The 57,671-nt window shown below is 60.3% G+C and carries 51 protein-coding genes and 3 pseudogenes (2 of these 54 cut by a window edge); 26 read left to right on the top strand and 28 right to left on the bottom strand.

The features are described 5' to 3' along the window. Both PspS34_RS05460 and PspS34_RS05455 read left to right on the top strand, forming a co-directional pair. On the top strand, positions 1-433 hold the 3' portion of the coding sequence (locus tag PspS34_RS05460) for a putative RNA methyltransferase (protein ID WP_057716182.1). 377 nt of this gene lie to the left of the window's left edge; 433 of the gene's 810 nt are visible here — the last part of the coding sequence; its start codon lies beyond the left edge, outside the window; its stop codon occupies positions 431-433. 81 nt (positions 434-514) lie between these two features. Next, the gene (locus PspS34_RS05455; RefSeq protein WP_057716183.1) at positions 515-892 is read left to right on the top strand and encodes a hypothetical protein; all 378 of its coding nucleotides are present in this window, start codon (positions 515-517) and stop codon (positions 890-892) included. A 138-nt stretch (positions 893-1,030) separates the two neighbouring features. Here PspS34_RS05455 and PspS34_RS05450 read toward each other — a convergent pair whose 3' ends face one another. Then, positions 1,031-1,240: a cold-shock protein gene (locus PspS34_RS05450; protein ID WP_007954750.1), complete on the bottom strand. Its 210-nt coding sequence runs from the start codon at positions 1,238-1,240 to the stop codon at positions 1,031-1,033. A 236-nt stretch (positions 1,241-1,476) separates the two neighbouring features. Here PspS34_RS05450 and plsB point away from each other — a divergent pair, with 236 nt between their 5' ends. The 7 genes and pseudogenes from plsB to PspS34_RS05415 all read left to right on the top strand — a co-directional run bounded on the left by plsB (position 1,477) and on the right by PspS34_RS05415 (position 8,139). Then, positions 1,477-3,969: a glycerol-3-phosphate 1-O-acyltransferase PlsB gene (gene plsB / locus PspS34_RS05445; RefSeq protein ID WP_150812893.1), complete on the top strand. Its 2,493-nt coding sequence runs from the start codon at positions 1,477-1,479 to the stop codon at positions 3,967-3,969. A gap of 153 nt (positions 3,970-4,122) precedes the next feature. After that, a complete protein-coding gene (locus PspS34_RS05440) occupies positions 4,123-4,758 on the top strand; it encodes a hypothetical protein (RefSeq protein WP_150812892.1) in 636 nt (211 codons plus the stop codon). Positions 4,759-4,851: 93 nt separating this feature from the next. Then, positions 4,852-5,250: a YbaY family lipoprotein gene (locus tag PspS34_RS05435; protein ID WP_150812891.1), complete on the top strand. Its 399-nt coding sequence runs from the start codon at positions 4,852-4,854 to the stop codon at positions 5,248-5,250. A 25-nt stretch (positions 5,251-5,275) separates the two neighbouring features. Further along, positions 5,276-5,961 (top strand): annotated as a pseudogene (locus PspS34_RS05430) (DUF4197 domain-containing protein). A gap of 262 nt (positions 5,962-6,223) precedes the next feature. Further along, positions 6,224-6,574, top strand: a complete 351-nt coding sequence (locus PspS34_RS05425; protein WP_159389528.1) for a YbaY family lipoprotein — start codon at positions 6,224-6,226, stop codon at positions 6,572-6,574. Positions 6,575-7,024: 450 nt separating this feature from the next. Next, positions 7,025-7,422: pseudogene (locus PspS34_RS05420) on the top strand (YbaY family lipoprotein). Positions 7,423-7,449: 27 nt separating this feature from the next. After that, entirely contained in the window at positions 7,450-8,139 is a 690-nt protein-coding gene (locus tag PspS34_RS05415; protein ID WP_150812889.1) for a DUF4197 domain-containing protein, read from the top strand. 45 nt (positions 8,140-8,184) lie between these two features. Here PspS34_RS05415 and PspS34_RS05410 read toward each other — a convergent pair whose 3' ends face one another. The 4 genes from PspS34_RS05410 to PspS34_RS05395 form a co-directional block, all read right to left on the bottom strand. Then, a complete protein-coding gene (locus PspS34_RS05410) occupies positions 8,185-9,531 on the bottom strand; it encodes a Fic family protein (protein WP_154861819.1) in 1,347 nt (448 codons plus the stop codon). A gap of 143 nt (positions 9,532-9,674) precedes the next feature. After that, on the bottom strand, positions 9,675-9,956 hold the full coding sequence (locus tag PspS34_RS05405) for a DUF6124 family protein (protein WP_154861820.1): 282 nt from the start codon (positions 9,954-9,956) through the stop codon (positions 9,675-9,677). A 1,136-nt stretch (positions 9,957-11,092) separates the two neighbouring features. Continuing rightward, complete coding sequence (locus tag PspS34_RS05400) at positions 11,093-14,158, bottom strand: efflux RND transporter permease subunit (protein ID WP_154861821.1); 3,066 nt, start codon at positions 14,156-14,158, stop codon at positions 11,093-11,095. A 6-nt stretch (positions 14,159-14,164) separates the two neighbouring features. Further along, complete coding sequence (locus PspS34_RS05395) at positions 14,165-15,265, bottom strand: efflux RND transporter periplasmic adaptor subunit (RefSeq protein WP_057716190.1); 1,101 nt, start codon at positions 15,263-15,265, stop codon at positions 14,165-14,167. Between the two features lie 93 nt (positions 15,266-15,358). On the opposite strand from PspS34_RS05395, the gene PspS34_RS05390 reads away from it, so the two are divergent. Further along, positions 15,359-15,997: a TetR/AcrR family transcriptional regulator gene (locus PspS34_RS05390; protein WP_154861822.1), complete on the top strand. Its 639-nt coding sequence runs from the start codon at positions 15,359-15,361 to the stop codon at positions 15,995-15,997. A 132-nt stretch (positions 15,998-16,129) separates the two neighbouring features. Here PspS34_RS05390 and PspS34_RS05385 read toward each other — a convergent pair whose 3' ends face one another. Continuing rightward, a complete protein-coding gene (locus tag PspS34_RS05385) occupies positions 16,130-16,909 on the bottom strand; it encodes a class I SAM-dependent methyltransferase (protein WP_174245535.1) in 780 nt (259 codons plus the stop codon). 96 nt (positions 16,910-17,005) lie between these two features. On the opposite strand from PspS34_RS05385, the gene PspS34_RS05380 reads away from it, so the two are divergent. Next, on the top strand, positions 17,006-17,626 hold the full coding sequence (locus PspS34_RS05380; RefSeq protein WP_154861823.1) for an energy transducer TonB: 621 nt from the start codon (positions 17,006-17,008) through the stop codon (positions 17,624-17,626). Positions 17,627-17,648: 22 nt separating this feature from the next. Here the strand turns inward: PspS34_RS05380 and PspS34_RS05375 are convergent, their stop codons facing one another. From PspS34_RS05375 to ppc, 6 genes are all read right to left on the bottom strand, one after another. Continuing rightward, on the bottom strand, positions 17,649-18,470 hold the full coding sequence (locus PspS34_RS05375; protein ID WP_154861824.1) for an isocitrate lyase/phosphoenolpyruvate mutase family protein: 822 nt from the start codon (positions 18,468-18,470) through the stop codon (positions 17,649-17,651). Between the two features lie 34 nt (positions 18,471-18,504). Continuing rightward, entirely contained in the window at positions 18,505-19,365 is an 861-nt protein-coding gene (locus PspS34_RS05370; RefSeq protein ID WP_154861825.1) for a DUF72 domain-containing protein, read from the bottom strand. Next, positions 19,365-19,670, bottom strand: a complete 306-nt coding sequence (locus tag PspS34_RS05365; RefSeq protein ID WP_057716196.1) for a hypothetical protein — start codon at positions 19,668-19,670, stop codon at positions 19,365-19,367. The genes PspS34_RS05370 and PspS34_RS05365 overlap by 1 nt, the downstream gene beginning before the upstream one ends. Positions 19,671-19,925: 255 nt before the next feature. Then, the gene (gene tsaB / locus PspS34_RS05360) at positions 19,926-20,600 is read right to left on the bottom strand and encodes a tRNA (adenosine(37)-N6)-threonylcarbamoyltransferase complex dimerization subunit type 1 TsaB (RefSeq protein ID WP_150812880.1); all 675 of its coding nucleotides are present in this window, start codon (positions 20,598-20,600) and stop codon (positions 19,926-19,928) included. Between the two features lie 94 nt (positions 20,601-20,694). Then, positions 20,695-21,342 carry an adenylate kinase gene (gene adk, locus PspS34_RS05355; protein ID WP_057716198.1) on the bottom strand — a complete coding sequence of 216 codons (648 nt, stop codon included), beginning with the start codon at positions 21,340-21,342 and terminating at the stop codon, positions 20,695-20,697. Positions 21,343-21,630: 288 nt separating this feature from the next. Then, positions 21,631-24,261 (bottom strand): phosphoenolpyruvate carboxylase, encoded by a 2,631-nt coding sequence (gene ppc, locus PspS34_RS05350; protein ID WP_150812879.1) that lies wholly within the window; start codon positions 24,259-24,261, stop codon positions 21,631-21,633. A 201-nt stretch (positions 24,262-24,462) separates the two neighbouring features. Between ppc and PspS34_RS05345 the strand changes: the two genes are divergently transcribed. The 3 genes from PspS34_RS05345 (at position 24,463) to PspS34_RS05335 (ending at position 26,393) form a co-directional block, all read left to right on the top strand. Then, a complete protein-coding gene (locus tag PspS34_RS05345) occupies positions 24,463-24,807 on the top strand; it encodes a hypothetical protein (protein ID WP_056721034.1) in 345 nt (114 codons plus the stop codon). Between the two features lie 329 nt (positions 24,808-25,136). Further along, a complete protein-coding gene (locus PspS34_RS05340) occupies positions 25,137-25,550 on the top strand; it encodes a DUF4398 domain-containing protein (protein ID WP_057716200.1) in 414 nt (137 codons plus the stop codon). A gap of 45 nt (positions 25,551-25,595) precedes the next feature. Continuing rightward, positions 25,596-26,393, top strand: coding sequence for an OmpA family protein (locus PspS34_RS05335; protein ID WP_150812878.1), 798 nt, complete (start codon positions 25,596-25,598; stop codon positions 26,391-26,393). A gap of 136 nt (positions 26,394-26,529) precedes the next feature. On the opposite strand, the gene PspS34_RS05330 is transcribed toward PspS34_RS05335, so the two are convergent. From PspS34_RS05330 to PspS34_RS05260, 15 genes and pseudogenes are all read right to left on the bottom strand, one after another. Further along, positions 26,530-26,859, bottom strand: a complete 330-nt coding sequence (locus tag PspS34_RS05330) for a hypothetical protein (RefSeq protein ID WP_102669805.1) — start codon at positions 26,857-26,859, stop codon at positions 26,530-26,532. Beyond that, positions 26,856-27,770 (bottom strand): alpha/beta hydrolase, encoded by a 915-nt coding sequence (locus PspS34_RS05325; RefSeq protein WP_154861826.1) that lies wholly within the window; start codon positions 27,768-27,770, stop codon positions 26,856-26,858. The genes PspS34_RS05330 and PspS34_RS05325 overlap by 4 nt, the downstream gene beginning before the upstream one ends. A gap of 148 nt (positions 27,771-27,918) precedes the next feature. After that, positions 27,919-29,196: a flavohemoglobin expression-modulating QEGLA motif protein gene (locus tag PspS34_RS05320; RefSeq protein ID WP_057716204.1), complete on the bottom strand. Its 1,278-nt coding sequence runs from the start codon at positions 29,194-29,196 to the stop codon at positions 27,919-27,921. 32 nt (positions 29,197-29,228) lie between these two features. Next, the gene (locus PspS34_RS05315; protein ID WP_154861827.1) at positions 29,229-29,783 is read right to left on the bottom strand and encodes a hypothetical protein; all 555 of its coding nucleotides are present in this window, start codon (positions 29,781-29,783) and stop codon (positions 29,229-29,231) included. Between the two features lie 142 nt (positions 29,784-29,925). Next, positions 29,926-30,642: a TetR family transcriptional regulator gene (locus PspS34_RS05310; RefSeq protein WP_174245502.1), complete on the bottom strand. Its 717-nt coding sequence runs from the start codon at positions 30,640-30,642 to the stop codon at positions 29,926-29,928. 98 nt (positions 30,643-30,740) lie between these two features. Then, positions 30,741-32,243, bottom strand: a complete 1,503-nt coding sequence (gene lysS / locus PspS34_RS05305) for a lysine--tRNA ligase (protein ID WP_057716207.1) — start codon at positions 32,241-32,243, stop codon at positions 30,741-30,743. 114 nt (positions 32,244-32,357) lie between these two features. Then, a protein-coding gene (gene prfB / locus PspS34_RS05300) for a peptide chain release factor 2 (protein WP_109790603.1) occupies positions 32,358-33,453 on the bottom strand; the annotation gives its coding sequence in 2 pieces (ribosomal slippage) (positions 32,358-33,380 and positions 33,382-33,453; 1,095 coding nt in all). 156 nt (positions 33,454-33,609) lie between these two features. Beyond that, positions 33,610-34,663, bottom strand: a pseudogene (locus tag PspS34_RS05295) (PleD family two-component system response regulator). A gap of 48 nt (positions 34,664-34,711) precedes the next feature. Continuing rightward, positions 34,712-35,722 carry a chemotaxis response regulator protein-glutamate methylesterase gene (locus tag PspS34_RS05290; protein WP_150812875.1) on the bottom strand — a complete coding sequence of 337 codons (1,011 nt, stop codon included), beginning with the start codon at positions 35,720-35,722 and terminating at the stop codon, positions 34,712-34,714. After that, positions 35,719-37,998 carry a hybrid sensor histidine kinase/response regulator gene (locus tag PspS34_RS05285; RefSeq protein ID WP_159389527.1) on the bottom strand — a complete coding sequence of 760 codons (2,280 nt, stop codon included), beginning with the start codon at positions 37,996-37,998 and terminating at the stop codon, positions 35,719-35,721. The genes PspS34_RS05290 and PspS34_RS05285 overlap by 4 nt, the downstream gene beginning before the upstream one ends. Continuing rightward, entirely contained in the window at positions 37,995-38,675 is a 681-nt protein-coding gene (locus PspS34_RS05280) for a chemotaxis protein CheW (protein WP_090453333.1), read from the bottom strand. The genes PspS34_RS05285 and PspS34_RS05280 overlap by 4 nt, the downstream gene beginning before the upstream one ends. After that, on the bottom strand, positions 38,672-39,943 hold the full coding sequence (locus tag PspS34_RS05275) for a protein-glutamate O-methyltransferase CheR (protein WP_154861829.1): 1,272 nt from the start codon (positions 39,941-39,943) through the stop codon (positions 38,672-38,674). Before PspS34_RS05275 ends, PspS34_RS05280 begins: the two co-directional genes overlap by 4 nt. Beyond that, entirely contained in the window at positions 39,940-40,476 is a 537-nt protein-coding gene (locus tag PspS34_RS05270; protein WP_150812872.1) for a chemotaxis protein CheW, read from the bottom strand. The genes PspS34_RS05275 and PspS34_RS05270 overlap by 4 nt, the downstream gene beginning before the upstream one ends. After that, complete coding sequence (locus PspS34_RS05265) at positions 40,476-42,098, bottom strand: methyl-accepting chemotaxis protein (RefSeq protein WP_150812974.1); 1,623 nt, start codon at positions 42,096-42,098, stop codon at positions 40,476-40,478. Before PspS34_RS05265 ends, PspS34_RS05270 begins: the two co-directional genes overlap by 1 nt. A gap of 287 nt (positions 42,099-42,385) precedes the next feature. After that, a complete protein-coding gene (locus PspS34_RS05260) occupies positions 42,386-43,078 on the bottom strand; it encodes a tellurite resistance TerB family protein (RefSeq protein WP_154861831.1) in 693 nt (230 codons plus the stop codon). 194 nt (positions 43,079-43,272) lie between these two features. Between PspS34_RS05260 and PspS34_RS05255 the strand changes: the two genes are divergently transcribed. The 8 genes from PspS34_RS05255 to PspS34_RS05220 all read left to right on the top strand — a co-directional run bounded on the left by PspS34_RS05255 (position 43,273) and on the right by PspS34_RS05220 (position 52,547). After that, complete coding sequence (locus tag PspS34_RS05255) at positions 43,273-44,187, top strand: LysR family transcriptional regulator (protein ID WP_057716216.1); 915 nt, start codon at positions 43,273-43,275, stop codon at positions 44,185-44,187. A 146-nt stretch (positions 44,188-44,333) separates the two neighbouring features. Next, positions 44,334-45,791 carry a gamma-aminobutyraldehyde dehydrogenase gene (locus PspS34_RS05250; protein WP_223473733.1) on the top strand — a complete coding sequence of 486 codons (1,458 nt, stop codon included), beginning with the start codon at positions 44,334-44,336 and terminating at the stop codon, positions 45,789-45,791. An 83-nt stretch (positions 45,792-45,874) separates the two neighbouring features. Next, entirely contained in the window at positions 45,875-47,026 is a 1,152-nt protein-coding gene (gene ydcS, locus PspS34_RS05245) for a putative ABC transporter substrate-binding protein YdcS (protein WP_057716218.1), read from the top strand. A gap of 185 nt (positions 47,027-47,211) precedes the next feature. Then, entirely contained in the window at positions 47,212-48,249 is a 1,038-nt protein-coding gene (locus tag PspS34_RS05240; protein ID WP_154861833.1) for an ABC transporter ATP-binding protein, read from the top strand. 1 nt (position 48,250) lies between these two features. Then, positions 48,251-49,198 carry an ABC transporter permease gene (locus tag PspS34_RS05235; protein WP_154861834.1) on the top strand — a complete coding sequence of 316 codons (948 nt, stop codon included), beginning with the start codon at positions 48,251-48,253 and terminating at the stop codon, positions 49,196-49,198. Next, positions 49,188-49,997, top strand: a complete 810-nt coding sequence (locus PspS34_RS05230) for an ABC transporter permease (RefSeq protein ID WP_057716221.1) — start codon at positions 49,188-49,190, stop codon at positions 49,995-49,997. Before PspS34_RS05235 ends, PspS34_RS05230 begins: the two co-directional genes overlap by 11 nt. Before the next feature lie 179 nt (positions 49,998-50,176). Continuing rightward, complete coding sequence (locus tag PspS34_RS05225) at positions 50,177-51,601, top strand: gamma-aminobutyraldehyde dehydrogenase (RefSeq protein WP_150815320.1); 1,425 nt, start codon at positions 50,177-50,179, stop codon at positions 51,599-51,601. Between the two features lie 439 nt (positions 51,602-52,040). Next, the gene (locus PspS34_RS05220; protein ID WP_150815321.1) at positions 52,041-52,547 is read left to right on the top strand and encodes a Bro-N domain-containing protein; all 507 of its coding nucleotides are present in this window, start codon (positions 52,041-52,043) and stop codon (positions 52,545-52,547) included. A gap of 150 nt (positions 52,548-52,697) precedes the next feature. Here the strand turns inward: PspS34_RS05220 and PspS34_RS05215 are convergent, their stop codons facing one another. After that, positions 52,698-52,883, bottom strand: a complete 186-nt coding sequence (locus tag PspS34_RS05215) for a hypothetical protein (protein ID WP_046041279.1) — start codon at positions 52,881-52,883, stop codon at positions 52,698-52,700. Positions 52,884-53,299: 416 nt separating this feature from the next. Between PspS34_RS05215 and PspS34_RS05210 the strand changes: the two genes are divergently transcribed. The 4 genes from PspS34_RS05210 to PspS34_RS05195 all read left to right on the top strand — a co-directional run. Continuing rightward, on the top strand, positions 53,300-54,928 hold the full coding sequence (locus tag PspS34_RS05210; RefSeq protein WP_150815323.1) for a glucan biosynthesis protein D: 1,629 nt from the start codon (positions 53,300-53,302) through the stop codon (positions 54,926-54,928). Between the two features lie 277 nt (positions 54,929-55,205). Then, a complete protein-coding gene (locus tag PspS34_RS05205; RefSeq protein ID WP_154861835.1) occupies positions 55,206-56,120 on the top strand; it encodes a glutamate/aspartate ABC transporter substrate-binding protein in 915 nt (304 codons plus the stop codon). Between the two features lie 194 nt (positions 56,121-56,314). After that, the gene (locus tag PspS34_RS05200) at positions 56,315-57,061 is read left to right on the top strand and encodes an amino acid ABC transporter permease (protein ID WP_057716225.1); all 747 of its coding nucleotides are present in this window, start codon (positions 56,315-56,317) and stop codon (positions 57,059-57,061) included. After that, positions 57,061-57,671, top strand: partial view of an ABC transporter permease subunit gene (locus PspS34_RS05195; protein ID WP_057716226.1) — the 5' portion only. The gene runs 61 nt beyond the window's last position; 611 of the gene's 672 nt are visible here — the first part of the coding sequence; it begins with the start codon at positions 57,061-57,063; its stop codon lies beyond the right edge, outside the window. The genes PspS34_RS05200 and PspS34_RS05195 overlap by 1 nt, the downstream gene beginning before the upstream one ends.

The raw sequence follows: 57,671 nt of genomic DNA, 5'->3' as shown, positions 1-57,671 counted from the left end.
GCAGCTGACCTGGTTGATCGCCAGCATGGCGCGGGTGCCGTTGGCTTCCGGCAGTTGCCAGTTCCTGGCCAGCGTCTTCAGCCCGCTGGATTGGGAAGAAGCCAAACGCCTGCTCAGTGTTGGCGGTGGCCTGATGAAAGTCGGGCCGACCAGCGGCCACCTGATGGAACTGCGTGAGCGGCTGTACGACGAAGTCCGTGAATACACTGACGACAAGCACCTGGCCCTGGTGCCGGAAGGCATGGCGCTGGCCCACAGCGAAACCCTGGAATTCAAACTGACGCTGGAAAGCGGTCAGGACCGGGCGAACCTGCTGGCCATGACGCCCCACGGCTGGCGCGCCAGTGCCGAGCGCCGTGCTGCCGTTATCGAGCAGGCCGAGCCGTTCGAGGTCACCGTATCGATGCGCTACGATTATTTCGTACTTCAATAACCTTAATTTTTGGTCTCGGGCAAATGCTCAAGACCGGCTAAATCCGCGAATGGATTTTTCAGACCCGCAGTGAGGACATCCATGCGCCAACCCGATATCGAGATTTACCTGAAAGACGCCGACGTCGACCACAAAGCCATTGCCGCCTGGCTCGGTGCGGCATTGGGTCCGTGCACCGATTGGGTCCAGAAGGGCCAGACCTACAAGTGCAAGGCTGGCAACGTGCCAGTGACCTGGCTGCCAAAAGCGGTCGGCAAATGGAACAGCCTGTATCTGGAAAGCGACCAGACCCCATGGGACGACGACATCGCCTGCGCCCGCGCCGCGTTTGCCGCGCTCAACGTGGAAGTGCGTTGTGCACCGGGCACCTGGGTCGAGGAAGAAGGTGAAGAGACGGCGGACCGCTGGATCCGCATCAGCGCCGATGGTGAAGAAGAAATCACCTGGAAAACTGCTTAACAACAAGCGGCACCGACCAAATGTGGGAGCGGGCTTGCTCGCGAAAGCGGTACATCAGTCGACATCAGCTTTGACTGACACACCGCTTTCGCGAGCAAGCCCGCTCCCACAGTAGTTTTGCGTGATCTGAAGAGTGGATTACAACCCCACCACATCCTCAGCCTGCAACCCCTTCTGCCCTTCCACCACCGCATATTCAACCTGCTGGCCTTCGGTCAGCGAACGGTGGCCTTCACCGCGAATCGCGCGGTAATGCACGAACACATCCACCCCGTCCTCGCGCTGAATGAAGCCGTAGCCCTTGGCGTCGTTGAACCACTTCACGTTGCCGGTTTCGCGTGTTGCCATTTGTTCATACTCCCTTTTTATTATTGGTCGGGCTTTTCGCAGGAAAGCCTCGGGAACGTCAGCCTGCGCATACCGGTCCCATGAGGGCAACGGCGACAGAGCGCCGAGTATATGACAGACGTTAAAACTCTCAACAGGAGTTTACTTCCACGCTTTTTTGCCGATTTTCGACGAATCCGGCACACTATCGACCGCCCGAGCAAACGCTTGGTTTTTTCCACTCACGCAGAAGCCGTATGACCCGCTCCCCGTTCCGCCGTCTTGTGTTTGGCACCCTGCGCCGACTGTTGTACCTCTGGGTTCGCTCCGAGACGATCAACCAGTCGTCGTTCACCCTTGACCTCGACCGCAGTCGTCCGGTGTTCTACGTCCTGCAAAACCCTTCGCTGACCGACCTTGCCGTGGTCGACACCGAATGCAGCAAGGCCGGTCTGCCGCGTCCGGTGCTGCCGGTTTCGGTGGGCAATCTGCTGGAACCTGCCGCGTTCTTCTACCTGACGCCGGACCCGGACTGGCTCGGCCGCCAGGACAAGCGCGGAGCGCCGCCGACACTGACCCGCCTGGTCAGCGCCCTGAGCCAGAACGCCGCCGAAGATGCGCAGATCATTCCGGTCAGCGTGTTCTGGGGGCAGTCGCCGGACAGCGAAAACAGCCCATGGAAGCTCCTGTTCGCCGACAGCTGGGCCGTTACCGGGCGTCTGCGTCGGTTACTGAGCGTCATCGTCCTGGGACGCAAGACCCGCGTGCAGTTCTCCGCGCCGATCCACCTGCGCGAACTGATCGAGCACGACAAGGGTCACGAGCGCACCGTACGCATGGCCCAGCGCATCCTGCGGGTTCACTTTCGCAACCTGAAGGCTGCGGTGATCGGCCCGGACATTTCCCACCGCCGCAACCTGGTCAAAGGCCTGCTGAACCAGCCACAGGTCAAACAAGCGATCCTCGACGAAGCCGAGCGCGAGAACATCTCGCCAGAGAAAGCCAAAGCTCAAGCGTTACGCTACGGCAACGAAATCGCCTCGGACTACACCTACACTGCGATCCGTTTTATGGAAGTGGTGCTGAGCTGGTTCTGGAACAAGATCTACGACGGCATCAAGGTCAACCACATCGAAGGCGTGCAGAAGGTCGCCCAGGGTCACGAAGTGATCTACGTGCCGTGCCATCGCAGCCACATCGACTATCTTCTGCTGTCCTATCTATTGTTCCGCAACGGCCTGACCCCGCCGCACATTGCCGCGGGCATCAACCTGAACATGCCGGTGATCGGCGGCCTGCTGCGTCGCGGCGGTGCGTTCTTCATGCGCCGCACGTTCAAGGGCAACCCGCTGTACACCTCGGTGTTCAACGAATACCTGCACACCCTGTTCACCAAGGGCTTCCCGGTGGAGTATTTCGTCGAGGGTGGCCGCTCGCGCACCGGGCGCATGCTGCAACCAAAAACCGGAATGCTGGCGATCACCCTGCGCAGCTTCCTGCGTTCGTCGCGCATGCCCATCGTCTTCGTGCCGGTGTACATCGGCTATGAGCGTGTGCTGGAAGGCCGGACCTACCTCGGCGAACTGCGCGGTGCGGCCAAGAAAAAAGAGTCGATCTTCGATATTTTCAAAGTCATTGGCGCACTCAAGCAGCGCTTCGGCCAGGTGGCGGTGAACTTCGGTGAGCCGATCAAACTGGCGGAATTCCTCGACAGCGAACAGCCGGACTGGCGCAAACAGGAACTCGGCCCGCAGTTCAGACCGGCCTGGCTCAACGAAACCACCAACCGCCTCGGCGAGAAAGTCGCACAGCATCTCAACGAAGCGGCGGCGATCAACCCGGTCAACCTGGTGGCGCTGGCGCTGCTGTCGACCACCCGACTGGCGCTGGATGACCGGGCCATGGCGCGTGTGCTGGATCTGTACCTGGCGCTGCTACGCAAGGTCCCCTATTCGCCACACACCACCTTGCCGGAAGGCGATGGCCGGGCGTTGATCGAGCATGTGAAGGACATGGACCTGCTGTCCGAGCAAAGCGATGCCCTGGGCAAGATTCTCTATCTGGACGAACAAAACGCCGTCCTGATGACCTACTACCGCAACAACGTACTGCACATCTTCGCGCTGCCGGCGTTGCTGGCGAGCTTCTTCCAGAGCGCCTCGCGCATGAGTCGCGAACAGATCCTGCGCTATACCCGCGCGTTGTATCCCTACCTGCAAGCGGAGCTGTTCATTCGCTGGTCACTGGACGAACTGGATGCGGTGATCGATCAATGGCTGGAGGCGTTCGTCGAGCAAGGCCTGCTGCGCTTCGAGAACGACGTGTACTTGCGCCCGGCGCCAAGCTCGCGGCATTTCGTGCTGCTGACCTTGCTGTCGAAAAGCATCGCCCAGACCTTGCAGCGCTTCTACATGACCGTATCCCTGCTGCTCAACAGCGGCCAGAACAGCATCAGCGCCGAAGAACTGGAAGACCTGTGCACGGTCATGGCCCAACGCCTGTCGATCCTGCATGGCCTGAACGCCCCGGAATTCTTCGACAAGAGCCTGTTTCGCCACTTCATCCAGACCATGCTCGACCTTGAGGTGCTCAAGCGCGATGAAGCGGGCAAGCTGAGTTATCACGAACTGCTCGGTGAACTGGCTGAAGGCGCGGCCAAGCGGGTGTTGCCGGCGGAGATTCGCTTGTCGATCCGGCAGGTGGCGTTGCATCGCAGTGAAGATGCAGCCGACCTTGTCGAGCGGGTATGACCCATTAATATGTCAGAAGCAAGGACGCTTGCTGACACTTCCCGTCATCAATTCGCTTTCATCTAGCGAACGCCTCCTACATAACGCTCGAATACCCGGGAGATATGCTCAGCGCTCGTCATTTCCGACGAGTCCATTGATAAGGAAATCATCATGCCCCAACATACAATCAATACCTTCCTGCACTTTCCTCCAGACTTTGAACTACCGGAGGCCTGCGAAATAAGCATTCGAGTACAAGACATTACCAACAGGGATGCGCCCAGACTTCACAGCCGGTGGGGGAGCAACCAACTTCCATCGACGCGTCCGCTCAGCTTCCCGGTTATGGTCGATTCTGAGTTGAACAAAATCGGAAGCCGCTTCTCCATCAATGTAAAAATCTCCCATCAAGGGACCGCACTGCTCCTGGATCTGGAGCAGAATTTCTGGTGGGCGGGAGGCGATCACGATACGGACATTCACTTGAGCCCTGTGGGCTACATCGCTGTGGAAAAGTCCTGGATGCCCCGAATTGGTTACCCTGCTGACTCAAAGCTGTTTGTTAAATTGATTGAAATGACTACCGATGACCAGGCTGAGATCACTATTAGTGAGGGTGTAGGCCTGACCGCGCAAATCACCCCCATCTACGTGAAATATGACCCGTCCATGATCAAGCCAGGCCAACTTTACGCACTGACCGGCTCATTCGAGAGCCATGGTCAGCACCGACTGTCGCTGGGTCTTAAACCGGCGAAATTGATACTAATGCCTGAAATTGTTCAGCCCCCGGTTTTCGGTGGCTGAATTCAACGTACAGATCGACGCTTAGCGAAAACGCCGCTTACGTCATCCCACAGGCGCCAGTACTCTACTGGCGCTTTCTACACGGAAATACTTTTGAAAAAATTGACTCTGCTCGCCTCGCTTGCCTTGCTGACAGCCTGCCAAACGCCTTCGCCCGCGCCTGAAATATCACTCGATGGTGAAGTTTTTTACTTGCAACGCATTGCGCTGCCACCCACTGCCACGCTGAGTGTCAGCTTGCAGGATGTATCGGTGGCCGACGCGCCAGCCTTGGTCCTTGACGAACAGAAGGGCCAGATCACAGGACAGGTGCCTCTGCCATTCCATCTGAGTTACGATCCCGCCCAGGTCAAGCCGGGTCATCGCTACTCGGTGAGCGCGCGCATCGAAGTTGACGGCAAGTTGCTGTTCATCACCACCGAACACCACGCCGTACAGCTTGATGGCAGTGATCCACAGCCACTGAAAATCCGCGTCGACGCCGTTCGCTAATTCATTTTTTAACAGGGAAGCTGCCATGTTCCGCCCTAACCTTCGCTTTGCCGGCCTGTGCGCAGGCCTGATGATTTCCGCGAGCGCACTCGCACTGTCTTCAGCGACCTGTCGCAGAAAGACGCCACCGGCGATCTCAAGGACGCCCTGACCCAGGGTGCGCAACTGGCCGTAAAACAACTCGGCACCCCGGGCGGCTTCAGCAACAACCCGGACGTGAAAATCGAACTGCCGGGCAAACTGGGCAAAGTCGCGAGCAAGATGAAACAGTTCGGCATGGGTGATCAGGTCGATGAGCTGGAAGCCAGCATGAACAAGGCGGCGGAAACCGCAGTCACCCAAGCCCAGCCAATCCTCGTCGATGCCGTGAAGAAAATGACCGTGGAAGACGCCAGGGGTATCCTTAGCGGCGGCAACGATTCGGCCACCCAATACCTGAACAAGACCAGTCGCGAACAGATCTGCGCCAAATTCCTGCCCATCGTCAAGCAAGCCACCGACAAGGTTGGCCTGGCCCAGCAGTACAACTCGTTCGCCGGACAAGCGGCGACCATGGGCGTAGTGGATGCGAAAAACGCCAACGTCGAAAACTACGTCACCGAGCAAGCGTTGAATGGCTTGTTCGAGATGATCGGCAAACAGGAAGAAACCATCCGCCAGAACCCGGCGGCTGCGACCAGTTTGGCGAAGAAGATATTTGGGACGTTGTAATTTTTAACTGACGGCAACGCCAGAGCCCCCCCTGAACCTGTGAAGGCCAGCGGCTTTTTTTTGCGTTACATCGCAGTGAAGATGCGGCGGAGTTGGTAACGCCACTATGCCCCTCGAGTATTTGGCAGAAGTAAGAAAGTTCCTCCCAGATCAAACCCACTCTTCGTCCCGGATTGCAGGAATTACCCTACATAAAAATTTTGGTATCGACTCTATGGTTAGCACTCGTCAATACCGACGATTCTTTGAAAAGGAAGTCAATATGAATAGCGAAAAAGAAATTACCGGCAACGTGATTTATCTCGAAAAAGTTGGCCTTCTGCCTGGCTCGACCCTCCATGTCAGCTTAGTGGATGTCACTCAGCCAAATGCTCTAAAAACACTGGCTACAGAGATCTATTCCAATGTGAATCAAAATGGCATGGACTACACATTGAGTTGCGAGCTTGCAAAACTGCAGTACGGGCACACCTACTCCATCAGTGCAAGCATCCTCTATGAAGACCAAGTGGTCTTCACCTCCACGGAACATGCCCCGCTGGATTTGAGCGCGGAGTTTTTGTGGGTCAAAGATGTGGTGGTGAGCATCGTTAGTGTTTCGCCAGGCGCATAACCGGCAGTTTTGCTGAAATTGTCGTTGGCGCCTCCAGGTGCCAACGACACCACGTGTCCAACACGGCCTGAGTTGGACACGCCGGTCATTGGACAATTGATGCGGCGAAAACAGCAATAGCACCTGAAACCTGACATTTTCCTTATAATTGACGGAAAGCATGGCTATTTCCGTTTTATTCACACTACAAACCAATTGCCCAAGAAGATACCGACATCTTCTTGAGTCCCGTGGACTGCATTGCAGTCGAAAAAAACTGGATGCCCGGAATTGGTTAACCCGCCAATTCAAAGTTGTCTGTGACGCTGGCTGAAAAGACTATCGACGAAAACGGCCTGGCAACACCCAACATCCGGACTTGAAGTATCGCTGGATGGTAAAGTTTTTATCTGCAAACTGGCGAATGTCGGCGCCGATCTTTTTTAAACGCCAATGACAAGGATCCGCCTCATGAAAAAACTCTCCCTACTCGGACTTGCTGTCTTGCTAAGCGCCTGTCAATCCATGCAATCTGCTCCGAAGGCCAGCCTCGACGGCGAAGTCTTTTACTTGCAACGCAGCGCCCTGCCCCCCACCGCCATCCTGAGCGTGAGCTTGCAGGACGTGTCCCTGGCCGACGCGCCGGCAGTGGTCATCGACGAACAGAAGTCTCAGGTCAAAGGCCAGGTGCCCCTGCCATTCCATCTGAGTTACGATCCGGCCAGGTCAAACCGGGTCATCGCTACTCCGTCAGCGCGCGCATTGAAGTTGACGGCAAGTTGCTGTTCATCACCACTGAACATCATGCCGTGCAACTCGATGGCAAAGACCCGCAGCTCCTGAAAATCCGCGTCGACGCAGTCCGCTAAATTCATTCTTCGAACAAGGAAGCTCTCATGCTCCGCCCTACCCTTCGCTTTGCCGGCCTGTGCGCAGGCCTGATGATTTCCGCGAGCGCACTCGCGCTGTCCCTCAGCGACCTGTCGCAAAAAGACGCCACCGGCGGTCTCAAGGACGCCCTGACCCAAGGCGCGCAACTGGCCGTAAAACAACTTGGCACCCCAGGCGGGTTCAGCAACAACCCTGACGTAAAAATCGAACTGCCGGGCAAACTGGGCAAGGTCGCCAGCAAAATGAAGCAGTTCGGCATGGGTGATCAGGTCGATGAACTGGAAGCCAGCATGAACAAAGCGGCGGAAACCGCCGTGACCCAGGCCCAGCCGATCCTGGTCGATGCCGTTAAGAAAATGACCGTGGAAGATGCCAAGGGCATCCTCAGCGGCGGCAATGACTCGGCCACCCAATACCTGAACAAGACCAGCCGCGAACAGATCCGCGCCAGGTTCCTGCCCATCGTCAAGCAAGCCACCGACAAGGTTGGCCTGGCCCAGCAGTACAACTCCTTCGCCGGGCAAGCGGCGACCATGGGCGTAGTGGATGCGAAAAACGCCAACGTCGAAAACTACGTCACCGAGCAGGCGCTGAATGGCTTGTTCGAGATGATCGGCAAACAGGAAGAAACCATCCGCCAGAACCCGGCGGCTGCAGCGACCAGTTTGGCGAAGAAAGTGTTTGGCACGCTCTGAGCCGCTACACAAAACCTGTGGGAGCAGTCTTGCTCCCACAAAGGTTCAGGCCGCTGATACGGGTCTTAGAAAGAACACCCACTCGCGCCCCATCTTGCGTTTCTCGAACAACTTCAACGCGACCAGCCCATTTAGCGTGGCTGATGCCGTGTTGTAAGAGCAACCGAGATTTTCCTTCACATTGACCGCCGTGAACTCCTTGGCCATTCCGCTCCTGGCTACCTGAAACAATGCCCGCTGTTTCTCGGTGAGCTGGTCGAGAAAACCACTTTCACGCAACCAGCAATCAAATTGCTCAGCATCGTCCAGACTTTTCCGATAAGTCCCGGTAAAACTGCCCACAGCCCGCAACACCACCGAACACTGGAAATCGATGAAGTACGTCAGATCCAGCTCATCCGCTTCGGTATTCAAATACGACCGCCCGTACTTCAACGGCGCATTGCGCAACAAAACACTGATGGCGATGTAGCGAAACGCCGAGTAGTCATTTTTGAACATGAACCAGTAAAACAACGCACGCGCTACCCGACCGTTGCCGTCGCGAAAAGGATGCTCGTAACCCAAGACAAAATGCAGCGCGATGGCTTTGATCAATGGATGAAGGTAGTCCGCTTGATGAGGGTTGTTGTGGGGTTGATTGATCCACTTCGCCAGCCCCTGCAAACGTGACACGAGCCCTGTTGCAGGTGGTGGCGAATGCACGGTGTTGCCCTCGCCATCCTGGACTACGACGTCATCGTTGGTCCTGAATGCTCCAGGCGAGTACTGCGAATCGTCGATACCCTCGACGCCAACTCGATGCATGGCCGCAATCAGCTCAACGCTCAGTGGCTCGTAACGCTGCTCCCAGGCGAAGTTCATCATCTTGAAGTTACCGATGACCATTCGTTCATCCGGTGTGCGCGGCGAACGATGGCGCTTGAGCATGTCCTTGGCCACCCGCGTCGTGGTGGCCGCACCTTCAAGCTGGCTGCTGCTGATGGCCTCGTCTTCGATCAGATCATTGAGCAAATAGCTGAAATGAGCGCGCTCGCCAATCTGGCCGGTCATGTATTCCAGCACTGCGGTTGTCGCCTGACGATCCACTACGGAAATGGCTTTTTGCGCCTGCGGCGTCAGCATGAACTTCAGCCAGCAGGCCGGTTCACCCAAAGGCAAAAGGCTCGAATACTGTGCAGTCCGCGCTTTCTTGACCAAGGCCCAGCACAGGTTCGAATCCAGCCCGGGCGCCCAGCGGTAGCGCAATGAATCGAACGGCAGGTAACGCCCCTGATCGTCCAGGGGCTTGAGCAAGGCGAGGTACTCCGAAAGGCGTTCCTTGTGGGGCGATCGCAACAGCCGATCAAACACCGGATCGGACCGGCCTCTCAATGTGGGTGGATTTTTCATGGCGCTGTCTCAAACATGCGTGAAACTTGGCTCTGAGTACAACACCTGAGCTTTTTAGCCTCAATATCAGACGGGTCCGAGATCAATGTAGGAACAATGAAGGCCCGCTGGTTGGTACAGGTTCAGCGGGCTTTTTCCTTTGACTATTGCTGCGGATCCAGCTGATCGAGGACGCGATTCACTGATAGCTGCGCCAGGACGATCATCTGCTGAATGCCGAGTGCCAGATTGCAGGTGGGGCCGGTCAGGATGGACGACAGTTCGGTCGCCATCACGTTGGCTGAGGCGAGGGTTTCGTAGGCGTGGACCAGCAGGGTTTCGGAATCGACGTCTGGGCGGATGGTGAAAATTGGGCAGGGGCGACTTGAAGCGCCGATATGTTCTGCGGTTTCTGAAGCCGGGGGGTTTGGGCTGGGTTTGATCATTGTGAAGCTCCTAACGAAAGTTGGAGCAGCCAGCATCACTTGCAGATGATGGGTGGCAGCTGTGTGCAGGTCTGCAAGACCGAGTCGTTAGGCAACCTCGGCAGATCCGAAGATCTCCCGCACACAGCCACCATAAATCGGTGGTCGCTAAAAAAGCGCCACGATTATAGGTGCGCCAGTGGGCGCCTAACAAACTATTGGCGGGCTTGCAGTCCCGGTCGCTGAATTGACAGCGACGAGCAAAGGCTAGAGATCGGGCTTCCGACGAGCAAGCTGAAAGTCTTGTGGGAATGGTCTGAATGAATGGCTTGGGCGATAAACAGCGTTGACTGTAAGTCCGTCATCGCGAACAGGCTGGCTCCTACAGTTGGGCTGGGTGACATCTGCAAGGAATGGGTTGGCTGGTAGGCCGCCTTCGCGAGCAAGCCCGCTCCCACAATTGGGCTGGGTACATCTGTGAGGAATTGGTTGGCTGGCGGGCCGTCTTCGCGAGCAAGCCCGCTCCCACAGTTGGGCTGGGTACATCTGTGAGGAATAGGTTGGCTGGCAGGCCGCCTTCGCGAGCAAGCCCGCTCCCACAGTTGGGCCGGGTACATCTGTGAGGAATTGGTTGGCTGGCGGGCCGTCTTCGCGAGCAAGCCCGCTCCCACAATTGGGCTGGGTACATCTGTGAGGAATTGGTTGGCTGGCGGGCCGTCATCGCGAGCAAGCTCGCTCCTACAGTTGGGCTGGGGACATCTTCAAGGAATTGGTTGGCTGGCAGGCCGCCTTCGCGAGCAAGCCCGCTCCCACAATTTGGTCTGCGCACGGACCAGACAACTAGGCCGGCCGGTAGGCCGCCTCGGTTGCTTTTGATCTGCCCGCCCCCTCGGGAGGCTGAGTGGAGGTGTTCATCCGGGGATTGGCGCGCAGCGCCGTTCGACGCAGTCGAACTCATTGCATGTAGGTCGAAGCGAAGCCGACCGGAGGGCAATGCCCCCGGATGAATACCGGAGCGAAGGAACCCCGAGCCTAAGCGAGGGGCCGTACGTAAGGGGCGAGACCTTTTGGTTCCTTTTGGGGCGTTTGCCAAAAGGGACTCGCCGTAAGGGCGAAACCGCCAGTGGCCGTTACCGAAGAAATGGATATGTACCCGGTCAAACGGACTCCTTCCTGACCCGAAACCAGGCCGCATACAACGCCGGCAAAAACAGCAGCGTCAACGCCGTAGCAACAATCAACCCCCCCATGATCGCCACCGCCATCGGCCCGAAAAACACACTGCGCGACAGAGGAATCATCGCCAACACCGCCGCCAGCGCCGTCAGCACGATCGGCCGGAACCGCCGCACCGTCGCCTCGATGATCGCCTGCCAAGGCTTGAGCCCCGCCGCAATATCCTGCTCGATCTGATCCACCAGAATCACCGAGTTACGCATGATCATCCCGGACAAGGCGATAGTCCCCAACATGGCCACGAAACCAAAGGGCTGGCGGAACACCAACAGAAACAGCGTCACCCCGATCAACCCCAGCGGCGCCGTCAGGAACACCATCGCCGTGCGCGAAAAACTTCGCAGCTGCAGCATCAGCAAGGTCAACACCACCACGATGAACAACGGCACACCGGCCTTCACCGAGTTCTGTCCGCGCGCCGAGTCTTCCACCGTGCCGCCGACATCCAACAAGTACCCGTCGGGCAGTTCAGCGCGAATCGGATCGAGGGTCGGCATGATCTGCTGCACCAGCGTCGCCGGTTGCTCCTTGCCATAGATGTCGGCGCGAACCGTCACGTTGGGCAGGCGGTTGCGGTGCCAGATGATGCCCTCCTCGAAGCCGTATTCCAGGGTCGCGATCTGCGACAGCGCGACGCTGCGACCGTTATCGGTCGGCACCGCCAGGCTCGGCAGCAATGACAACTCGGTGCGCTCATGCACGGTGCCGCGCAACAGGATCTCGATCAACTCGTTGTCTTCACGGTACTGGCTGACACTGGAACCGGTCAGGGAGCTTTGCAGGAACCTCGACAGGTTGGCCGTGCTCACGCCCAGCGCCCGCGCACGGTCCTGATCGATGTTCAGGTACACCACCTTGCTCGGTTCTTCCCAATCCAGGTGGACGTTGACCACATGCGGGTTCTCGCGAACCTTGGCCGCGACCTTGCGCGCCAGCGCCCGCACCTCCTCGATGTGCTCCCCGGTCACGCGGAACTGCACCGGATAGCCAACCGGCGGACCGTTTTCCAGGCGCGTGACCCGCGAACGCAGAGCGGGAAATTGCTCGTTAAGGGTTGAGATCAACCAGGTGCGCAGGGCTTCCCGTTCTTCGATGGTTTTTGCCAGGACGACAAACTGGGCGAAGCTCGCAGCCGGCAGTTGCTGATCCAGCGGCAGGTAGAATCGTGGCGAACCGGTGCCGACGTAGGCCACGTAATTGTCGATCCCGGCCTTGTCCTTGAGCAGCGCTTCAAGGCGTTTGACCTCGTCGGCGGTATTGCTCAGCGAAGCGCCTTCGGCCAGTTTCAGATCGACCATCAACTCCAGGCGCCCCGATGCCGGGAAGAACTGCTGCGGCACAAACTTGAACAGCACGATGGAAGCGATGAACAACAGCACGGTCGCCAGGATCACGGTTTTGCGCCAGCGCACGCACCATTCCACCAGACGCCGGACGCGCTGATAAAACGGCGTGGCATAGGGATCGGGCTGGCCGGCACCGTGTTTGGCGGCATGAATCTTCGCCAGGTCCGGCAGGAGTTTTTCCCCGAGGTACGGCACGAAGACCACCGCGGCCACCCACGACGCCAACAGCGCGATGGTGACCACCTCGAAGATCGAGCGGGTGTATTCGCCAGTGCCCGATTGCGCCGTGGCAATCGGCAGGAAGCCGGCCGCGGTGATCAGCGTACCGGTGAGCATCGGGAACGCGGTACTGGTCCAGGCATAACTCGCCGCTTTGACCCGGTCGAAGCCCTGCTCCATTTTGATCGCCATCATTTCCACGGCAATGATCGCGTCGTCCACCAGCAAACCCAGGGCCAGTACCAGCGCGCCGAGGGAGATCTTGTGCAGGCCGATGCCCAGGTAATACATGCACGCGAACGTCATCGCCAGCACCAGCGGAATCGCCAGCGCCACCACCATACCAGTGCGCACGCCAAGGGAGAAGAAGCTCACCAGCAACACAATGGCCAGCGCCTCGACCAACACTTGCAGGAACTCACCAACACCGGTTTTCACCGCCGCCGGTTGGTCGGAGACTTTGCGCAACTCCATGCCGGCCGGGAGGTTTTTCTGTATGCGGGCGAACTCGATTTCCAGCGCCTTGCCCAGTACCAGGATGTCACCGCCGTTCTTCATTGCCACCGCCAGGCCGATGGCGTCTTGCGCCATGAAGCGCATGCGCGGCGCCGGTGGATCGTTGAAACCACGGCGCACGTCAGCCACGTCGGAGATGCGGAAGGTGCGATCACCGACCCGGATCGGGAAGTTCTTGATCTCGTCGACCGTTTGAAAATTCCCCGTCACCCGTAGCTGCAAGCGCTCGCTGCTGGTTTCGAAGAAACCTGCCGTCGACACCGCGTTCTGTTCTTCAAGGGCTTGCTGGACGACCGCCAGCGGCAAGCCGAGGGTGGCGAGCTTGACGTTGGAGAGTTCGATCCAGATTTTCTCGTCCTGCAACCCCAGCAGCTCGACCTTGCCCACATCCTTGACCCGTTGCAGCTGGATCTGGATGCGGTCGGCGTAATCCTTGAGCACGGCGTAGTCGAAGCCCTCGCCGCTCAGGGCGTAAATATTGCCGAAAGTGGTGCCGAATTCATCGTTGAAAAACGGTCCCTGAATCCCCGGCGGCAGGGTATGACGGATGTCGTTGATCTTCTTGCGCACCTGATACCAGAGCTCCGGGATCTCCACCGAGTGCATGGAGTCGCGCGCAATGAAGGTCACCTGGGATTCGCCGGGGCGGGAGAACGACACGATGCGTTCGTATTCGCCGGTTTCCATCAGTTTCTTTTCGATGCGTTCGGTGACCTGGCGCGAGACTTCCTCGGCGGTCGCCCCCGGCCAGTTGGTGCGAATCACCATGGCCTTGAAGGTGAACGGCGGGTCCTCACTCTGGCCGAGCTTGGTGTAGGAAAGTGCGCCGACGATGGCCAGCAACAGCATCAGGAACAGGACGATCTGGCGATTACGCAGCGCCCATTCGGAAACGTTGAAGCGCATCGGGGCTTACTCCTTGTCCGCCAGATTGACCACGCGATTGGAGCGATCCACCGGGCGCACCTGCTGCCCTTCGAGAAGCACATGAACACCGGCGGCCACCACCCAGTCGCTGGCGCTGAGCCCTTCAAGCACCGGTACGGTTTTCTCGCCGAAGGCACCGACCCGCACCGGGGTCCTTTGCAAGGTGTTATTGGCGCGGACGACCCAGACATAGGTCACGCCGTTTTCCGCCGTCAGCGCAGACAGCGGAACGGACAGTGGAACCACGTCGGCGGCCTGCACGAACACTCGGGCGCTCTGGCCCAGTTCGACAGGCACAGTGCCGGTCTTGAAGGCGATACGCGCCGCGAAGGTACGCGACTTGGGATCGGCTGACGGCGACAATTCACGGATGCGCCCGGCGAGACGCTGGTCGGGCTGGGTCCAGAGTTCCACCGACACCGGTTCACCGACCTTGAAGCGGCCGAAGTTCTGCTCCGGCAGGCTGATCAAGACCTCACGCTCGCCATCGGTTGCCAGTGTGAACACCGTTTGCCCGGCTGCCACGACTTGCCCGACTTCCACCAGGCGCTTGGCCACGACGCCGTCCTGCGGCGCACGCAACACGGCGTAGCTGGCCTGGTTATTGGAAACGTTGAATTCGGCTTTGATTTGCTTGAGGCGCGCTTCACCGGAACGGTAGAGGTTTTCGGCGTTGTCGTATTGCGAACGACTGACCAGTTGGCGCTCCATCAGGGTCTTGTAGCGATCACGCTCGGATCGCACCAGGTTCAGATTGGCTTCGGCGGCTGCGACCTGGGCGCGAGTGGCCTCCAGTTGCAGGCGCACGTCCTGGGGATCGAGCTCCGCCAAGGGTTGATCGGCCTTGACCCGCTGCCCCTCCTCGACCAGTCGTCGGCTGACTTTGCCGCCGATGCGGAACGCCAGATCCGGTTCATACCGCGCGCGAACTTCACCGGGATAGCTTTCCATGGCCTGCGCCGAAGGCTCTGGCTGGACCACCATGGCCGGACGCACGCTGACTTGCGGCGCTTCTTCATGACCACACGCAGACAATAAAAAAGCCAGGGTGACTGGCAACGCGAGGGACAAGGCATAGCGGAACATGGTGAAGGACCTTTCGCTAATGGTGCTTTGAATAATTATACTGAGCAGTATGTTATTAATAGCAAACTCACCAGTCCAGTAATAAAAACGAATATGCCAAACAATCTTTCAGCACCCAATGGCCCAGGCAGACCCAAGGACCTGGTCAAGCGCCAGGCAATTCTCGATGCAGCGAAAGTGCTGTTTCTGAGTAAGGGTTATGCCAATACCAGCATGGATGCCGTCGCGGCCGAGGCCGGCGTGTCGAAGCTGACGGTCTATAGCCACTTCAACGACAAGGAGACGCTGTTCTCCTCCGCCGTGATGGCCAAGTGCGAGGAACAGTTGCCACCGCTGTTCTTCGAACTGCCGGAAGGCGTGGCCGTGGAAACCGTGCTGCTGAACATCGCGCGCGGTTTTCATCAACTGATCAACAGTGATGAATCAGTGAACCTGCACCGGCTGATGATGACCCTGGGCAGCCAGGACCCGAAACTCGCGCAAATTTTCTTTGAGGCCGGCCCAGAGCGCATGCTGCATGGCATGGAGCGCCTGCTGAGCAAGATCGATGAAAGTGGTGTGCTGCGCATCGACAAGCCGCACAACGCGGCCGAGCACTTCTTCTGCCTGCTCAAGGGCGCCGGGAATTTCCGTTTGCTGTATGGCTGCGGCGAGCCACCGGTTGGCGAAGAGGCGGAGAGCCATGTGCGGGAGGTGGTGGGGTTGTTTATGCGGGCTTATCGGCCTGATTGAGGCAGATGAACTTGCAGCGTTTATACTGACGCTTTCGCGAGCAAGCCCGCTCCCACAGGTGACCTGGTTCCGTCAGACAGTACGCGGTCGAATGTGGGAGCGGGCTTGCTCGCGAAAGCAGGCGCTGCGGTCTTAAGGCTTGAGCGCCTTCTTCGGATAGATGTCATACCGACTGGACTTGCCATCCAGCGCATGACTCGGCTTCGGCCCTTCAATGCAAGGCGCCTTGCGCGGGCGCTTGACCACCACCCTGTGGCTGGCCAGGGCCAGCGCGGCTTCGAGCAATGCCGGCGCATCCGGATCATCGCCCACCAGCGGCCGGAACAGGCGCATTTCCTTCTTCACCAGCGCGGTTTTCTCGCGGTGCGGGAACATCGGGTCGAGGTAGATCACCTGGGGCGGTTCGCCCTCCCAGTTGCGCATGACCTCGATCGAATTGCCCTTGAGCAAGCGCATGCGCGCCACGATCGGGGCCACGTCGAAATCTTCCGCGCCACGGGCCAGGCCGTCTTCCAGCAAGGCACCGATCAGCGGCTGACGCTCGATCAGGCTCATCTCGCAACCGAGGCTGGCCAGCACGAACGCATCCTTGCCCAGCCCCGCCGTGGCATCCAGCACCCGTGGGCGCACGCCTTGGGCGACGCCAACAGCCTTGGCGATCATCTGCCCGCTGCCGCCGCCGTACAGTCGGCGATGGGCCGCACCACCCTCGACGAAGTCCACCCGCACCGGCCCCGGCGCATCCGGCCCCAGCTGTTGCAGCTGCAAGCCCATGTCACCCACCTGCAAGGCAAATTCGCCGTCCGCTACTTGCATTGGCAAGCCCAGGCGCTCGGCCCATTGCTCGGCTTGTGGCTCGAAAGCCGCGTCGAGGGCCTGAACATGGATGCGGCAGGCCGCAGGTTGATCAATCATCGGAAAACACGCTCAAAAAATTAATGATCGGCAAAAACTGCCGATAACAAAACTATCGAGCATTTTGCCAGAGCTGAGCGTCTACCGAGAGAAATGTCAGACATTCAACCCACAATCACAGGTTTTATCTCGCCCTACGGCGACTACAACCTGCGAAACACCCAGGCACTGAGCGGCGTCAGCCACATCTGGCAGGATTTCTTTGCCCGAGCGCTGGCCGAACAGTCGGGTGAAGTGCTACCTGAGTCTCTGAATTTTCCACCGGTCGATCTCGAAAGCCCAGTCGAACCCACGGTCGGCAGCGACCTGCTGGCCCACATCGTGTCCCAGCGTGAATGCGACGTGAAGGACAACATAATCCGCCCGCCCGAGCCGCTGTTCCTGCCGATTGCCGAATTCGAAATGGACCTGGCGGACAAGCCGTTCCCACCGTTCCCGGCGGACGAAATCGTCGCCCAGCAAAAACAGCAGGACTTCGAAAGCGGCTGGGTTCGCCCGATCGTATTGAACGCCGGTCAACCGCTGCCAGAAGCTGGCCCTGCCCTGCAACCGCGTCCGCTGCACCTGCCCATCGCCGAGTTCGAACTCGAGCTGCTCGACAAGCCGTTCCCGCCGTTCTCGCCAGAAGAACGGGTGGAGCAGCAGAAACAACTCGATTTCGACAATGGCTGGGCGCGCCCGATCATCCTGCAGAACCTGCGCATCGCCGCCTGATCCTCAGCCGCGCCCTCTTCCCTCAACCTTTGAAAAACTGATTCGCCTTCTGATACGGCATCGACCGGGACGTGAAACCGAACGTGCCTGAGGTCTGGATTTCTTCGGCGGCGCGGAAGAATTCGCCATAGGCCGCCAAGGCCAGCGCCGAACCGACGCTGATACGTTTGACGCCCATTTCACCCAACTGCGCGACCGTCAGCTTCAAGCCGCCCGACATCAACACATTCACCGGTTTTGGTGCCACGGCGCGCACCACCGCCAGCACATCCTCGGCACTGCGCAAGCCCGGTGCGTAGAGCACATCGGCACCGGCCTCGGCGAATGCCTGCAAACGGCGGATGGTGTCGGCCAGATCGGGATTGCCGTGCAGAAAGTTTTCCGCCCGGGCAGTCAACGTAAAGTGGAACGGCAGACTGCGAGCGGCAGCCACAGCAGCTTCGATGCGCGCCACGGCGTGTTCAAAACAGTAGATCGGGCCTTCTTCGCGGCCGGTGGCATCTTCGATCGAACCGCCGACCGCTCCGACCTCTGCCGCGCGCAAGATACTTTTGGCGCAATCAGCCGGGTTGTCGGCAAAACCGTTTTCCAGGTCGACGGCAACCGGCAGGTCGGTGGCGGCGACAATCGCCTGAACGTTCATCAGGGTATCGTCGAGGGTCAATCCGCCATCGGCACGCCCCTGGGAAAAGGCATAACCGGCACTGGTAGTCGCCAGCGCCTCGAAGCCGAGGCTGGCAAGCATTTTTGCCGAACCGGCATCCCACGGATTGGGAATCACAAATGCCCCGGGGCGTTCGTGAAGGGCTTTGAACGCCTGGGCTCGAAGGGTTTGCGCATCCATTGGGCAGGCTCCTGAAGAGGGGAAAGAATCCGCCTCAGAGCAGGCCAAGTTGCTCGGCGACGGGTTCTCTGTATAGCTCAGGCAGCGCTGGCAAGCCAGGCAAACGCAGCATCAGCCGGGCGTGAAAACGCTGCGCCAGTTTCGCGGCCAGCAGGTTGTCGGCCGTGTGCAGGAAGATGTACGGCGTACGACCTTCTTCGATCCATAACGCGATTTTCTCGACCCATGGTTCCAGGAACGTATCGTTGGCCTCAAGCGTCGGATGGCCGATAAAACGCACCTGCGGAAATTGCGTGAATGCCGCCGGCCGCGGTGGCACACGGGGTTTCTTCGACTGGGCGTGGAGCACCGAAGGCTCGGTCGAGGTGCAACTGAACAGCGCACGGGGATCGAGACAGATGCGTTCGACACCGCGATCCAGCAACAGCCGGTTGAGCATTCGTTCGCTGTCACCCTTGGCGAAAAACTCGTCATGCCGCACTTCAACGGCCAGTGGTCGCTGCAGGGCATCGATAAACCCGGCCAGCTCAGGCAAACGTTGGGGCGTGAAGCTTTTCGACAACTGCAACCACAACGGCGACCCCCGTTCACCCAGAGGGCCGAGCAATTGCAGAAAGGTTTCGGCGGCGGTCAGTTGCTCGCGCAGATCGCCACCGTGGCTGATCTCACCGGGAAACTTGGCAGTGAAACGAAAATGTTCGGGCATGGTTTCGGCCCAACGCTGCACGGTGCTGGCAGCCGGGCTCCCGTAGAAGGTCGTGTTGCCTTCCACGGCATTGAAAACCTGGCAATAGAGATCAAGAAAGTCGGCGGATTTGGCGTCCGGCGGATACAGGTAGTCGCGCCAGGCGTTTTCGCTCCAGGATGGGCAACCGAGGTAATACGGCAGCACCATCAGATGTACAGGTCGAGACCCAGCACATCCGCTTCCCAATCGACGAAACCGGCGGTGCTCAGGTAGCTGGCCAGGGCTGTCGCTACGCTTTTGCTCATGGCACGGTGGTAAATCATGTCTTGCTGACGGGCGGGAAGATTGCTCAGTTTTTGCGCAGAGGCTTTAGCGGCGCGGGCAGCCAATTGCTCTTCAGTCGGGAATTCCAGCTCGCCTTCGATATCAATGGCGTCGTCTTCCACCACGCGGCCTTTGCGGGGTTTGCGCTTGATGGGGTAGGACTGAGAGGAAACGCCGTCTATACGCATAAGTGCATACTCGGAATCAGTGATGGCAGTTTAGTGGCGCAAAATCCACTTCGCAAACCGCCGAGTGATAACTAGAACACATAAAAGGCAAAAGGTTTAAAAGCTGGGGTTAGAAAATGACGATTGGCAGAACTGGTGCAGAACACTAACCCTGTGGGAGCGGGCTTGCTCGCGAAGACGGTGTGCCAGACAACAGAAATGTTGAATGTTATACCGCCTTCGCGAGCAAGCCCGCTCCCACAGGTACTGCGTGAATCAACGCGCCTTGGGCGTCGCCACTTTATCGCGCAGATACACCGGCTGCGCCTCATCGGCCACGATCGCCTCGCCGCGCGCCCAGGCAAATCGCGCCAGTGTCAGCAAGTCTTGCGCGTGGGGCAACATGCCCGCGTCCTGCCCGCTCAGGCTGACGGCGATACGCTCGCCATAGCCCCAACCGGTGCCTGCGCCGAACCATTCGCCGCCGACATCGGCCGGCAATGCAGCGGACTCCGGCGGCAGTACCGCTTCCGCCCCCACCAGGCGCATCTCCCCGGCCGTTTCGCGGTAGCAACCCCAATACACTTCATCCATACGCGCATCGATGGCGGCGGCGACCTGAGTGGCGCCGTGTTCGCGCAGCGCACGTTGCGCCAGCACGGCCAGGTTCGACACCGGCAGCACCGGGCGATCCAGGGCAAACGCCAGGCCTTGCACCACGCCGATGGCGATGCGCACACCGGTGAAGGCGCCCGGGCCACGGCCGAAGGCAATGGCATCGACCGCTTGCAGCGTGGTGCCCGCATCGGCCAGCAATTGCTTGATCATCGGCAACAGCTTCTGCGCGTGCAGGCGCGGGATCACCTCGTAATGGCTCGTGACCTTGCCGTCATGCAGCAAGGCAACGGAGCAAGCTTCAGTCGCGGTGTCCAGGGCCAGCAAGGTGCTCATCGATGTATCCACAAGAGAGATCGGAAAAAAGTGCGTCAGTATAAACAACTACGGCCCGCAAGCGGGCCGTGGATGATGCAGCGGGTCAGACTTTTCAGCTCAGGGCTGCAAGCACCTTGGCGGTGATCGCTTCAACCGAGCCAACGCCTTCGATGTGGCTGTACTTCGGCTTGCCATTGGCAGCCGACAGCTTCTGGTAGAAGTCCACCAGCGGCTTGGTCTGGGAGTGGTAGACCGACAGGCGATGACGCACGGTTTCTTCGGTGTCGTCCTTGCGCTGTACCAGCTCTTCACCGGTGACGTCGTCAATACCAGCCACTTTCGGCGGGTTGTAGACGATGTGGTACACGCGGCCGCTGGCCTCGTGAACACGGCGACCGGCGATACGCTGGACGATTTCTTCGTCTTCAACGGCGATTTCAACCACGGCATCGAGCTCGACGCCTGCAGTCACCAGGGCTTCAGCCTGGGGAATGGTGCGCGGGAAGCCATCGAACAGGAAACCGTTGGCGCAGTCGGACTGGGCGATGCGGTCCTTGACCAGTGCGATGATCAGGTCATCGGACACCAGGCCACCGGCATCCATGATGCTCTTGGCCTTGATGCCCAGCTCGGTGCCGGCCTTGACCGCTGCACGCAACATGTCGCCGGTGGAGATTTGTGGAATGCCGAATTTTTCGGTGATGAACTGTGCCTGAGTACCTTTACCGGCCCCGGGAGCTCCCAGCAGAATGACGCGCATCGATGTGCTCCTCAATTTTTTATATGGATAACGTCAGATTCGCCTCGTGGGGCCAATCTCAAAAATAGGGTCGTGACCGCCCAAACGGTCAAAGGCTGATCAAGATACACAGCAGGCTGCGCCCACACAAGACGCCAAAAGTCGGAGAAACCGCTGCCTCCTGCGACCATTGCGCACAGTTTCCCAAGTCGCAACCCCGTCATTAACTGTCGCCTGGCAGCACTTTTGCACCCGTCAAACGGCGGCATCCGGCTCACCTGCCGGATGCCTGACCCCATGGCAAAGACCTTAGCCGGTGTTGCGCAAACCGGCGGCAATCCCCGCCACAGACACCAGCAAGGCCTGTTCTACCGGGCTGCCCTGCGCCACGTCCTGCACTCTTGAACGGGCCAGCAACTCGGCCTGCAATAGATGAAGCGGGTCGAGGTAGGTGTTGCGCAAGCGGATGAACTCAAGGGTCGCTGGGCTATGTGCCAGTAGCTGCGACTGCCCGGTCAGGCCGAGAACGATGGTGCACGCCTGCGACAATAGGTCGCGTAAGTGCGCACCCAATGGCAACAGATTCGGCTCTACCAGACGCTCATCGTAGGACTGTGCAATGTCGGCATCGGCCTTGGCCAGGACCATTTCCAGCATGTCGATGCGGGTGCGGAAGAACGGCCACTGCTCGCGCATTTGCCCCAGCAGTTCGCCTTCGCCACGCTCCAGCGCCTTGCTCAGGGCCGCTTCCCAACCCAGCCAGGCCGGCAGCATCAGGCGCGTCTGGGTCCAGCCGAAAATCCATGGGATCGCCCGCAGGCTTTCGATCCCCCCGGCCCGGCGCTTGGCCGGACGACTGCCCAGCGGCAAACGGCCGAGCTCCTGCTCCGGCGTGGACTGGCGGAAATACTCCACGAACTGCGGGTTTTCCCGCACCACGGCACGGTAGGCGCTGACACCATCCGCAGCCAGTTCGTCCATCAAATGGCGCCACTCGGGCGTAGGTGGCGGCGGAGGCAGCAAGGTCGCCTCAAGCACGGCGGCCAGATACAGATTGAGGTTTTGCTCGGCGATGTCCGGCAGGCCGAATTTGAATCGAATCATTTCGCCCTGCTCGGTGGTGCGGAAACGCCCCGCCACCGAACCCGGCGGCTGCGACAGGATCGCCGCGTGGGCCGGGCCGCCGCCACGCCCCACCGTGCCGCCGCGACCGTGGAACAACAGCAGCTCGACTTGTTGCTCGCGGCAGATATCCACCAGTCGCTCCTGCGCCCGGTACTGCGCCCAGGCCGCCGCGGTGGTGCCGGCGTCCTTGGCCGAGTCGGAGTAGCCGATCATCACTTCCTGCGGCCCTTGCAGGCGCGCGCGATAGCCCGGCAACAGCAGCAGCTTCTCGATCACCGGCCCCGCGTTGTCGAGGTCGGCCAGGGTTTCGAACAGCGGCACCACACGCATCGGCCGCAACACGCCGGACTCTTTGAGCAGCAACTGCACGGCGAGTACATCAGAAGCCGCACCGGCCATGGAGATCACATAGGAACCGAGGGATGCAGGCGGCGCAGCGGCGATTTCCCGGCAGGTCGCCAGCACCTCGGCGGTGTCGGCGCAAGGTTTGAAGTAGTTCGGCAACAAGGGCCGACGATTGCTCAATTCGCGCATCAGGAAGGCGATGCGCTCTTCTTCGCTCCAGTCTTCGTAGCGGCCGAGGCCAAGATAGTCGGTGATTTCAGTCATTGCGGCGGTGTGCCGCGACGAGTCCTGGCGTACATCCAGACGAACCAGGAACAGACCGAATGTCACTGCCCGACGCAGGCAATCGAGCAACGGCCCATCGGCGATCACGCCCATGCCGCACTCGTGCAGGGAGCGGTAGCAAAGCTCCAGTGGATCAAGCAGTTCGCGGTTGTCCTGCAGCACATCGATCGGTGCCGGCGCGGACGTCGACAAGGCGGCATGTGCCCAGTTACGCGTTGCCCGCAGGCGTTCGCGCAGGTGTTTGAGCACTGCCCGGTACGGCTCGGCGCTGTCTCCCGCCCTGGCCTTCAACTCATCGCTGGCCTGCTGCATCGACAGCTCAGCGGCCAGGCGATCGACATCGCGCAGGTACAAATCGGCCGCCATCCAGCGCGCCAACAATAAAACCTCTCGGGTCACCGCCGCCGTCACGTTCGGGTTGCCGTCGCGGTCGCCGCCCATCCACGAGGCAAAGCGAATCGGTGCTGCCTCCAGTGGCAGGCGCAGGCCGGTGGCGGCGTACAGGGCCTGATCGGCCTTGCGCAGATAATTGGGAATGGCTTGCCAAAGCGAATGCTCGATCACCGCGAAACCCCACTTGGCTTCGTCCACCGGCGTCGGGCGCGTGCGGCGGATCTCCTCGGTGTGCCAGGCTTCGGCGATCAGGCGTTGCAAGGTGGTCTTGATCTGCTCGCGCTCGGTACTGGTCAGATCACGGTGATCCTGAGCCGCCAGTTGCGCGGCGATGGCGTCGTACTTCTGGATCAGTGTGCGGCGTGCAACTTCGGTAGGGTGCGCAGTGAGTACCAGCTCGATCTCCAGCCGACCCAGTTGCCGGGCCAACGCGTCGGCGCCATGCCCTTCGGCGCGCAGGCGCGCGAGCAACTCCGGCAGCACCCGGGCTTCGAACGGCGCCTCCCGGGATTCCTCGCGACGGTGAATCAACTGATATTGCTCGGCGATGTTGGCCAGGTTGAGGAACTGGTTGAACGCCCGCGCCACCGGCAGCAACTCGTCTTCGGTCAACTGGTTGAGGCTGGCGCTGAGCTCGGCGTCCATGGAGCCGCGCCGGTCAGCCTTGGCGCCTTTGCGGATCTGCTCGATCTTGTCGAGAAAACCGTCGCCATATTGTTCACGAATGGTGTTGCCCAACAGCTCACCCAACAGGTGAACGTCCTCGCGCAAGCGTGCATCAATATCGGTCATCAGCAGGTCTCCAGCAAAAAATCCGGGCGGCTAAGAAACAAGAGAGTGCCGCCCCAGACAGGTTCTTACAAGCAAGACGACGAAGGGCCTTTAAACCTTGCCTGTTGAAGCTAGTCTGAAGATTAACCGTACAACGGCTATCGCCGGCCAATGCCGCACACTCACCCTGCCTGCCACGAGCGGGAGCGCAATGAGGTCAATATGAAAATCCGCGAGCTTGCCCACCACTGGGAAGAAAACGCCAAGGGTCGCCTGACCGACACCGGCTACTCGATTCATCTGGACGTGGAGTCTGCCGCACGCCTGGCCGCGCTCGTCGAGATGTATCCCAAGCGGCATCCTGAAGAACTGCTCGGCGATCTGATCGGCGCCGCGCTGGAAGAGCTGGAAAGAAGCTTCCCGTACGTCAAGGGTACAACCGTGGTCGCCACCGATGAAGAAGGCGATCCGCTGTACGAAGACATTGGGCCGACCCCGCGCTTTCTGGCGCTGTCCCGTCGGCATTTGCACGATTTGTCGGTGCCTGAGGACAAACAGAAACACTGATTTTCCACAGAACTTGTGGGAGCGGGCTTGCTCGCGAAAGCGGTTTAACATTCGACATCTACGTTGACTGATAGACCGCTTTCGCGAGCAAGCCCGCTCCCACATCAGCCCGTGTGCCAATTCAAAAAATTGCGCTTCTCCTGCCCGATAGGGCGCTGTCGACTCGATCCAGGTTTTTCGATAGCCGGCTAAATTCTCTGAACTTTCAAAAAAAGCCTCGGGTCAACCCAAGTAACCACGCCTGGGACGAGCGTTTCAAAATACCCCGCAATTGATGGTTTCAGCGCCCTGCCCAGGGTGGACTTCGACGTTTTTCAGGAACTGGCCCAATGGAGTTGAAGACCATGAAAACCCGAATCGGAAGTCCCTCATTCACCTGTTCGCGTAGCCTCAAACTGGCGGCGTTGGCTCTGGGCAGCAGCCTGGTCCTGGCCGGCTGCGCTGGTAACCCGCCGACCGAGCAGTACGCTGTCACCCAATCGGCCGTCAACGACGCCGTGAGCGCCGGCGGCACCGAGTTCGCCGCCGTGGAAATGAAGTCGGCCCAGGACAAGCTCAAGCAAGCCGAAATCGCCATGCACGACAAAAAATACGACCAGGCCCGGATGCTCGCCGAACAGGCCGAGTGGGACGCTCGCGTGGCCGAGCGCAAGGCCCAGGCGATGAAGGCCGAACAATCAGTGAAGGACGCGCAGAAAGGCGTTCAGGAATTGCGTCAGGAAAGCCAGCGCACCGTGCAGTAAGCGGCGCGGCACTACGCATTCCCACTCGACTAAAAGGACGAAATCATGAAATCCAGTCAATTGATGATCCCTGCCCTGCTGGCTGTCACCGTAACCCTGGCAGCCTGCTCCACACCACCGAACGCCAACCTCGAACAGGCCCGCACCAACTACACCGGCCTGCAATCCGATCCGCAAGCGTCCAAGATTGCGGCCCTGGAAACCAAGGAAGCCAGCGACTATCTGGACAAGGCCGATAAGGCCTACAGGGACAAGGAGGACGTGGCCACGGTCGACCAGCTTGCCTATTTGACCAACCAGCGCGTCGAAGTGGCCAAGCAGACCATCGCCCTGCGCACCGCCGAGGCCAGCCTGAAAGATGCCTCGGCGCAACGGGCTCAGGCGCGCCTTGACGCCCGTGATCAGCAGATCAAACAGTTGAAGGACAGCCTCAACGCCAGGCAGACCGATCGCGGGACGCTGGTGACCTTCGGTGATGTGCTGTTCGCCACCGACAAGGCCGAGCTGAAATCCAACGGCCTGGCGAACATCAACAAACTGGCGCAGTACCTGCAGGAAAACCCCGAGCGCAAAGTGATTGTCGAGGGCTATACCGACAGCACCGGTACGGCGTCGCACAACCAGTCGCTGTCGGAACGTCGCGCGGGTTCCGTGCGTGCGGCACTGGTGAAGATGGGCGTTGATCCTGCGCGTATCGTCGCCCAGGGTTACGGCAAGGAATATCCGGTGGCGGATAACAGCAGCACTTCGGGCCGGGCGATGAACCGTCGGGTGGAGGTGACCATCTCCAATGACAATCAGCCGGTAATGCCGCGTTCGGCGGTGAGTTCATACACCCAGTAATCCACAACACAAACCAATGTGGGAGCGGGCTTGCTCGCGAAGGCGGTGTATCAGTCAACATTATTGTTGAAAGTTAAACCGCTTTCGCGAGCAAGCCCGCTCCCACATTGGATCTGTGTTGTTAGTTAGAACCGGTTTACGGCTCCAGCTTCTGCGGCGTCTCCTGCCCCATGCAGCGCACGGCTTTTTTCTTGCTGTCGACCAGCACGCCGGTCAGGCCTTTCTGTTCGGTGTCGAACAGCACCAGCACGCCATCGATGCACTGGGCCACTTGGGCCGCCGGCGCCAGGGAAACCTTGTAGTCCTCGCCCGGCACGGTCTTGAGCATGGTGAAGTCGCTGAGCAGCAACGCATCCTCGGGCTTGGCGAAGTGCAGGTAGCCGTACCACCACAGGGCACCGACGGTGCCGAGGATGCTGCAGATACCGGTGATGATCAGCGGGATGGCGTTACGTTCTTCACTCATTGCGGACTCTCTGGTGGTTCATCTTCTGAATTCGGGGGCGCCGGGTAGTTGGGGATTTCACCCAGGCGGCGCAGGCCGTTGAAATGTTGCGGGTCATCGAGATAACGCAGCATGACCTTGCGCCAGACCGGGTCGGCGAACGTCTGCACATGACCGCCACGGGTCAGTTGCAGCACCCGCGGCGGCGGCGCAGCTTGATACAGTCGGATGCCGTTGGAAAGAGGCACGATCGGATCGTCGATGCTGTGGTAGATCAGTTTCGGCACGTCCTTGAGTTGCGTCATGGAGTTGATCGCGCTGTCGCCGTCCGGCACCAGCCACGACAGCGGCACCTGGAACGTCCAGAACACCCATGAATTACTCAGCGCATACCGGCCGACACTGCGATAACTGGCGGGCACGCCGTCGAGGACAACAGCCTTGAGTTGTTTCTGCCGCTCGGGGTGTTGAACGAGGTAGTGGACAGCCATCGAACCGCCAAGGCTTTGGCCGAGCAGGATCAGCGGCTTGCCCTTGACCTCGGGGGCCTGGTCGAGCCATTTGAACGCCGCATCGATGTCCTGATAGATCGCCGGCAGGCTCGGTTTGCCTTCGGACAAGCCATAACCGCGATAGTCCACCAGCAGCACTTGATAGCCCTGTTCCGGCAACCACCAACTCCCGCCCAGATGCATTGGCAGATTGCCGCCGTTACCGTGCAGGTGCAGCACCGTGCCTTTGACCTCGACACCCGGCTTCACCGGCAGCCACCACGCGTTCAGCTTGAGACCATCGGCGGTGTTCAAGGTGACGGTGCGGTATTCGAGCCCGGCCTTTTCCGGCGTGAACAACTGGCCGGGTTCGGGATAAAACAGCAAGGAGCTGCAACCGCTCAGGGCCAGGAGAAGGCAGACGATGCCGAGGATTCTCATCCGTTGAAACCTCGCGAAAATGGGATTGGAATACGACCCAATGTGGGAGCGGGCTTGCTCGCGAATGCGGACTGACATTCACCATCTCTGCTATCTGATACACCGCTTTCGCGAGCAAGCCCGCTCCCACATTGAGTCCGCGTGATCCTTAAAGGATGTTCGAGTAATCCGCCTCGATCCGGTCCAGGCTCAGGTGGTTGAGGAAGTTGGAGAAGCACATCCACGCCGACAGCGCGTTCATGTCGCGGAACTGTTCCGGCAGGTACTTGGGCGGAACCACCAGACCTTCATCCACCAACTGGCGCAAGGTACGCATGTCTTCCAGGGTGGTCTTGCCGCAGAACAACAGCGGTATCTGCTCCAGCTTGCCTTTACGCACGGCCAGTTGAATGTAGTTGTAAATCATGATGAAGCCCTTGAGGTAGGACAAGTCTTTGGTAAATGGCAGACCTGTCGGCACCGAGCCGCGGAAAACGCGACTGGCGTTGCTGTAGCTCTCGGGCATTTCGAAGCCTTGCTCGCGGAAGAACTCGAACACCTGCAGGAAGTCGGCACCCTCCTCCACCATATGAATGGCCCGCGTGCGGTTGGTCAGTTTGCGCAGGCGACTGGGGTACGAGGCGAAGGTGATGATTTCCATCAGGATCGCCAGGCCTTCCTGGGTCACCGTCGACGAGGGCGGCCCCTTGGAGAGGAAGGTGCAAATCGGCTGGTTCAGGCCGTTGAGGGTGGTGCCGACATGCACCAGCCCTTCGTGGACCTCCAGGGCGCGCACATCGCGCTGATTGAACATCGCATCGGAGCGGATCTTGATGTAGTCGGCGCCAGCCGCCGCATCGGCGACGATCCCGTCGGACTCGAACACCCGGATGGTTTCCTCGGCTTCGCCAAATACCTTGTTCAAGCGATGCTGCAACAGGTCGACCGCATCCTTGGCCGTCAGCGTCTTCGGCTCATCCTTGAGGTCGCCGCGGCCGTCGATGTTGTTCAGGTATTCGGACAACATCATACCCAGGTCGGACAGCGTCGGGTCGCCGGCGTGGAACGCGTCGGAGGCAGCACCATACAATTCCTGCGAGATCAGGCCGAAATCCTCGGTGCCGCGCGCTTCGAGCATGCGCACCACCATGCGGTATTCCTTGCACATGCGACGCATGATCTGGCCGACCGGGTTGAACTGGCCGAGCTGGCGGGTGATGTCGCGCTCTATGTTCTGGAACTCCAGCTTCACTTTGCTGGAATCGAACGCCAGCGGCCGGTTGAGGTAGTAGTCGCGGTCCACCGCCGGCATTTCCTTGCCTTTGGCCTTGAGGAAGCCCTTACGAATGTTGTCGTCCCACTTGACCGCATCGAGGACGCGGATCGGCGTCTGCGCCAGCACGATGCGATCGGACAAAATGCGTATCGACTGTTGGTAATCGTCCACCCGAAACTCCTGTAGAAACCTGATTGTGCTGCTTATTTGGCTTTGGCCTGACGCTGGTAGCGCACGGCTTCGACGAACACATCGGAATTGGCCGGGTCGTCGAGGTAGGCGGTGACTTGATCCATGGAGCTGTTGATCAGCACGCCTGCGCCGTCGTCAGTCTGAAACGCTTCTCCGCTCAGGGCGTTTTGCTTCAGCGCCTGGTTGACCTGTTCGGGGTCGAGGTTGTACAGCACCAGTTCACGCTGGTCGGTCAGCTCGAAGCCGCCGATGATGAAATACCCGCCGAACTGCGCCGGCACCTTCGCCGACAAGTACCAACGGTTGCCATGGCGCGACACGGTAAAGGGGTAGGCTTCACGCTCCTTGGGTTTGGCCTTGAAGTAGCTGACGGCCTGGTAGCGATTGTCGGCGATGCGGGTCAACTCCAGATTGACGGGCTCGCCCCAGGCGCTGGTGCTGGTCCACTTGCCGAGCAACCCTTTGGGCGCGGGCTCGCTCGTGGGCAGCGGTTCCTTGAAGGTCACCAGACAGCCACTGAGCAGCAGGAACGACAAGGCGATCACAACGACACGCCAGGCTTTCATTCAATACTCCCTTGAAGATCACACGGCTTCACCCTGTGGGAGCGGGCTTGCTCGCGAAGGCGGTACATCAGTCGACATCAACTTTGACTGACACACCGCTTTCGCGAGCAAGCCCGCTCCCACAGGTCATGCACCAGCCGGACTACACCGACGCCAGCACCAGGTGCATGTAGCGCGTCAGGATGCCGAGCATTTCCTCTTCGGCGGCAGGCTCGTCTACGTTGAGCAGGCCCTGATATTCCATCCGGCCGATAATCGCCGTCAACACTTTGGCATCCTGATGCGGCTCGCGCGAGCCCAATACCTGGAACAGCTGGCAAGAGCCCTGCAGCAGGATTTGCTGATGCGAGCGCACCAGTTCGGCCAGGCGCGGGTTGAGCAACGCCTCCTGACGGAACGCCTGCTCGGCCATCAAATGTTCGCGACGATTGACCAATTGCCGGTGAACGTAATCGGTCATCAGCCGTGCAATGTCGTCCGCCAGTTTCGAGCGTGCCTGCGGGCTGCCGTCGCCACTGGCGATCATGTCGCGCAGCAGGCCCTCGTTGTTCACCCACAGCTTGCCCATGTACGCCGCACTGCGTTCCACGTATTGGGCGAAGGTATCGGTGAGCAGGTCATCGATATCCTTGAAATAGTAAGTGGTCGCCGACAACGGCACTTGCGCCTCGGCGGCCACCGCACGGTGCCGGACGGCACGCACGCCATCGCGCACAACAATGCGCATCGCGGCGTCGAGAATGTCCTGTCGTCGCTGTTCACTGCCCTGTCGGCTGGCCTTGCGACCCTGGTACTGAACGCTTTCAGCGACCGCAGTGGCGATACCCGCTGCACCTTCTTGAGCCATTGCACGAATCACGACAGGTATTTCCTCTCAGATGAAACTAACAAGTTGATACGTTTGTACCAGACAGGCAATAAAAAGCCGCCTCAAAGGCGGCTTTTTATTTGAAACACTTACGCTTGCGGCCGCATGTGCGGGAACAGGATCACGTCGCGGATCGACGGGGAGTTGGTCAGCAGCATCACCAGACGGTCGATACCGATGCCTTCACCCGCCGTTGGCGGCATGCCGTACTCCAGCGCACGAACGAAGTCGGCGTCGTAGTGCATGGCTTCGTCGTCGCCGGCGTCCTTGTCGGCCACCTGAGCCATGAAGCGCTCGGCCTGGTCTTCCGCGTCGTTCAACTCGGAGTAGGCGTTGGCGATTTCACGACCACCGATGAACAGCTCAAAACGGTCGGTGACGTTCGGGTTGTCGTCGTTACGACGGGCCAGCGGCGACACTTCGAACGGGTACTGAGTAATGAAATGCGGCTGCTCCAGCTTGTGCTCGACCAGCTCTTCGAAAATCATCACCTGCAGCTTGCCCAGGCCTTCGAAGCCCAGCACCTTGGCGCCGGCCTTCTTGGCGATGGCGCGAGCCTTGTCGATGTCGTTCAGATCATCGGCGGTCAGCTCAGGGTTGTACTTGAGGATCGAGTCGAACACCGACAGACGCACGAACGGCTCGCCGAAGTGGAACACCTTGTCGCCGTACGGCACGTCGGTGCTGCCCAGAACCAGCTGCGCCAGTTCGCGGAACAGTTCTTCGGTCAGGTCCATGTTGTCTTCGTAGTCGGCGTAGGCCTGGTAGAACTCCAACATGGTGAATTCAGGGTTGTGACGAGTCGAAACGCCTTCGTTACGGAAGTTGCGGTTGATCTCGAACACTTTCTCGAACCCGCCAACAACCAGGCGCTTGAGGTACAGTTCCGGCGCGATACGCAGGAACATGCCCATGTCCAGCGCATTGTGATGGGTTTCGAACGGCTTGGCTGCCGCGCCGCCAGGAATGGTCTGCAGCATCGGCGTTTCCACTTCCAGGAAGTCACGCTTCATCAGGAAGCTGCGGATGTGGGCGATGACTTGCGAACGCACGCGGAACGTCTGGCGCACGTCTTCGTTGACGATCAGGTCGACGTAACGCTGGCGGTAGCGCTGTTCGGTGTCGGTCAGGCCGTGGTGCTTGTCCGGCAGCGGGCGCAGGGATTTGGTCAGCAGGCGCACGCTGGTCATTTCGACGTACAGGTCGCCCTTGCCGGAACGGGCCAGGGTGCCTTCGGCAGCAATGATGTCGCCCATGTCCCAGGTTTTCACCGCGGCCAGGGTTTCTTCGGACAGGGTTTTGCGGTTGACGTAGACCTGGATACGACCGGTCATGTCCTGGATCACCATGAACGAGCCACGGTTGAGCATGATACGACCGGCAACCTTGACCGGGATCGCAGCCTCTGCCAGCTCTTCCTTGGTCTTGTCCGCGTACTGTTTCTGCAGTTGTTCGCAGTAGTTTTCGCGGCGGAAGTCGTTCGGGAAGGCATTGCCCTTGGCGCGCTCGGCAGCAAGCTTTTCCTTGCGCAGGGCGATCAGGGAGTTTTCTTCCTGTTGCAGGGCTTGCGGGTCGAGTTCTAGGTCGCTCATGTCTTTAAATATTCCATCACAGGTTCGTTGCCCCCAGGCCTGCGGCCTGGGGATCGCCAGCAAGCTGGCTCCTACAAGGATCGCGCCGGGTCAGCCGATCCTGTATTGCATTGCTTACAGCCCGGACTTCAGGCTCGCTTCCAGGTATTCGTCGATGTCGCCGTCGAGCACCTTGTCGCAGTCGCTGCGTTCGATGTTGGTGCGCAGATCCTTGATGCGCGAGGCATCGAGCACGTACGAACGGATCTGATGACCCCAGCCGATATCGGACTTGGTGTCTTCCAGCGCCTGGGACGCCGCGTTGCGCTTCTGCATTTCCTGCTCGTACAACTTGGCCCGCAGCATTTTCATGGCGGTGTCCTTGTTGGCGTGCTGGGAACGTTCGTTCTGGCAGCTGACCACGGTGTTGGTCGGTACGTGGGTGATACGTACGGCCGAGTCGGTGGTGTTTACGTGCTGACCACCGGCACCGGAGGAACGATAGGTGTCGATTCGCAGGTCTGCCGGATTGATCTCGATTTCCACCTTGTCATCGATCTCTGGCGAGACGAACACCGCCGAGAAAGAGGTGTGGCGACGGTTGCCGGAGTCGAACGGGCTCTTGCGCACCAGACGGTGCACGCCGATTTCGGTCCGCAACCAGCCAAACGCGTATTCGCCCTTGATGTGCACGGTCGCGCCCTTGATCCCGGCGACTTCACCGGCGGACAGTTCCATGATGGTCGCGTCGAAGCCGCGCTTGTCGGCCCAGCGCAGGTACATGCGCAGCAGGATATTGGCCCAGTCCTGGGCTTCGGTGCCGCCGGAACCGGCCTGGATGTCCAGGTAGGCATTGTTCGGGTCCATTTCGTGGCTGAACATGCGGCGGAATTCCAGCTTGGCCAGACTTTCCTCGAGACGGGCCAGCTCGGCGACGACATCGCCCACTGCGCCTTCGTCGTTCTCTTCGACGGCCATGTCCAGCAGGTCGCGGCAATCGGCCAGACCGGTGTTCAGCTCGTCCAGGGTATCGACGATCTGCGCCAGTGCAGCGCGCTCGCGGCCCAGTTCCTGGGCGTATTCAGGTTTGTTCCAGACACTCGGATCTTCAAGCTCGCGATTGACTTCGGTCAGACGCTCATGCTTTTGATCGTAGTCAAAGATACCCCCGAATAGTTTCGGAGCGCTCGGACAGGTCCTTGATGGTGTTCAGGATCGGGTTGATTTCCATGACGGGCAGCACTCGTTGGCGAACTTTTGAAAGCCGGCGAGTATACCGGGAAACAGCCGAAAACGGCAGTCCGCCTGGCCGAAAAGCCAAGCCCTTGTAGGAGCGAGCTCGCTCGCGAAAAACGCTCAGGCACCGCGTTTATTCAGATAGCCATCGTCATCGTTGACGACCATCGCGAGCAGGCTCGCTCCTACAGGGGGGAGGCTGTTCAGCCGATGCCCACCTGATTACGCCCATTGTTCTTCGCCGAATACAGCCCCTTGTCCGCCGCCAGGATCAGGTCGCGGCAGTTGCTGCCCGCTTTCGGGGTAATAGTCGACAGGCCGATGCTGATGGTCAGGCTCGAACCTTCGGCCGGCGAGTTGTGCGGGATCTTCAGGGCTGCCACGGTCTGGCGCAGCTTCTCGGCCACCAACCGTGCACCGCCCTGGGAGGTGTTGGGCAGCACCAGGGCGAACTCTTCGCCGCCGTAGCGGGCCGGCAGGTCCGAAGGCCGGGCACTGGCGTCCTTGATCGCCGCGGCGACCTTGCGCAGGGCTTCATCGCCTTCCAGGTGGCCGAAGCTGTCGTTGTAGGCCTTGAAGTAGTCGACATCGATCATCAGCAATGACAACTGGCTCTGCTCACGCAGCGAACGGCGCCACTCCAGTTCCAGGTATTCATCGAAGTGCCGACGGTTCGACAACCCCGTCAGGCCATCGGAGTTCATCAGGCGTTGCAGCACCAGGTTGGTGTCGAGCAGTTGCTGCTGGCTGACCCGCAACGCGCGGTACGCCGCATCCCGTTGCAGCAGGGTCATATAGGAGCGCGAGTGGTAGCGGATGCGCGCGACCAGTTCGATATTGTCCGGCAGCTTGACCAGATAATCGTTGGCCCCGGCCGCAAAGGCCGCGCTCTTGATCAGCGGGTCTTCCTTGGTCGACAGAACGATGATCGGAATGTCCTTGGTCGCCGGGTGATTGCGGTATTCGCGCACCAGGCTCAGACCGTCAAGACCGGGCATGACCAGATCCTGCAGGATCACTGTCGGCTTGATGCGCACCGCGTGGGCGATGGCCTGGTGCGGGTCGGAGCAGAAGTGGAAATCAATGTTCTCTTCGTTCGACAGGCCGCGACGCACGGCTTCGCCGATCATGGCCTGATCGTCCACCAGCAACACCATGGCGGCGTTTTCGTCGGTCTTGAAGTCGTCGAGCTGTAATTCAGTCATGTGCGGTCACCTGAGTACTACCTGAGCCAGGAATGAGGAAAAAGGTGCTCATTTGGCGAAAATCTCCAGCAATCGTGGCGCTATCTTGTCCAGCGGGCGAATCTCCACGGCAGCGTCGATGGCTGCGGCCGCCTTCGGCATGCCGTACACCGCACTGCTGTTTTGGTCTTGTGCGATGGTCAGGTAGCCCTGTTGGCGCATGAGTTTAAGCCCTTGGGCGCCATCACGCCCCATGCCGGTGAGCAAAACCCCCACGGCGTCACCGCTCCAGTAACTGGCCACGCTCTCGAAGAACACATCGATGGAGGGCCGGTAGATTTCGTTGACCGGTTCGGCGGTGTAGGCCAGCGTGCCGTTTTTCAACAAGCGAATATGGTGATTGGTGCCGGCCAGCAATACCCTGCCGCTTTGCGGCGGCTCGCCCTCCTGGGCCAGGCGCACATCAAGGCCGCTGGCAGTGCCGAGCCATTCAGCCATGCCGGCGGCAAACACCTGGTCAACGTGTTGCACCAGCACAATGGCCGGAGAGAAATCACGCGGCAGCCCCTTGAGCAAGACTTCCAGCGCTGCCGGCCCACCGGCGGATGAGCCAATGGCGATCAGGCCCTGGCGTGAGCCCGAACTGCGCAAGGGTGCCGGCACCGGGCGTGGGCGGTTACCCTTGTCGCCGATCAGCCAGACGATGTTCAAGATCTTGCGCAACAACGGCGCCGCCGCTTCCTGGGCATTGCCGGCGCCGAGGGCCGGGGTGTCGACCACGTCCAGCGCACCGTAGCCCATGGCCTCGAACACCCGGTGCACGTTCTGCTGGCGATCCACGGTGACGATGACGATGGCACACGGGGTCTCGGCCATGATCCGCCGCGTGGCCTCGACGCCATCCATCACCGGCATGATCAGGTCCATCAGAATCAGGTCCGGTGTGTCCAGCGCGCACTGGCGCACCGCCTCGGCACCATTGCCGGCGACCCAGACCACCTCGTGGGCCGGCTCGAAAGCCAGGGCGCGGCGCAGGGCCTCCACCGCCATGGGCATGTCATTGACGATTGCGATCCTCATGCCCGCGCTCCTCCGATGAGCTCGACCACTGCATCGAGCAAGGCGTCGTCATGAAAACTGGCCTTGGCTAGATAATAGTCGGCCCCGGCATCCAGTCCACGGCGCCGGTCCTCTTCACGATCCTTGTAGGACACCACCATCACCGGCAGCGATTGCAGGCGATTGTCCCGACGCAGCAGCGTGACCAGTTCGATGCCGTCCATGCGCGGCATATCAATGTCGGTGATCAGCAGATCGAAATCCTCCGAACGCAGCGCGTTCCAGCCATCCATGCCGTCCACCGCAACCGCCACGTCATAGCCGCGATTGAGCAACAGCTTGCGCTGCAACTCTCGCACGGTCAGGGAATCATCCACCACCAGAATTCGTTTGCGGGCCGCCTCGACCACCTGATTGCTGTGACGGGCAATGCGCTCCAGACGCCCGGTGTTGAGCAGTTTTTCCACCGAACGCAGCATGTCTTCGACATCCACGATCAGCACCACCGAACCGTCGTCGAGCAGGGCCCCGGCGGAAATGTCCTGCACCTTGCCCAGACGCTCGTCCAGCGGCAGCACCACCAACGTCCGCTCACCGATGAACCGCTCCACGGCCACGCCGTAGATGGCATCGCGCTCGCGAATCACCACGACCTTCAGGGTTTGCCCGCTGTTCTGGCTGGCCGGACGTTGCAGCAACTGACTGGCCGCCACCAGGCCGACATGCCGGCCTTCGTGCCAGAAATGCTGGCGGCCTTCGACCTGCACGATATCCGCCGGCTCCAGGTCGCACATGCGCTCAATGTGCGCCAGCGGGAAGGCATAGGCTTCGTCGCCGACTTCCACCACCAGGCTGCGCACCACCGACAGGGTCAGCGGCACCTCAAGGTGGAAACGACTGCCCTCGCCCGCCGTCTGCTCCAGCACCACCGCGCCGCGCAGCTGCCGGACCATGTGCTGCACCGCATCCAGGCCGACGCCGCGACCGGACACCTCGGTGACCTTGTCGCGCAGACTGAAACCGGGCAGGAACAGGAACGTCAGCAATTCCTCTTCGCTCAACTGAGCGGCGGTTTCCGCGAGGGACAAATTTCGTTCAACGATGCTGCGACGGAGCTTTTCCAGGTCCACGCCGTTGCCGTCGTCGCTCAGTTCAAGCACCAGCAGACCGGCCTGATGGGACGCGCGCAGGCGAATCAAACCTTCAGCCGGCTTGCCGGCCAGCAGGCGCTGCTCCGGGGTTTCGATGCCGTGGTCGACCGCGTTGCGCAACAGGTGAGTCAGCGGCGCTTCGAGCTTTTCCAGCACGTCGCGATCGACCTGGGTTTTTTCGCCTTCAATCTCCAGGCGCACTTGTTTGCCCAGATCGCGCCCCAGATCCCGGACCATCCGCACTTGCCCGGTCAGCACATCGGCAAAGGGCCGCATGCGACAGGCCAGCGCCGTGTCGTACAACACCTGCGCCCGTTGGCTGGCATGCCAGGCGAACTCGTCGAGTTCGGCGTTCTTTTCCATGAGCAGTTGCTGGGATTGCGCGAGCAAGCGCCGCGCATCCTCAAGGGCTTCCTGGGCTTCCAGGCTCAAGGCGTGATCCTTGAGATGCACATTGAGGTTCTCCAGTGCGCGCAGGCTGTTGCTCTGCATGCGCTTGAGTCGCTGCATGGTCGCCAGGTGCGGTTTGAGCCGCAGGGTTTCCACCAGGGATTTGCTCGACAGATCGAGCAGGCTGTTCAGGCGCTCGGCGGTGACACGCAGCACACGTTCGCCGTTTTCGGTGGTGCGTTTGGTCTTGTGTGGAGCTGGCGCCGATGGCGGTTCGACGACAGGCGCCGGCGACTCGACCTTCGGCGCGGGTGCTTCGAGCTGAAGTTCGGCCATCACCGGTGCGGCAGGCGAAACCAGCGGGGCCGCCGGGTCCAGCAACCGCGCCATCAACGCCACATAGGCCCCGATGTCCGCGACTTCCGGGTTGTTGCTCGGTGTGGCGATGCGCATCAGCAGATCGGTGCCTTGCAGCAACGCATCGATATGCTCGGGGCGCAGCAACAGGCGGCCTTCCTGGGCGCTGACCAGACAATCTTCCATCACATGGGAGACGCTGACTCCGGCGTCGACACCGACGATCCGCGCCGCACCCTTGAGCGAGTGCGCGGCACGCATGCACGATTCAAGTTGATCGGCCTGGGTCGGATCGCGCTCAAGCGCCAGCAGGCCGGCGCTCAAGACTTGGGTCTGGGCTTCGGCCTCCAGACTGAACAGCTCAAGCAACGAAGCGTCGCGCATTTGCTCGGGGGTCATGTGAGGCTCCGGGTCACGGCGCACAACAGCTGCTCTTCATCCAGCCAACGCAGGCTGCGACCTTTGAATTGCAACACGCCACGGGTGTATTTGGCGCTGGCCTGAGCACCTGAGCGCGATGCGGTATCGAGGATGTGCTCGTCGATGGCGTGAATCCCGTCGACTTCGTCCACCGGCACCACCACCGGCCCGCCGTCGGCGGCGATGATCAGCATGCGTGGCATGACCCGTGCACCGGTGGCCACGCTGCTGGCGCCGTCGAGCCCGAGCAGTTCCACCAGCGACAGGCAGGCAACCAGCGCTCCGCGTACATTCGCCACGCCGAGCAAGGCCCGGGAACGTTGATGCGGCAACGAGTGAATCGCTTGCAACGGCGCCACCTCTACCAGGCTACGGGTCGCGAGCCCCAGCCACTCCTCACCCAGACGGAACATCAACAGCGAGCGGGTTTTCACCTCACTCTCGACCGCGACGGACACAGTCCCGCGATCTTCCTGCTGCAATGCATAACGATCGAGCAAGCGTGTGGCGGCCGCCGAATACACCGCACAATTGCGGCAATGAATATGGTCGCTGAGCAGCGGGCAGGACTTGTCACCGTGGATACCAATGCGGTTCCAGCAATCGTCGATGGCCTGGGCATCCCGGGTGACGCTGAAGGTATCGGAGGCGATCATCGTTTACGCTCACTGTCGACGGAACGTGCGCTGCGGGCGGCACGCTCCTGCAATCGTCTGGCTCCCATCGCGTCGCCCTGGGCCTGCAGCAAGCCGGCCAGGTGCATCAACGCTTCAGGATGTTGCGGTTCCAGGTACAACGCCTTGCGGTAAAAACCCTGTGCTTCAAGGGTATTGCCAGCCACATCGCTGAGCAGCCCCAACCAATAAAAGACCTGAGCCACCGGTTCATGGCTGCGCAAGTAGCTTTCACACGCCGCTCGCGCCTCGGCGCTTTTGCCTTCATCGGCCAGCACGGCGATATTGGCCAGCAGCGCGGCAGTGTCGGAGCCGGAGGTTGCAGGCGCAGGCCGCAGCGGCGCAACCCGGGCAAACGGACGGCTGCGCACTGGCGCAGGCGGTGGATTGCGCAACGGTTGCGGCACCGGCAATGGCGCAGGAACGAACGTCGGCAAGGGATCAGGGTCCGCAGCTCCCTGTCGACTGAACGCGAAGGACTGCGCGATACCAATCGAGCGCATCCCCAAACGCCCCAGCAGACCGCCTTCGGCCGGGCCGATAAACAGCACGCCGTCAACGTGGGTCAGGCACTTGAGCACTTCGAAGACTAGCTTCTGGGTCGGCTGGTCGAAGTAGATCAGCAGGTTGCGACAAAACACGAAATCGAATGGCGGTTCACCGGCCAGCAAGGCCGGATCCAGCAGATTGCCTACCTGCAGGCGCACTTGCTCGAGCACCCGCTGATCGAGGCGATAGCTCTCGCCTTCGGCGATGAAATGACGGTCGCGAAACGCAATGTCGTCACCCCGAAAGGAATTCTTGCCGTACAACGCCCGACGGGCTTTTTCCACTGACAACGGGCTGACGTCCAGGCCGTCGACCTTGAACTGGTGCGGTTTGAGCCCGGCATCGAGCAACGCCATGGCGATCGAGTACGGTTCTTCGCCCGTGGAGCATGGCAGGCTGAGAATTCGCAGGGCGCGCAGGTTGTTGATTTCGGCCAGACGCTTGCTCGCCAGTTTCGCCAGGGTGACGAAGGACTCCGGATAGCGGAAGAACCAGGTTTCCGGAACGATCACCGCCTCGATCAAGGCCTGCTGCTCGTCCCGCGAGCCCTGCAAGGTGTGCCAATACTCATCGGCCGACACTGCTTGCGAAACGATGCTGCGCTGGCGCACCGCTCGCTCGATGATCGCAGGCCCTACCGAGGTCACGTCGAGTCCGATGGTTTCCTTGAGAAAGTCGAAAAAACGCTGATCGCTGTTCATGGCCGCTCCTGCAGCAGTGCCGGATCCATTGGCGGCGAGGGAAACAACAATGCGCGCACCTGATCGTCCAGCAGATCGCCGACCCGCACCCATTGCAGCAACCCCCGCTCGTCCTTGCGCACCGGCCCGAGGTAAGGCGTCTGGCGATTGTCCAGGCCATAAGGCTGAAAATCCGCCGGATCGCAGCGCAAGGTGTCAGTCGCCTGTTCCAGAATCAGCCCGAGCAGTTGTGTCTCGGCGGTTTCATCCGGGCGATAGTTGACCAGCACCAGTCGCGTGCTGGTACGGGCCTGTGCAGGCATGCCAAAGGTCAGTGCGCTCAAGTCGATCACCGGCACCACGGTGCCCCGATAGGCGAACACCCCGGCGACCCAGGCGGGGGCATGGGGAATGGGCTTCAACGGCAGGCACGGCAGCACTTCAGCCACTTCGATAGCCTTCAAGGCATAGCGCTCGTTGCCGATGCGAAACACCAGAAACAAGGCATGCAGCGCCTGCTTCACGGCAGAGCGTTTGGCCGTGATTTCGCTCATCAGACTTTGAATCGCGAAACGCCGCTGCGCAGCCCGACGGCCACCTGGCTCAGTTCATCGATGGCGAAACTGGCCTGGCGCAGAGACTCGACCGTCTGGCTGCTGGCATCACCCAACTGCACCAGCGCATGGTTGATCTGCTCGGCGCCGGTAGCCTGGGCCTGCATGCCTTCGTTGACCATCAGCACCCGCGGCGCCAGCGCCTGGACCTGATGGATGATCTGCGACAACTGCTCGCCGACTTGCTGTACCTCGGACATCCCGCGACGCACCTCTTCGGAGAACTTGTCCATGCCCATGACCCCGGCCGACACCGCCGACTGGATCTCGCGCACCATTTGCTCGATGTCGTAGGTGGCCACGGCCGTCTGGTCCGCCAGGCGCCGCACTTCGGTGGCGACCACGGCAAAGCCGCGTCCGTATTCCCCGGCCTTCTCGGCCTCGATGGCGGCGTTGAGCGACAACAGGTTGGTCTGGTCGGCGACCTTGACGATGGTGACCACCACCTGATTGATGTTGCCGGCCTTCTCGTTGAGGATCGCCAGCTTGGCGTTGACCAGATCGGCCGCGCCCATCACCGAGTGCATGGTTTCTTCCATGCGTGCCAGGCCTTGCTGACCGGAACCGGCAGCCACGGAAGCCTGATCGGCGGCGGTGGAGACCTCGGTCATGGTGCGCACCAGATCCCGGGAAGTGGCGGCGATCTCACGGGAGGTCGCGCCGATTTCCGTGGTGGTGGCGGCGGTTTCGGTGGCGGTGGCTTGTTGCTGCTTGGACGTCGCGGCGATCTCGGTCACCGACGTGGTCACCTGCACCGACGAGCGCTGGGCCTGGGACACCAGAGAAGTGAGCTCGGTCATCATGTCGTTGAACCCGGTCTCTACCGCGCCGAATTCGTCCTTGCGCTCCAGGTTCAGGCGGCTGCTGAGGTCGCCGGTGCGCATGATTTCGAGGATTCTCACGATGCGGTTCATCGGCGCCATGATGGCGCGCATCAGCAACAGACCACAGAGAGCGGCCGCCAGCACCGCGATCACCAGGGAAATACCCATGATGACTTTGGCTGTGAGCACTGCATCGTCAATGGCCGCGATGTCTGTGTCCGCCACAGACTTGTTGTGACGCAGGATTTCATTGACCTTCATTCGACCCGCTGTCCAGGTCGGGGTCAGTTCACCCTTGAACATGTTGACGGCCTCGGCGTTCTGGTTGCGTTTATACAACTCGATCACCGCGGCCAGAATCCGGTGGTAGTCCTCATGAAGCTTTTCGAACGCGGCGAACTCGACTCTGTCTTCTTCGTCGGCAATCGTTCCACGGTAGAGCTCCATCTGCTCTTTCAACCGCTCGGCGTAGCCCTTGAAGCTCGCGGCATCCTCGGCAGTGAAGCTCTGCCCTTCCTCCAGGCCGAGCATGGCCTGAATGCGTACATAACTGTCGGACCACGCGCCACGAACCATCGAGCTGTAATACAACCCTGGCAGAGCGTCCTCACGCACGCTGGCCTCGCTTTTTTCGATCTTCAACAGCCGCGAATACGAGACAACCACCATCAGCAACATGATGGCGATAATTACCGCAAAGCTCGCCAAAATGCGTTGGCGTAACGTCCAGTTCTTCACAGTCATTCCTCGGAGCCGATTCGAAATGCGGGGAGTATAGCCGAGGGCGGTGTTTCATTTATAAGACGGTTGCGCGCTACTTCTCATCCCGTCAAAAAAAGGCGGGATGGGTGCCAGGGGTGATTGGGCAGAAAGGGGCCGTGGAATGACCATTGGGAAGGTGGTGTGGCTGAAAACGCCATCGCGAGCAGGCTCGCTCCCACATTGAGTCTCTGGTGTATGCAGAATCTGTGATCACTGAAGACCTGATGTGGGAGCGAGCCTGCTCGCGAATACAGTCTGAAGGATTACAGGGAAGCCTGGCGAACCTGCTTCTCAAGCTCGGCCTTCAACCCCGGCTCCAGCTTGAGCTGCCGCGCCAGCTCATCGAGATAGGCCTTCTCCATGAAGTTTTCCTCGTCCACCATCATCACGCTGGCGATGTACATCTCGGCGGCGATTTCCGGGGAGCGGGAGGCGCGGGCGACATCGCTCGGGTCCAGTGGCTTGTTGAGCTCGGCGTGCAGCCAGTGTTGCAGCTCCTGATCGCTGTCGAGCCGGGTGAATTCGCCTTCGATCAAGGCACGCTCACGCTCATCGACATGACCGTCAGCCTTGGCCGCAGCCACCAGCGCCTTGAGAATCGCCTGACTGTGCAGCTCGACTTGCGCGTCTGGTACGCGGTCCAGGGTTTGCGGTTGCGCACCGGCCGCACCGCCCTGCTGGGCCTGCCAGTTTCCGTAGGCTTTATAGGCCAGCACGCCCAACGCGGCGAGACCGCCGTAGACCGCGACCTTGCCCCCGACTTTACGGGCCTTTTTGCTGCCGAGCAGCAAGCCCATGGCGCCTGCCGCCAATGCCCCGCCACTCGCGCCGGAGAGCAAACTGCCGAGGCCTCCGTTGCCACCGCTCGCACCCTTTTGCAGCGGGCTGCCGGCCTTGTTCTGCAACAGGTCCTGACCGGACTTGAGTAGTTGATCGAGCAATCCACGGGTGTTCATTTACCGCCTCCACAAGACGTTTAACCTGAAACCAAGACCACCAGCCTAAAACGAAAGTGCCCACGCCCCGTGGGCGAGAGTGCTTCCAGATGTTGCACTCCCTCAATGCGCCCCTTGCCGCTTGCGCCGGCCTATCAGAAAAAACGATATACACTCTCGCCAATCGATAAAAACAGCCCACCGGGTACTTCCCCATGATGACCTTGCGTCAGATCCGTCACTTCATCGCCGTGGCCGAGACCGGTTCGATCTCGGCCGCCGCGCAAACCGCGTTCATTTCCCAGTCGACCCTGACCCTGGCGATCCAGCAACTGGAGGAGGAAATCGGCGTCAGCCTGTTCAGCCGCCATGCCAAGGGCATGACCCTGACCCACCAGGGGCATCAATTCCTGCGTCAGGCGCACTTGATCCTGGCCACGGTGGATAACGCCAAGCGCAGCCTGCAACAGAGCACCGACCAGGTCGCCGGGCAACTGATCGTCGGCGTGACCAGCCTGGTGGCCGGTTATTACCTGGCGGATTTGCTCACCCGTTTCCAGCGCGCCTACCCCAACGTGGAAATCCGCGTGATGGAGGATGAGCGCCCGTACATCGAGCATTTGCTGGTCAGCGGCGAGATCGATGTCGGCGTGTTGATCCTGTCCAACCTCGAAGACCGCCACGCATTGCAGACCGAAGTGTTGACCCGCTCGCCGCACCGGCTATGGCTGCCGGCCCAGCACCCGCTGCTGGAACACGACAGCATCAACCTCGCCGACGTGGCCCGCGAGCCATTGATTCAACTGAACGTCGATGAAATGGACCGCAACGCCCAACGCATGTGGTCGGCAGCCTCCTTGCAACCGCGCATCACCCTGCGCACGGCCTCGACCGAAGCGGTGCGAAGCCTTGTGGCCGCTGGCCTGGGCGTATCGATCCAGCCCGACATGACCTATCGCCCGTGGTCACTGGAGGGCGACATCATCGAAGCGCGGCCGATCGCCGACCTCAGCCAGACCCTGGATGTCGGCCTGGCCTGGCGTCGCGGCACCGCGCGGCCGGCATTGGTGGACCCCTTCCTCACGGTCGCGCGCGAACAACCCCATGGCGGGCGCAAGCCATCTATTTAATCGAACGCTACCTTCAGTATTTAGTATTTGTTGTCCTCGGGTCCGCGAACTAGTCTTGTTGCATCTAATAAGACGGCCGGGCCCCAGTCACAGGGAGCGCTGCCATGTCTACACAACAAGCCACACAAAAAACGAGAACCCGAAAAATGGCTGGTGCGCAGACCCCGTTGTTCACCGCCTTGTTGATCGATGGTGAAATAGTCGCAGGGCAAGGCTTTGCCGAACCCATCATCAATCCGGCCACCGGCGAAATCCTGACGCAAATCGCCGAAGCCAGCACCGAACAAGTCGAAGCAGCCATCCTCGCCGCCCACCGCGCCTTTGCCGGTTGGTCGCGGACCACGCCACAACAGCGCTCAAACCTGCTGTTGGACATTGCCAACGCCATCGAAAAAAACGCCGACCATCTCGCCCGCCTCGAAGCCCTGAATTGCGGCAAGCCGTTGCACCTGGCCCGTCAGGATGACCTCAATGCCACGGTCGACGTGTTCCGCTTCTTCGCCGGTGCCGTGCGTTGCCAGACCGGCCAGCTCAGCGGCGAATACCTGCCGGGCTACACCAGCATGGTCCGGCGCGATCCTATCGGGGTCGTGGCGTCGATTGCGCCGTGGAACTACCCGATCATGATGGCCGCGTGGAAAATCGCCCCGGCCCTCGCCGCTGGCAACACCCTGGTGTTCAAGCCGTCGGAACACACGCCGCTGTCGATCCTGGCCCTGGCGCCAGCGCTGGCCGAGATCCTGCCGCGCGGTGTAATCAACATTATTTGCGGTGGCGGCGAAGGCGTCGGCAGCCACCTGGTGAGCCACCCTAAAGTGCGCATGGTGTCGCTGACCGGCGATATCGTCACCGGCCAAAAGATTCTCCAGGCCGCGTCGAAGACACTCAAACGCACCCACCTCGAACTCGGCGGCAAGGCCCCGGTGATCGTCTGCAACGATGCCGACATTCAGGCCGTGGTCGAAGGCGTACGCACCTACGGCTACTACAACGCCGGCCAGGATTGCACCGCCGCTTGCCGCATTTATGCCCAGGCCGGGATTCATGACCGCCTGGTGGCCGAGCTCGGCGCGGCCGTCGGCAGCCTGCGTTTCGCCGGCAAGCGCGATGCCGACAACGAAATCGGCCCGCTGATCAGCACCCGCCAACGCGACCGCGTGGCCAGTTTCGTCGAACGTGCCTTGGGCCAGCCGCACATCGAGCGGGTAACCGGCGCAGCGGTGCACTCCGGCGCCGGCTTCTATTACCAGCCGACCCTGCTCGCCGGTTGCAAGCAAAGTGACGAGATCGTCCAGCGCGAAGTGTTCGGGCCGGTGGTCACCGTGACCCGCTTCGATGAGCTGGAACAAGCGGTGGACTGGGCCAACGACTCGGAATACGGCCTGGCCTCGTCGGTCTGGACCCAGAACCTCGACAAGGCCATGCAGGTCGCGGCGCGCTTGCAGTACGGCTGCACCTGGATCAACAGCCACTTCATGCTGGTCAGCGAAATGCCCCACGGCGGCTTGAAGCGTTCGGGCTACGGCAAGGACCTGTCCAGCGATTCGCTTCAGGACTACAGCGTGGTGCGGCACATCATGGCCCGCCATGGCGAGCATCTCTGACTAAGCTAATAACAAGCCGCCAACGGCATGCTTCACCACGTTCACAACTGCCCCGACCATAATTTAAAGAAGAGGGAATTCCAATGTTCGTGCACAAGACCGCACTGCTCAGTGCAATCACCACCGCGCTGCTGGCCAGCGCCAGTGTCCAGGCCGCCGAGCCGCTCAAAGCTGTCGGGGCGGGCGAAGGCCAACTGGATATTGTGGCCTGGCCCGGCTACATCGAACGTGGCGAGAGCGACAAGGCCTACGACTGGGTGACCGGGTTCGAGAAGGAAACCGGCTGCAAGGTCAACGTCAAGACCGCCGCCACCTCCGATGAAATGGTCAGCCTGATGGCCAAGGGCGGTTACGATCTGGTGACCGCGTCCGGCGACGCCTCCCTGCGCCTGATCGTCGGCAAGCGTGTGCAGCCGATCAACACCGCGTTGATCCCGAACTGGAAGAACCTCGACCCGCGCCTCAAGGATGCACCCTGGTACGTGGTCAACAAGCAGACCTACGGCACCCCGTACCAATGGGGCCCGAACGTGCTGATGTACAACACCAACGTGTTCAAGACCGCGCCCACCAGCTGGGGCGTGTTGTTCAACGCGGAAAACCTGCCGGACGGCAAGCCGAACAAGGGTCGCGTGCAAGCCTATGACGGCCCGATCTACATCGCCGACGCGGCGCTGTACCTGAAGTCCGCCAAGCCGGAACTGGGTATCCAGAGCCCGTACGAACTGACCGAAGCCCAGTACAAGGCCGTGCTCGATCTGCTGCGCGCCCAGCAGCCGTTGATCCACCGCTACTGGCACGACACCACCGTGCAAATGAGCGACTTCAAGAACGAAGGCGTGGTCGCCTCCGGTGCCTGGCCGTATCAGGTCAACGGCCTGATGAACGAGAAGCAGCCAATCGCCTCGACCATCCCGAAAGAAGGCGCCACCGGGTGGGCCGACACCACCATGCTGCATGCCGAAGCCAAGCACCCCAATTGCGCCTACAAGTGGATGGACTGGTCGCTGCAACCGAAAGTCCAGGGTGACGTAGCGGCCTGGTTCGGTTCGTTGCCAGCGGTGCCGGCAGCGTGCAAGGGCAGTGAATTACTCGGTGCCGAAGGCTGCAAGACCAACGGTTTCGACAATTTCGACAAGATCGCCTTCTGGAAAACCCCGCAGGCTGAAGGCGGCAAGTTCGTGCCGTACAGCCGCTGGACCCAGGACTACATCGCGATCATGGGCGGTAGATAACCCGCCCTCCCCTGTGGGAGCGAGCTTGCTCGCGATGGGGGCATTACAGTCAATATTGTTGCTGACTGACACTCCGCCATCGCGAGCAAGCTCGCTCCCACAGAAGTGCAGAAACCCGATGTTCGTTTTTCAGAAGTCCAGGCAGGGCCGCTGCGACGGCCTTCGCCTTTTTGGAGCACCGCACCATGACGCTTGCAGTCCAGTTCACCAACGTTTCCCGTCAATTCGGCGAAGTGAAAGCCGTAGACCGGGTTTCCATCGACATCCAGGACGGCGAGTTTTTCTCCATGCTGGGGCCGTCCGGCTCGGGCAAGACCACCTGTTTGCGCCTGATTGCCGGTTTTGAACAACCGAGCGCGGGCTCCATCCGTATTCATGGCGAGGAGGCCGCCGGCCTGCCGCCGTACCAGCGCGACGTGAACACCGTGTTCCAGGATTACGCGTTGTTCCCGCACATGAACGTTCGCGACAACGTCGCCTACGGCTTGAAAGTCAAAGGCGTCGGCAAGGCCGAACGTCTCAAGCGCGCCGAAGAATCCCTCGACATGGTCGCCCTCGGTGGCTACGGCGAACGTAAGCCGGTACAGCTCTCCGGTGGTCAGCGCCAGCGTGTAGCCCTGGCCCGTGCCCTGGTCAATCGTCCACGGGTGCTGCTGCTCGACGAACCCCTCGGCGCCCTCGACCTGAAGTTGCGCGAGCAAATGCAGGGCGAGCTGAAGAAGCTGCAACGTCAGCTCGGCATCACCTTCATTTTCGTCACCCACGACCAGACCGAAGCCTTGTCGATGTCCGACCGCGTGGCCGTATTCAACAAGGGGCGCATCGAACAAGTCGATAGCCCGCGCAACCTGTACATGAAACCGGCCACCACCTTCGTGGCGGAATTCGTTGGCACCTCCAACGTGATTCGCGGCGATCTGGCCAAACAGTTGAGTGGCAATCCGCAACCGTTCTCGATTCGCCCGGAACACGTGCGATTCGCCGAAGGTCCGCTGGCCAGCTACGAGATTGAAGTCAGCGGTTTGCTACATGACATCCAGTACCAGGGCAGTGCGACTCGCTATGAGCTGAAACTGGAAAACGGCCAGACCCTGAACATCAGCAAGGCCAACAACCAGTGGCTGGACACCAGTGCACAGCACCAGACCGGGCAGCGCATCAGCGCACGCTGGGCGCGCGAGGCAATGATTCCGTTGCACGACACTGTTGCAGGCGGGGTGTGAGATGAACACCGTGGCTATCCCTCAATCTCCGGCCAGCAGCTCGCTGCTGCGCAGGTTTTCCAACCTGCTGTATCGCCGGCCAAATTTTTACCTGTCGCTACTGCTGGTGCCGCCGCTGCTGTGGTTCGGCGCGATCTACCTGGGTTCATTGCTGGTCCTGCTGTGGCAAGGTTTCTACACCTTCGATGACTTCACCATGGCGGTCACTCCCGACCTGACCCTGGCGAACTTTACCGCGCTGTTCCAGCCGTCGAACTTCGACATCATCCTGCGCACCCTGGGCATGGCGATTGCCGTATCGATTGCCAGCGCCATCGTCGCGTTCCCGATTGCCTACTACATGGCGCGCTACACCACCGGCAAGACCAAGGCGTTTTTCTACATCGCAGTGATGATGCCGATGTGGGCCAGTTACATCGTCAAGGCCTACGCCTGGACACTGCTGCTGGCCAAGGGCGGCGTGGCGCAGTGGTTCGTGCAGCACCTGGGGCTGGAGCCGGTCCTGCAGTTCGTACTGGGCATTCCGGGAGTTGGCGGTAGCACCTTGTCGACCTCACACCTGGGGCGCTTCATGGTGTTCGTCTACATCTGGCTGCCGTTCATGATCCTGCCGATCCAGGCCTCGCTGGAACGCCTGCCGCCTTCGCTGCTGCAAGCCTCCGCCGACCTCGGCGCCAAGCCGCGCCAGACCTTCATGCAAGTGATTCTGCCGCTGTCGATCCCGGGCATTGCCGCCGGCTCCATCTTCACCTTCTCGCTGACCCTGGGCGACTTCATCGTGCCGCAACTGGTCGGCCCGCCCGGCTACTTCGTCGGCAGCATGGTGTATGCCCAGCAAGGCGCGATCGGCAACATGCCGATGGCCGCTGCTTTCACCCTGGTGCCTATCGTGCTGATCGCCATTTACCTGTCCATCGTCAAACGACTGGGGGCCTTCGATGCACTCTGACAAAGCTTCCCTGGGCCTGCGCCTCGCCGCCTGGGGCGGGTTGGTGTTCCTGCACTTCCCGATCCTGATCATCTTCCTGTACGCCTTCAATACCGAAGACGCGGCGTTCAGCTTTCCACCCAAGGGTTTCACCTGGAAGTGGATCGGCGTGGCGTTCTCGCGGCCGGACGTGCTCGAGGCCATCAAGCTGTCGTTGCAGATCGCCTCGATTGCCACCCTGATCGCCATGGTCCTTGGCACATTGGCTTCGGCCGCGTTGTACCGCCGGGACTTCTTCGGCAAACAAGGCATCTCGCTGATGCTGATCCTGCCGATTGCCCTGCCGGGGATCATCACCGGGATCGCGTTGCTGGCGACCTTCAAGACCCTGGGAATCGAGCCGGGGATGTTCACCATCATCGTCGGCCACGCGACCTTCTGTGTGGTGATCGTCTACAACAACGTCATCGCCCGTTTGCGCCGCACCTCACACAGTTTGATCGAGGCCTCGATGGACCTCGGCGCCGACGGCTGGCAGACCTTCCGCTACATCATCCTGCCGAACCTCGGCTCGGCATTGCTGGCCGGCGGCATGCTGGCGTTCGCCCTGTCGTTTGACGAAATCATCGTCACCACCTTCACCGCCGGCCATGAACGCACCCTGCCGCTGTGGCTGCTCAACCAGCTCAGCCGCCCACGGGACGTGCCGGTGACCAACGTCGTGGCGATGCTGGTGATGCTGGTGACCATGCTGCCGATCCTCGGCGCTTATTACCTGACCCGTGGTGGTGAGAGCGTTGCGGGCAGTGGTGGTAAGTAACTGACAACGATTACTCCCGGTAGGAGCCGAATTCAATGTGGGAGCGGGCTTGCTCGCGAAGAGGCCATCACATTCAACAGTGATGGTGCCTGACACACCGCTTTCGCGAGCAAGCCCGCTCCCACAATTAGAGCCGGTTTCCACCGAGAAAAAACAACAGTTCCGAAGAGGACAAAGCCATGCAAACCAAACTCCTGATCAACGGCCAACTGCAAAGCGGCGAAGGCCCCGCCCAACCAGTGTTCAACCCGGCGCTGGGTAGTGTGCTGGTGGAAATCAACGAAGCCAGCGAAGCCCAGGTCGATGCCGCCGTGCGCGCCGCCGACGCTGCGTTCGACAGCTGGTCGCATACCCCGCCGAAAGACCGCTCGCTGCTGCTGCTCAAACTCGCCGATGCCATCGAAGCCCACGGCGAAGAACTGGCCAAACTGGAATCGGACAACTGCGGCAAGCCTTACAGCGCAGCGCTGAACGACGAGATCCCGGCAATTGCCGACGTGTTCCGTTTCTTCGCCGGCGCCAGCCGCTGCATGAGTGGTTCAACCGGTGGCGAGTACTTGCCGGGGCACACCTCGATGATCCGCCGAGATCCGGTGGGCGTGATCGCCTCCATTGCGCCGTGGAACTACCCATTGATGATGGTCGCCTGGAAAATCGCCCCGGCCCTCGCCGCCGGTAATACCGTGGTGCTCAAACCGTCGGAACAGACTCCGCTGACAGCCCTGCGCCTGGCTGAACTGGCGTCAGATATCTTCCCGGCCGGCGTACTCAACCTGGTGTTCGGCCGTGGTCCTACCGTCGGCAGCCCATTGGTCACTCACCCGAAAGTGCGCATGGTGTCGCTGACCGGTTCGATTGCCACCGGCTCGAACATCATTTCCAGCACCGCCGACACCGTCAAACGCATGCACATGGAACTGGGCGGCAAAGCCCCGGTGATCATCTTCGACGACGCCGACATCGATGCCGCCGTCGAAGGCATCCGCACCTTCGGTTTCTACAACGCAGGCCAGGACTGCACCGCCGCCTGCCGCATCTATGCCCAGGAAGGCATTTACGACAAGTTCGTGGAGAAGCTCGGCGCCGCCGTCAGCAGCATCAAGTACGGCTTGCAGGATGATCCGTCGACCGAACTCGGCCCGCTGATCACCGCACAACACCGCGACCGCGTTGCCGGCTTCGTCGAGCGCGCCATCGCCCAGCCACACATTCGTTTGATCACTGGCGGCAAGGCGGTTGAGGGCGATGGTTTCTTCTTCGAACCGACCGTGCTGGCCGACGCACAACAGGACGACGAAATCGTGCGCCGCGAAGTGTTCGGGCCAGTGGTGTCGGTAACCAAATTCACCGATGAAGCCCAAGTGCTGGGCTGGGCCAACGATTCGGACTACGGGTTGGCCTCCTCCGTGTGGACCGCCGACGTCGGCCGCGCCCATCGCCTGTCAGCGCGTTTGCAGTACGGCTGCACCTGGGTGAATACGCACTTCATGCTGGTTAGCGAAATGCCCCACGGCGGTCAGAAACTGTCCGGCTATGGCAAGGACATGTCCATGTATGGGCTGGAGGACTACACCGTTGTGCGGCATGTGATGTTCAAGCACTAAAGCATCGCGAGCAGGCTTGCTCCCACATTTGGAACGCATTCCCCTGTAGGAGCGAGCCAGCTCGCGATGGCGCCACCGCCACACTGCAAACAGTAAACTCCTACAGATTCAGCCTGCCTGAAAAACCCTCGATTCCTACAACAAGCGTCGCCAGAGTAGACTTGGCGCCGCGAGCGCCTGACCGATAGGCTTTGTTCCGTCGCTGCCAAATCAGCGGCCCGGAGTCGAAGCCGGAACAAGTCAAAACGGTGCTCGTGTGCCCCCATAGAACTGTGGCTGTTTTATGCCTTCAGTTCTGCATTATGGCGGGCCGTGTGGCGCGGGCCTTTCGGCTTCCGTTTTGACTTGGAAGTGTCCCGACTTCGAACGCCACTCGGTCCGCCACCCAACCTGTCGAAGGGTTGGTGGCGACTTTCCAAGCCAAAACGGAAATCACGCCATGCCAATGCATCCTCAAGGCTCGCCTCTTCCCTATTTCGATCCCACTGTCTTCACCCGCCACAACCGCTTCCTCCACGCTTTCATGCAAGACAACCAGGCCTGGTTCTGTGTTCAGGACCTTGGGCGCCTGATGGGCAAACCCCTGAATGAACGGCTCACCCTGAAACTCGACGCAGACCAACGTCGCACCGTCTGGCTTCGCAAAGACGGCAAAACGGTCGAAACCCTGATGGTCAGCGAATCAGGCGTGTACGCCTTGCTGGTTCACCACTTCGTCCCGGAAAACCGCAATCTGCGTCAGTGGTTGAGCAACGAAGTCATACCCTCGCTGCGTGATGCGAAATCAGAGCCTGTGGAAAACCTGCCAAGTCTGAGTTCCTTGAATTGGGCCGGAGTTTCGGTGCCCTTGCTGCATTACCAACACCACGCCTGGATCAAGTGGCGAGACATGCCTGAACTGATGCAAGTGCAGCGACCCTTTCCAATCTCGGGCACTTGCCGTTGAAGGGATAAATCGAGCCGATCAAAAAGGGAAACTGTAGGAGCGAGCCTGCTCGCGATGGACTCAAAGACACCGCGTACATCCAGAACGGACGCGTCATCGTTAACGACCATCGCGAGCAGGCTCGCTCCTACATTACGGCTCCAGGTCCACTCAAAACCGCGAAACACTCCTCATCGCGTCCACCAGATACCTCATCGCAATCCTGTCGCTCTCCGACAGCTCCCGATAGCGTTCCACCAGTTTCATTTCCTCGCTATTGAGCCGGCGTCTTCGTCGCCCCAGGGCCAGACACGGAAAGATTCCCAACATTTCGGTGATGCCTTGTACTTTCGACATGGACGATGTCCTTCTAAACGTCAAAGAAAACTGCAAAAAACCGCATCGCCCTACCCCTTTTCGGCAGCCGCATCGTGCCGACTGAACCGCACCGGTCTTTCGGGCTTAAACCGGTCATGTGCACAGAATAGAAATAATCCGGGCGCTGAAAAGCGGTTTTTAGAGTAATTAGTCGAAAAAAGCAGAAATGCCCTCTAAATCAGAAACCCCTGTCGGAATTGTTTCCCGACATGTCTTGTTTCATTGCCGAGCCAGCGCAGTGCCATCAATCAATTTTGCTCCGCATTCGAACGGTTTAAGCTGTCGGGCATCTGTTTATAAGTCCGTTGCGTTTGGCCGAAGGCATGTCCGAACCGATATTTCTGATCCAGCACGTGCCAGGAACGGCGCGGGATTGCTCACGACAGGTTGTATTTATGCACCGCAGGAACTTGCTCAAAGCCTCCATGGCCATCGCGGCCTACACCGGTTTGTCCGCCACGGGCCTGTTGGCCGCCAAGGCCTGGGCCGCCAGCGGTGGCACCGCTGATGGCGAGGCCACCGCGTTCGATTTCGAGGCGCTGAAGCTCCAGGCCAAACAGCTCGCCAGCAATCGCTACCAGGACACCAAGCAACAGTTGCCGCCGACCCTGGCGACCATGACCCCGCAGAATTTCAATGCGATTCGCTACGACGGCAATCATTCGTTGTGGAAAGAAAACAAGGGGCAGCTGGACGTGCAGTTCTTCCACGTCGGCATGGGGTTCAAGCAGCCGGTGCGCATGTACAGCGTCGATCCGAAAACCCGGATGGCCCGCGAGGTGCATTTCCGCCCGTCGCTGTTCAACTATGAAAACACCACGGTCGACACCGCACAGCTCAAGGGCGACCTGGGTTTCTCCGGCTTCAAGTTGTTCAAGGCCCCGGAACTGGACAAGCACGATGTCGTGTCCTTCCTCGGCGCCAGTTACTTCCGTGCGGTAGACGCCACCGGCCAGTACGGTTTGTCGGCCCGCGGCCTGGCGATCGACACCTACGCCAAGAAACGCGAAGAATTTCCCGACTTCACCAAGTTCTGGTTCGAGACACCGAACAAGGACAGCACCCGCTTCGTGGTCTACGCCCTGCTCGACTCGCCGAGCGCCACCGGCGCCTACCGCTTCGATATCGACTGCCAGGCCGAGCGCGTGGTGATGGAGGTCGATGCCCACGTCAACGCACGCACCGCCATCGACCAGCTAGGCATCGCGCCGATGACCAGCATGTTCAGTTGCGGCACCCACGAGCGCCGGATGTGCGACACCATTCACCCGCAAATCCACGACTCCGACCGCCTGGCCATGTGGCGCGGTAACGGCGAGTGGATCTGCCGCCCGCTGAACAACCCGGCCACCCTGCAATTCAATGCCTTCGCCGATACCGACCCGAAGGGCTTCGGCCTGGTGCAGACCGACCACGAGTTCGCCAGCTATCAGGACACCGTCGACTGGTACAGCCGTCGCCCGAGCCTGTGGGTAGAACCGACCACGGCGTGGGGCGAAGGCTCGGTCGATCTGCTGGAGATCCCGACAACCGGCGAGACCATGGACAACATCGTCGCCTTCTGGACGCCGAAGAAACCGGTGGCGGCCGGCGACTCACTGAACTACGGCTACAAGCTGTACTGGAGCGCATTGCCGCCAGTCGGAACGCCGCTGGCACGGGTCAATGCGACCCGCTCCGGGATGGGCGGCTTCACCGAAGGCTGGGCGCCGGGCGAACACTACCCGCCAGTCTGGGCCCGCCGTTTTGCCGTGGACTTCACCGGCGGTGGCCTGGACCGCTTGCCTGAAGGCGCGGGCATCGAGCCGGTGGTCACTTGCTCGAACGGCGAGGTCAAGGATTTCAGCGTCCTCAAGCTCGATGACATCAAGGGCTACCGCATCCTGTTTGACTGGTACCCGACCAATGACAGCGTGGAACCCGTCGAACTGCGCCTGTTCATCCGCACCAACGACCGTACGCTGAGTGAGACCTGGTTGTACCAGTACTTCCCGCCGGCGCCGGACAAGCGCAAATACCCCTGATGGCCGGGTAGCACCCCGCCACCATTCGGTTTTCCGAACGCGACCTGACGGTCGGTTCGGTTAACCGGACCACTTCACTGAAATTTCAGCGCACAAAATATTATTTTTCCTTACAAATCAATGATGTAACTAATAATGACTGGTCTGGCACGAGTCATGCTCTACACTTCTTCGACGAATGTCCTTTGCGCCGACTCATCGTAGCGCTCAGGTGTTTTGCAGCACAAAAGGGCCGATGAACTGGCTCCATAAAAAAAACAATGTCGAGGAAAATTTGATGCGCATCGTTCCCCATATCCTGGGCGCAGCCATTGCTGCCGCTCTGATCAGCACGCCAGTTTTCGCCGCCGAACTCACCGGCACCCTGAAGAAGATCAAAGAGTCCGGCACCATCACCCTGGGCCATCGCGACGCTTCCATTCCGTTTTCCTACATTGCCGACGCTACCGGCAAACCGGTCGGCTACTCCCACGACATCCAGCTGAAAGTCGTCGAAGCGCTGAAAAAAGACCTCGACATGCCGAACCTCCAGGTCAAGTACAACCTGGTGACTTCGCAAACCCGTATCCCTCTGGTGCAAAACGGCACCGTGGACCTCGAGTGCGGCTCCACCACCAACAACGTCGAGCGTCAGCAGCAAGTTGACTTCTCCGTTGGCATCTTCGAAATCGGTACTCGCCTGCTGTCCAAGGCCGACTCCAAGTACAAGGATTTCCCTGACCTGGCCGGCAAGAACGTCGTGACCACCGCTGGCACCACGTCCGAGCGCATCCTCAAGGCGATGAACGCCGACAAGCAGATGGGCATGAACGTCATCTCCGCCAAAGACCACGGCGAGTCCTTCCAGATGCTGGAAACCGGCCGCGCAGTGGCCTTCATGATGGACGACGCCCTGCTGGCCGGTGAAGCAGCCAAGGCCAAGAAGGCAAGTGACTGGGCCGTTACCGGCACTCCACAGTCCTACGAAATCTACGGCTGCATGGTGCGCAAAGGCGACGAGCCGTTCAAAAAGGCTGTGGATGACGCCATCAAGGCCACCTACGCATCGGGCGAGATCAACAAGATCTACGACAAGTGGTTCATGCAACCGATCCCGCCAAAAGGCCTGAACCTGAACTTCCCGATGAGCGACGAACTCAAGGCCCTGATCGCCAAACCGACTGATAAAGCGGCTGACGACAAGAAGTCCTGATTTCTGACTAACCTTATCTCCTGAGAGGGCCCTGGCCCTTTCAGGAGGTGGTCACTTCCTGCTGGAATTTTTTGGAAACACTCGAACCGGTGGCTGTCGAGCCGGGAGCGTGTGCCTGATCGTAAAGGTCGGGCGGGAACGGAGCTTCCCCCAAGCGGGCACTTGTACATCGATTGAACTGAGGGGAGACCCTAATGAATTACAACTGGGACTGGGGCGTGTTCTTCAAGTCCACCGGCGTGGGCAGCGAGACCTATTTCGACTGGTACGTGACCGGTCTGGCCTGGACCATCGGCATCGCCATCGCGGCCTGGATCATCGCCCTGACACTGGGCTCGATCCTGGGCGTCATGCGTACCGTGCCGAACCGCATCGTATCGGGCATCGCCACCTGCTACGTCGAACTCTTCCGTAACGTGCCGCTGCTGGTTCAGCTGTTCATCTGGTACTTCCTGGTACCCGACCTGCTGCCGGCGGACCTGCAAGAGTGGTACAAGCAGGATCTGAACCCGACCACCTCGGCCTTCCTCAGCGTCGTGGTGTGCCTGGGCCTGTTCACTACCGCCCGGGTTTGCGAACAGGTGCGCACCGGTATCCAGGCCCTGCCAAAAGGCCAGGAATCCGCGGCTCGCGCCATGGGTTTCAAGCTGCCGCAGATCTACTGGAACGTGCTGCTGCCCCAGGCCTACCGGATCATCATTCCGCCGCTTACCTCGGAATTCCTGAACGTCTTCAAGAACACCTCCGTGGCCTCGCTGATCGGTTTGATGGAGCTGCTCGCGCAGACCAAGCAGACCGCTGAGTTCTCCGCCAACCTGTTCGAAGCCTTCACCCTGGCAACGCTGATCTACTTCACCCTGAACATGAGCCTGATGTTGCTGATGCGCGTGGTCGAGAAGAAAGTCGCCGTACCGGGCCTGATTTCCGTAGGGGGTAAATGATGGAATTCGACTTCTCGGGCATCATCCCGTCCCTGCCGGGCCTGTGGAACGGCATGATCATGACCCTCAAGCTGATGGCCATGGGCGTGATCGGCGGCATCATCCTCGGCACCATCCTGGCGTTGATGCGTCTGTCCCACAACAAAGTGCTGTCGAACATCGCCGGCGCGTACGTAAACTATTTCCGCTCGATCCCCTTGCTGCTGGTGATCACCTGGTTCTACCTGGCGGTACCGTTCGTGCTGCGCTGGATCACCGGCGAAGACACACCGATCGGCGCGTTCGCCTCGTGCATCGTGGCGTTCATGATGTTCGAAGCGGCGTACTTCTGCGAAATAGTCCGCGCCGGTGTGCAGTCGATTCCCAAGGGCCAGATGGGTGCTGCCCAGGCACTGGGCATGTCTTACGGCCAGATGATGCGCCTGATCATCCTGCCGCAAGCGTTCCGCAAGATGACGCCGCTGTTGCTGCAACAGAGCATCATCCTGTTTCAGGACACCTCGCTGGTCTACGCCGTCGGCCTGGTGGACTTCCTCAATGCTTCGCGCGCCAGTGGCGACATCATTGGCCGCTCCAATGAGTTCCTGATTTTCGCGGGTCTCGTGTACTT

Source organism: Pseudomonas sp. S34, from assembly GCF_009866745.1.
GTDB lineage: Bacteria > Pseudomonadota > Gammaproteobacteria > Pseudomonadales > Pseudomonadaceae > Aquipseudomonas > Aquipseudomonas jessenii.
The sequence above is the reverse complement of the archived record's forward strand: the minus strand, read 5'-3'. Positions and strand labels throughout refer to the sequence as shown.

Bases quoted from the DNA above. Each gene is read 5' to 3' on its own strand.
- PspS34_RS05455 (WP_057716183.1), top strand. From the start codon at position 515: ATGCGCCAACCCGATATCGAGATTTACCTGAAAGACGCCGACGTCGAC.
- PspS34_RS05450 (WP_007954750.1), bottom strand. From the start codon at position 1,240: ATGGCAACACGCGAAACCGGCAACGTGAAGTGGTTCAACGACGCCAAG.
- plsB (WP_150812893.1), top strand. From the start codon at position 1,477: ATGACCCGCTCCCCGTTCCGCCGTCTTGTGTTTGGCACCCTGCGCCGA.
- PspS34_RS05440 (WP_150812892.1), top strand. From the start codon at position 4,123: ATGCCCCAACATACAATCAATACCTTCCTGCACTTTCCTCCAGACTTT.
- PspS34_RS05425 (WP_159389528.1), top strand. From the start codon at position 6,224: ATGAATAGCGAAAAAGAAATTACCGGCAACGTGATTTATCTCGAAAAA.
- PspS34_RS05415 (WP_150812889.1), top strand. From the start codon at position 7,450: ATGCTCCGCCCTACCCTTCGCTTTGCCGGCCTGTGCGCAGGCCTGATG.
- PspS34_RS05410 (WP_154861819.1), bottom strand. From the start codon at position 9,531: ATGAAAAATCCACCCACATTGAGAGGCCGGTCCGATCCGGTGTTTGAT.
- PspS34_RS05405 (WP_154861820.1), bottom strand. From the start codon at position 9,956: ATGATCAAACCCAGCCCAAACCCCCCGGCTTCAGAAACCGCAGAACAT.
- PspS34_RS05400 (WP_154861821.1), bottom strand. From the start codon at position 14,158: ATGCGCTTCAACGTTTCCGAATGGGCGCTGCGTAATCGCCAGATCGTC.
- PspS34_RS05395 (WP_057716190.1), bottom strand. From the start codon at position 15,265: ATGTTCCGCTATGCCTTGTCCCTCGCGTTGCCAGTCACCCTGGCTTTT.
- PspS34_RS05390 (WP_154861822.1), top strand. From the start codon at position 15,359: ATGCCAAACAATCTTTCAGCACCCAATGGCCCAGGCAGACCCAAGGAC.
- PspS34_RS05380 (WP_154861823.1), top strand. From the start codon at position 17,006: ATGTCAGACATTCAACCCACAATCACAGGTTTTATCTCGCCCTACGGC.
- PspS34_RS05375 (WP_154861824.1), bottom strand. From the start codon at position 18,470: ATGGATGCGCAAACCCTTCGAGCCCAGGCGTTCAAAGCCCTTCACGAA.
- PspS34_RS05370 (WP_154861825.1), bottom strand. From the start codon at position 19,365: ATGGTGCTGCCGTATTACCTCGGTTGCCCATCCTGGAGCGAAAACGCC.
- PspS34_RS05365 (WP_057716196.1), bottom strand. From the start codon at position 19,670: ATGCGTATAGACGGCGTTTCCTCTCAGTCCTACCCCATCAAGCGCAAA.
- tsaB (WP_150812880.1), bottom strand. From the start codon at position 20,600: ATGAGCACCTTGCTGGCCCTGGACACCGCGACTGAAGCTTGCTCCGTT.
- adk (WP_057716198.1), bottom strand. From the start codon at position 21,342: ATGCGCGTCATTCTGCTGGGAGCTCCCGGGGCCGGTAAAGGTACTCAG.
- ppc (WP_150812879.1), bottom strand. From the start codon at position 24,261: ATGACCGATATTGATGCACGCTTGCGCGAGGACGTTCACCTGTTGGGT.
- PspS34_RS05345 (WP_056721034.1), top strand. From the start codon at position 24,463: ATGAAAATCCGCGAGCTTGCCCACCACTGGGAAGAAAACGCCAAGGGT.
- PspS34_RS05340 (WP_057716200.1), top strand. From the start codon at position 25,137: ATGGAGTTGAAGACCATGAAAACCCGAATCGGAAGTCCCTCATTCACC.
- PspS34_RS05335 (WP_150812878.1), top strand. From the start codon at position 25,596: ATGAAATCCAGTCAATTGATGATCCCTGCCCTGCTGGCTGTCACCGTA.
- PspS34_RS05330 (WP_102669805.1), bottom strand. From the start codon at position 26,859: ATGAGTGAAGAACGTAACGCCATCCCGCTGATCATCACCGGTATCTGC.
- PspS34_RS05325 (WP_154861826.1), bottom strand. From the start codon at position 27,770: ATGAGAATCCTCGGCATCGTCTGCCTTCTCCTGGCCCTGAGCGGTTGC.
- PspS34_RS05315 (WP_154861827.1), bottom strand. From the start codon at position 29,783: ATGAAAGCCTGGCGTGTCGTTGTGATCGCCTTGTCGTTCCTGCTGCTC.
- lysS (WP_057716207.1), bottom strand. From the start codon at position 32,243: ATGAGCGACCTAGAACTCGACCCGCAAGCCCTGCAACAGGAAGAAAAC.
- PspS34_RS05290 (WP_150812875.1), bottom strand. From the start codon at position 35,722: ATGAGGATCGCAATCGTCAATGACATGCCCATGGCGGTGGAGGCCCTG.
- PspS34_RS05285 (WP_159389527.1), bottom strand. From the start codon at position 37,998: ATGACCCCCGAGCAAATGCGCGACGCTTCGTTGCTTGAGCTGTTCAGT.
- PspS34_RS05280 (WP_090453333.1), bottom strand. From the start codon at position 38,675: ATGATCGCCTCCGATACCTTCAGCGTCACCCGGGATGCCCAGGCCATC.
- PspS34_RS05275 (WP_154861829.1), bottom strand. From the start codon at position 39,943: ATGAACAGCGATCAGCGTTTTTTCGACTTTCTCAAGGAAACCATCGGA.
- PspS34_RS05270 (WP_150812872.1), bottom strand. From the start codon at position 40,476: ATGAGCGAAATCACGGCCAAACGCTCTGCCGTGAAGCAGGCGCTGCAT.
- PspS34_RS05260 (WP_154861831.1), bottom strand. From the start codon at position 43,078: ATGAACACCCGTGGATTGCTCGATCAACTACTCAAGTCCGGTCAGGAC.
- PspS34_RS05255 (WP_057716216.1), top strand. From the start codon at position 43,273: ATGATGACCTTGCGTCAGATCCGTCACTTCATCGCCGTGGCCGAGACC.
- PspS34_RS05250 (WP_223473733.1), top strand. From the start codon at position 44,334: ATGGCTGGTGCGCAGACCCCGTTGTTCACCGCCTTGTTGATCGATGGT.
- ydcS (WP_057716218.1), top strand. From the start codon at position 45,875: ATGTTCGTGCACAAGACCGCACTGCTCAGTGCAATCACCACCGCGCTG.
- PspS34_RS05240 (WP_154861833.1), top strand. From the start codon at position 47,212: ATGACGCTTGCAGTCCAGTTCACCAACGTTTCCCGTCAATTCGGCGAA.
- PspS34_RS05235 (WP_154861834.1), top strand. From the start codon at position 48,251: ATGAACACCGTGGCTATCCCTCAATCTCCGGCCAGCAGCTCGCTGCTG.
- PspS34_RS05230 (WP_057716221.1), top strand. From the start codon at position 49,188: ATGCACTCTGACAAAGCTTCCCTGGGCCTGCGCCTCGCCGCCTGGGGC.
- PspS34_RS05225 (WP_150815320.1), top strand. From the start codon at position 50,177: ATGCAAACCAAACTCCTGATCAACGGCCAACTGCAAAGCGGCGAAGGC.
- PspS34_RS05220 (WP_150815321.1), top strand. From the start codon at position 52,041: ATGCCAATGCATCCTCAAGGCTCGCCTCTTCCCTATTTCGATCCCACT.
- PspS34_RS05215 (WP_046041279.1), bottom strand. From the start codon at position 52,883: ATGTCGAAAGTACAAGGCATCACCGAAATGTTGGGAATCTTTCCGTGT.
- PspS34_RS05210 (WP_150815323.1), top strand. From the start codon at position 53,300: ATGCACCGCAGGAACTTGCTCAAAGCCTCCATGGCCATCGCGGCCTAC.
- PspS34_RS05205 (WP_154861835.1), top strand. From the start codon at position 55,206: ATGCGCATCGTTCCCCATATCCTGGGCGCAGCCATTGCTGCCGCTCTG.
- PspS34_RS05200 (WP_057716225.1), top strand. From the start codon at position 56,315: ATGAATTACAACTGGGACTGGGGCGTGTTCTTCAAGTCCACCGGCGTG.